The organism is Methylomonas sp. EFPC1 (assembly GCF_016925515.1).
Lineage (GTDB): Bacteria > Pseudomonadota > Gammaproteobacteria > Methylococcales > Methylomonadaceae > Methylomonas > Methylomonas defluvii.
On the sequence record NZ_CP070494.1, the window covers coordinates 686,989 to 742,938 of the forward strand.

Below are 55,950 nucleotides of genomic sequence, written 5' to 3' on the forward strand. Positions count from 1 at the left end.
TTGGCCCTGGATTACGCGGTATTCGGCAACGCTTACCCGCAACTGTTCTTTAATCGCTTTGGGCGAGTGGTGCGAATTGGTTGGTTGCCGGCGATCAGCATGCGGCCCACCAAACGGCCCGATGTGTTCGTCAAACTGAAAGACTCCACGGCTACCGACTACGCGCAAAAGGCCTTTATCGAGTTTAAACCCGGCGAAGTGTTGCACCTGAAAGAGCCGGAGGTGAAGCAGGGCATCTTCGGTTTACCGCAATACCTGGGCGGCGTGCAATCGGTACTGCTTAGCGAAGACGCGACGCTATTCCGCCGCAAGTTCTACATCAACGGCGCGCATATGGGTTACATCCTGGTGACCACAGACGCCAATTTTGACGACGAAACCGCCAAAGCTCTCGAGAAGCAAGTGTCCAATTCAAAAGGCCCCGGCAACTTCCGCAGCCTGTACCTCAACATCGCCCGCTCGAACAACAAAGAGCCGGTGAAAATCATCCCGGTCGGCAACATCGGCAGCAAAGACGAATTTCAGGCCATGAAAGAAGTCACCGAAATGGAAATGCTCAGCATGCACCGTGTCTACCCTGGATTGGTGGCCATCATGCCGGCCAACATCGGCGGCTTTGGTGACTTGCAGAAAAGCATGGAGGTTTATCACGAACTGGAAATTACCGCCATGCAGCAAGTGTTTCTGGCGCTTAACGAAATGCTGGGCATCCAGGCCGTGCAATTCCGCGATCCGGACTGGAAAAAGGCGGCAGCATGAGCGCGCATTACAGCCACGGCACCGGCACTATCCGCTTTTATCCGGAAGGCAAAAGCTATGCAAACCGCGACGACTTCGACGGCGTTGTTTCGGTCAAATGGCTGGACGATAAAACCGCCCTGCTGGAAGCGGCGCTGGGGAATGAAGGCGGCAAGCGCCTGAAAGCGGCCATCGAGCAACTAATCCCCTACGGCGCCCAACGCATTCGCATGAAGCGGGCCAAAGGCCATCGCGCGCCAAAGGCCTGGAAAATCATCGAGACCGACGACCTGGAAAACACCTGGGAGCTGGTGTTATGAAACGCAAACCCATTTTGCACGCCCTGGGCTTTATCGGGTTTTGTGCGGCAATCGCCCTGGCCTATCTCTACTTTTATCTGCTCATGCAAACCGCGCTACTCGGCTGGGAACCAGCCATCAATCGATTTTTACACCCGCAACTAGGATACTTATGAAAATCATCGTCGAATTTATGCTCAACCTATCCGGCGCGCTGCTGTTGTTGATCAACAAAGCCATCCAGCTTTGGCAACGCTACCAAGACCCGTTAACCGCCATCCGCCACAAAGCTAAATTGTTAGTGTGTATCGGCAAATGGCTGCTGTTTTTGCCGGTGCATATTCTGTTGGTACCGGCCCGCTACATTTGCGCGCCTATCGCCGTGCGCTGGTTCCGGACCGATAACAAACTGCAACTTAAAAATCCCTTTAAATGGCTGATGACCATCGACAACCCGCTATCCGGCGACAGCGGCTGGCAGCTGGAACACATCAAACCGGGCAGCGATCCGCTTAGTTTTTGGAACTGCATGCTGTGGCTGTTTCGAAACGGCGGCAACTGGGTTAACTACTGGCTGCTGGGCATTGCCAACGACCGGGACTTTGTTATCTGGCACTATCTAAAGCAAAACAAGCATAGCGTATGGGTCAGGCCTGACGGGCATTGGATGATAAGAGCCTATATCCCATTCCCGGACGCGAAGATCTTTGACAATGGCCGCCTGTGCTGGCTGCCGACCGTGCGTTACCTCAACCTGTTTATCGGCTGGTCCTTGTTCGGCGCGATTGAAAACCGCAACAAGATGACCTGCACCGTGCGGATTAAAGACGAGAAGCCGGCATGATGAATGTGATTATTCGCTATGCGGTGCTGGTAGGGGTGATTCTGTTGATTATTGCGCTGGGCTTGGCGGAGTTGCCGGGCCTGCTGGCTAGACAATGGCAAAAGTAACTGCCTTTTGCTTGGCGCTGTTGCTGGCAGCTTGCACCCCGGTGACGGTGATACAGATCACGCCGCGTAAAGACCTGAAACACCCGGTACCGCCGCCGAAGGGTTGGATTTGGGAGGCAAAAGCGTAGGGTGGGCACGGCACCCGTGCCCACCGTTTAATGCCTAAGCCTTTGCCTCAAACCCCACCGTTTTAAACATCCCGCGCACATCGTCAAGAATTGCCTTTTCCCGCTCGATAATCGGGTCGATGATGTACGACAGTTCCGATAGACAAATCGCATTGGCACCGGGTACTTGGCCGTTGAGCAGGCCGGTGACGCAGCGCAGGGCGGTGATCTCGTTCTCCAGTTCCTCCATGCGGTCCATGATCTGGCTTCTTAGGCCGGCGAGTGTCGCGCTCATTGGGCACCTTCCAACAATACCGCCGCCGCACCTTCCTTAAACAAATCCGACTGCTTGTAGTCCTTGCCCAGCAATTGCAGGTCCGGCATTTTTCGGCCGACCAGATTACACAGGTCGCGCAGTTCGCCGGCCAGCAGCTTGAACAACATGGCGTCCTTGGTTTCGGTCAGGCGGGTGGTGATTTCGACGATCTGTTTGGAATAGGCCAGACGGTCGCGGCCATCAATGGTGCCGAAGAAGCCGTTTTTGCGTAGTTGCGGCAACACCTCTTCGCAAACCCAGTTGGCGAAGGCTTAAGCTTTGGGTTTGTTGGAGCGGAAGATTAGTTTGTAGACGGCGGGTTCGTTGATAAAAATCGTCTCTCTTTCGCCTTTTATGGTCTCGTAATACGAGACCATAACCCAGGGTTCCGGTATGGACCTGAGCGTATTTCCGCTTCCTGTCCACGTAATTTCGAGCGCGTCACAGACGTCCTTAGCCTTAAACCAGACGTCGCCATTTTCATCGACGGCGGTTCCAACGAATTGTTCGGCAAATTGAAAGCCGTTTGCGAGTGTTTTGAATTCAGACATGATGTCACCTAATAGTTTAGTAGTTTGCTTGCCAATGTGATGGCAGGCGGGACTCAACTACAGCTATTAGACTGCCGGACGTATTCCCCGAAGGTATTTTATTTCGTCCTGTCATCCCGCCCATTGCAGGGATACGACCGAAACGGATTTCGGGCGTATAAAAACGCTGGGCATAAAAAAACCGCCAGGCTTTCGGGTGCGGATAGGCCGCTAATAGATTGTAGTAAATCCAGATTAGTCCCGAAAAAACCTTTTGTCAACAAGCATTTGACGGCGTGACTTCACACCTAAAAATGGGTGTAAAAACTTGGTGTTTCACCTATTTTAGGCTGAATTTAATTGGCGAATATCCAAGACATCCGCCAAAATCATTAAATCAATACACAATTATGAGACATCGGTGTTTTAGCTATATCACCTTTCCCTGTGCAAACCAGATTTACTTTCATGCCCGATTTAAGTTTTGCGATGCTGGCTATTGAATCTTTATCGAATGAAAACTGAGGTTCCATAAACTGATTAACACCGCCTTTTAAGGTTAGGTAAGGGTTTCCAAATATGTCGGTATTAATGGCCGATATGACTCCTGAAACCTTGAACTTCTTATCTTTAAATTTCTGATCGGCCGCCACGCTGTTTTCATTGTATGCATACGCTAGATCATTAGCGCTATAAGCGGGTAACGATGCCATCTCTTGTATTGCCTGTTCCTGTTTTTGTTTGGCATCGGCCACATTCTGTTCCTGCCGTCTGCTTTCATCCGCGGCTTTTTCTTCAGGAGTCTTATTCGACTCGATTACGCTACCCAATATGACCAGGCCAATAACGGCTGCAAATGCGATACCAACAGTCCATTTGATGAATTTGAACATTTTTTCTCCTCGGTAATGAATGAAATAGGGATTAACCTTATTAAAAATTACACTAGTTAAATTCATCATTCAACAAGTCGCGAACGATGCGCTTCACGTTATTCAGCACATCCTATTGGCTGAAATTGATGCTAAACACCTGAATTAAGGTGTTATTTGTTACAATATCGCAAAAACTTGAGGAGGTTTTTGCATGTTGGTGGAATGTCCAAATTGCTTGGGTAAAGGCCGGATCACATCGCGGAACAAGCTGTCGACCAATGTGGTCGATCTGTATTGCCAGTGCATGAATACCCGCGAGTGCGGCGCGTCGTGGGTGGAAACCAAAGCCTTTAAAAACTACCTCAATCCCCCGCTCAACAGCACCCAGCGCATGGCCGCGCATTTGCTGGGTACCCTCACTAAAGCCCAGCGCCTGGAACTGTTGCAGGGCGATTTGTTTCATTGATGATCAAAGTTATATTTCAGTTCGCTTTGACAATATAAGAACTGCCTCCAATTCAGCTTTGCAGCGCTTAACCGCCAATCCTGCCGATTGTTTTATTCCCACGGCATCACTCTCGGCATTCGCTGAATTAGTAGTGCAGCATAAAGCCGAACCCCTAACTCCCCATGATTTTATAAGTTCATCTAATGCATAAATTAATTCTTCATTCATAGTCATTCCTGGATATTTTCTAATTTATAAGGCGACCAGTTCGGGTCGCTTTCCAACATCGCTAACGTGTAGTAATGGATCTGCGCGAATTGCTTGCCGCGCGCTTCCGCTTGCAGGCATAGCAAGCGATAAAACAATTCGACGTGGGCGTTCATCATCAGAATGGCACGTCGGGATCAAAACATTCACATGATGAATCGCGCTTGCCGCAGCATGTGCATTTCCGTTCACCAAACAACAACCGGGCGAATTTTGCCCATAAGGTAATCATTAATGCGTTGGGTGTCGTGCAACGGGTGTACTTAAAAAACATTTTGTTTTCGTCATAAAGCACTTCAATGCCTTCATATTCTTTTTCGCAGTGGTCACAGATATAAATATCGTAATGAGGATTGCAGTCGGTATGAACTAGTCTTGGTTTGTGCCCGAAATACCAACAATGCAATTTTTTCAAATAACGTTTCATCGCCTGCACCCTCTCCGTTCCCACTTGTCCTTAGCCTTGGCCGCCGCGACGGTTTGCCATTGCATGTTGTACGGTGCGTCGGCGCCGCCGCAGGCTAAGGCGCGGATGTGGTCGATTATGTAGCCGGGGCAGGCGCCTTTGCTGCGGCCGGTGGATGGGCAGGGCTGCATGGTTTTGAATTGCGCTTTGGCGGCCTGGCTGCGCTGGGTTCTGGCCTGGGCGGTGGGGACTAGGCACAGGCATAGCGTAATAATGAGCAGTTTTTTCATTGTTTATCCAGTGAGTTGAAAATCCGGCGTTCGATGACGAACGAGACCGGCAGAAAGTGGTTTTCGTCGCGGTCTTTGATCTGCTCGGGATCAAACAACTGCGCGTTGCCGGTATCCTCGGCCAGGCCGTAGCTGGTGGCAGTATCTTCCAGGTCTTTCAGGCGCGCGCCGTAGCGGTTGAAGTAACGAATGATGTAATCGCCGGTTTTGACGGGTTTGTAGGGCATGGGGTTTACTCCGCAGTTGATGGTAAAGCCATGCCTTTATCGGCTTTGGCATTTTGCCTAGCTTGCCAATGCTCCGCAGGCAGGGAGGTAATGCGGTCGAACTCCTTGCGCTCTTCGTGCTCGGCATTGATGTTGAGATGTTGGGCTAAGGCCAGCAGCGAGACGCCGGCCTGGCCGATTTCTTGCGCAACATTGCCAGCGGGCCTGGCGAAGACATATTCGACCATATTGATCACTTCTTCATCTTCCATACCAACCGCTTGCGCCAGTTCGATGGCTTCTTCCAGGAAGCGGCGGATGCGTTCGCCGGTGACGTTGGCGGTTTCCTCGCCGAAGGTGTTAATGGCCCATTGCAATATGGAGGTTTGGCGTGACATGCGATTTTGCAATTTGTTGATTGCTTCCAGCCATTCATGCAACTTCAAAATGTCGTGTTTTGCATCAGCCAAAGCATAATAAATTGCGCCTTTTGACATACTCGACATTCCAACAGGGTCGCTTTTGCGCCATGTGTCTATTGATCTATTTAATGTTTTAGCCATTATTTTCTCCTCAATTAAAAATCAAACCTTAAACCGCCAAACCCGCAACTACGTGCTGCGAACTTTTGGAACATCAGGTACGTATCCTTGTGGCAATCCAGGGATAGGGTCTCCTTTAAACGGTCCCATCGGCCATATTTCAACGCTTCCAGTCCACATATCTGCGATAGAGACGAATACCCATAGGCCACTTAGTTCTTTTAACTCTTCGGCAAAATAGCGATGACAATTAAATCTAACGTAGCTGCCTTTATGTATCTGGCGCCAACCATTGCAGGTATATCCATCAGGACATTTACCGTCCGCATCATCCGGTCGTCTGCTTTTAACTCCTGGGAATTCGCATCTAGAATATGCACTTCGTATACGCTTATCTTTTTCGGAAATAGGGGTTTCAAATTCTTTCATAAATTCTTTTTCGCATTTCCAATGAGCTTCTCTTACCGTGTGATATCCCTCATGGGCATATACCGGCTTTTTGCAATATGTGCAGGACGGATAGACTTCATAAATTGTTATATCAGCCATGGATGTCATATTTTTCCTTAAAAAATCAAACCTTAAACCGCCAAACCCTAACCGACCGGCCCTCGATCCTGGATCGAATCACCTCATTGCCCAGGTATTGGCGTTTGCGGCTGGTGACTAGCCAGCGGCGTAAATCTTTGCTGTCGATGGTTTCCAGTTTGCGGTCGGCGCAGACGGCGCGGAAGTGTTCCAGGTTGACCGCAATTTCCTGCTCCGGGTGGCTGGCGTGGTTCAGCAGGTGTTGCATGCTGACGGTACCGGGAATATCGTCGTCGGCTTCCGGCGGTTTGGCGCGGCTGTTCAGGTAATCGAACAAGGCCCAGAACTGCTGAACAATCGGGTGGTCTTCGTTCAGCGAGGATTGACGCTCCACGGCCATGTCAACCAAGGTGGCATGCACCTTAGCCACTGCGGCGTCGGTGATGGGCGCGGCCAGTTTCAGGCAGTCGGCAAAGGCCATGATCTTGGCGTGGTTCTCTACGATGCGTTGCAGTTTGATGCCGGGGTTTTGTTGCAGGGTAAGCCGGTGTTTTTTAAACGACTCGGTGAACTGTTTCATCACCGCTTCGGCTTTAGCCACGCTGTGCAGTAAAAAGCCGCTGACGGCGTCCACGTCCAGCATGTTCAGGCGGTCTGATGCGTGTTTGCCGTCCATGCTGTGGTGGGATCGGTCGAAAGTTAAATGACAAATCCGGGTCATGATTGCTTCCGATGCTACGACAGGCACGTTTTGCACGATCATCAGGCCGCTTTTAAACGTGGGTTTGCGGGTGCTGTTGTCTTGGGTTTTTTGGCCGGTGACGCGGCCGAATTCGCCGTCGAACAGGTCTTTTTGTTCGTCCCAGTTAAATTGTTTTTGGTGGCGGTCTTCCGCAAGTTTTTCGTTATCGGTTTCGTTAAATACCACGGGTAAATTCGACACTTCCGCCATTTTGCGAGTACGGCCGGCCAGGGTGGAGCTGTTGGGGTTGAAGGACTCGCCTTCACGGCCCAGCAGTTTCCACAGAAAATCGACCATGTCGGACTTACCGGAACCGGCCTCGCCGACCACTTCCAGGAAGGGGTAGGACCGGTGGTTGTCGCGCACCTGTTCCACGAACAAGCAACCGAACCACCAAGCCAGTGTCACCAGCCCACGCACGCCAAAGGCGGTTTGGTAGTCGTTAAGCCAATCCACTGGGGCTTTGGTAGACAGTTTTTGTTTGATGTCGACGGTGGTTTTGATGCCGCCTTGCTTTAACTGGAAAAACGACTCTTTATTGACTTGCAAAATTTTGCCGCCTTGTACCGCAAAATCAGGAAACACATAAGCGCCAGTAGCGCGGTCATATCCAACGTAATCCAGCGTGGTGACAATCTTAGGTATCTTTCCCATCCAATACTTATAGAGGTAGTCCAGATCTGGACCGGTGCCGGTGAACTGGGCGCCTGGGGCTTTTTGCATCGCGGCTTTTTTAAAGTCGCCAGCCGCGCCAAAGGTTTTTCCCGGAAACGGCAGTTGTATTTCCGGAGCGTGGTTCTGGAAGTTGAAGCGGAAAAAGTATTGGCCATCTTCGCCGTTCTCCGGTTGTTGAAAGTACAGAAAATCCATCCTAAAAGTGGCAATGGGTTTGATCTGGCTGGCGTGGGTAAACGCCCGGTCTTCCGCTTTGAGTGGGTCGTGTTCATGCTCTTTGGTACAGGCTTTTTCATATTCGTTGGGGTCAATCTTGAATGAATAGGTGCTGTTGCCGAAGGTGAACACAAAGTAGGTTTTGCGGGGGTCGTATTCCCACATCACCTGGGCGCGCTTGATGTAGTTTTGCGCCAGTTCGATATCGCCTAAGTGGTGATATTCGGCAAAGTCCGCGTCGGTGAGTTTTTTGAGTTTGTGCAGGTCGTTCCAGTCGGCTTTTTCTTCGGTTTCGCTGCTGATCGCCGCGCCGACGGTTTCTTTTAAAGCCCGCAGCTTTTCCGCATGCTTTTGCAGGCAACGGCGGCCGGTGGCGTCGTTGTCCAGGGCAATGATCCACTTCACATCCCGGCCCAGGTGCGGCTTGATGGCTTCCGACGGGAAAGTACCGGACGACATGATCGCGCAGGCTTTACGGCCATTGAGGTTTAAGGCGATAGCGTCGAGGATGCCTTCGCACAGATACACATGGTCGCCGGGATTGATCACCAAGCCGGGCGGTTGCCACCACAAGCCCTTGAACGCGCCTTTAAAGTTTTTATTGCGGGTTTCTTTGCTGCCGTCTTCGTCGGTGAGGGTGACGTCGTCGATCAGGCGTTCCCACATCACTTCGTGTTTGTCGTCCAGGTAAAACTTGACGGTGGCGGTGCCTTTGTCGGCGTGGGGGTGCCAGTATTTGCCTTGGCTGTACCAGCCTTTGATTTTATCCAGGTCAAAGCCGCGAATCATCGCCAAATAGGCGTCTGCAGTTTGGTTGGGGTTCTCGGGCGTGGCCGGGTATTTTTTGTTGAGGTTTTCGAACAGATCCGGGAACAGGTCTTTGCTGGTCGCGGTATAGCCGCCCAAGTTTGGTCCAAGGCAATTGGTTGTGCGGTTGCATTGGATAACGCCAGGCGAGGCCACCCAGGTCCACAGGGTTTTTTTACCGCATGAAGGGCAAACGCCTTCGCGCAGGTGTTCACCGCGATGCTTCATGTTGTATGGCGGCGCTTGTAGGCGGGCGATGATTTTGGGGTTGATGCGGTCGATCATGCAACGACCTCGCGCACATCGGCGGCGACTTCATTTGGTACGTAGTTACACTCGATCAGACTCTTGGCCACCGGCGGGCAAACGCTATTGCCGACCATGCGCACCTGGGCGGTTTTGGTGATGCGTTCGCCGTGGGCGCCGGTTTCGAAGATATAGTCGTCCGGAAAGCCTTGCGCTTTGTACAGCTCGGCGGGTGTCAGCATGCGCAGGCCTATATCGGCAATCACATACTCTTCGCCGGCTATGGTTACCGTCACCAAGCCCATTCTGGCTTTGCTGGTGACAGTGTGCACCGGGTCGTTTAAGTCGGTGCCGATTGCGGTGCCGTAGTATTTGACCAGGAAGGCGCGGATTTCGCCGACGTGGCCGCCGCCGGCGGTCAGGGTTGGCACGGGTTGTTCCACATCCTGTCCGAATTGGTTATTGCGCAGTTTGACTAAATGGCTGGTGACCAATCCGGCAGGCACGCCGCTGGCGGTAACGGTATTTAGCGGTTCCTCGATGTCGCGGACGCCGTGGCTGAAGCGTTTGCCGCCCGCTTTGCCTTCGCCGTGTCCCATGTGGACTAGGTTGGCGGTGACTAGCGAGTGATGGTCTATCGATGTGACGGTGCCGACTGGTTGTTCTAGTTCGCTGCCGACGACGCCGGTGTAATGCTTAGCCAGAAATGCGGTAACCAGGGCATGGTGACCACCAGTAGCTATGGTCCGTAACGGATCGACCACTCCGCTTCCAGGATGACCCGTGGTGTTGACAACAATGGCAGGAATAACCTTGACCGTAGCCAATGCAAAGCGATTTTCAGTAGTTTGGGTCGGCAGCGGTGCATCTAAATCAGCGGTTCTATCGTCACCATCGCGCTTGGCGGAATAGTATTGAACGATAAACGGCTTCGGATTTTCCAGCACGTAGCGCACGATGCCCTTGGCGATCCGCCGGCAAGTAGCGTCGGCCAAAGGCTTTTTGCGTTCGAATATCGACGGACATGGCAAGGTAAAGTCGATACATTCCGCAGCGGTTCGCCAGGGTTTCAAACTATCCGGAGCTAAACCATCTGCATTGGGCTTAGCGTGTGTGGGCTTGGGCCAGACGATGGGCTGTCCATCGCAACGGGCAACTACAAATAAACGTTTGCGGGTGGTTGGGGCGCCGAAGTCGCAGGCACGTAACTCTTTATGTTCTACCGTATAGCCTAATTGGCGTAATTGCTCTATCCAGATCGAAAAGGTTTGGCCTTTGCGCTGTGGGCAGGGTTTGTTATCGGCGCCAAGCGGCCCCCAGGTTTGAAACTCTTCGACGTTTTCCAGGCAGATGACACGCGGCCGCACGGATCGAGCCCATTTGATTACTACCCAGGCCAATGAACGAATCCGCTTATCAACCGGCTTGCCGCCTTTGGCCTTGGAAAAGTGTTTGCAATCCGGACTGGCCCACAACAGACCGACCGGGCGGCCTTGTGTTGCCGCCATAGGGTCGACCTCGAATACGTCGGAACAAAAATGCGTTGCACCGGGATGGTTCTTGGTATGTACGCTGACTGCTTCCGGATCGTGATTGATGGCAATATCGACTTCTCGGCCCAATGCCAACTTGATGCCGGTTGAAGCGCCGCCACCGCCGGCGAATAGATCGACGATGATTGCTGTTCAGTAACAGCGGGGCATTGGCGGCCAGATATTCGTCGGCGCGTTTAATCACTCTATCCACTTGGGCTATGGCCAGCGTGAGCGACAGGGCTGCGGCACTGTGGGCGGGGTGGGTGTTTAAATAATGCAGCATGGCGGTCTCCTCAAGATTCGCGTTGAAAGCGTGGTGTGGTATGGCGGGTGTGGTGTCGGGTATGCGGTGGCCTGGGGTTGGCAGGCGGGCGGCGCATGTCTTGGTCAATATCTGCCAGGCAACATTGGCTGAGCATGGCAAGCAGCCAGGCCTTGATGGTGATGTCCACCAATTGACTGGCAACGGCTTTGGCGACGATTTCGGCGGCGCTATGGGCGTCTAACTTTTCGGCTATGCTTTCTATCTGTTTGCTGACGCACCCATACGAGCGACAGACCAGCCGGCAAATCTCTTTGCGCATCATGCCCTGGCAGATCAGCAGCAACACGCGGCTTTCGCTTTTGGTGAGCGGGCCGGGTTTGAGTAGGGTGGCGTGGAGTTTCATGCTGGGTACCAGCGCAGTTGGTGGGCTTGAAATTCAAAGTACTTGTCCGTGACTTTGATGCTTCGCTTTACGGATTTACCGTGGACCCGAATGAGTTTTTTCAGTTTGACTTCGGCTGGTGAAAATCCTGGGCTACCCAATTCGGCAAGACACTGGGCCATCTGCTTATTCATCAGGTCGCACAACGTCCAGGCTAAATCGCTGGCGGATTGGCGGTAGCCGTAATCCGGGCGGGCTTTGTAGATGCGGCGGAGATATTGGGTGGCGGCGGTGTTCATGCAGACACCACTTCGGCTGAGTATTCGGCGGTGGCGGTTTTTCCGTCCGGTTTGATCACCACGCTAAAGCGCTCTGCGGCGGCATCGGCGTTGCGCTTGGTTTTGTAGGTTTTATCCACGTTGCGGGTCCAGGTTTCGCCGGTCTGGTGGTTTTTGTAGTGGCGGATGATGGTGTACATGGTGGTAACCCGCTTACGCCGCAGCCGATTCGGCTTTGGTTTTTTTGACGTCTGCGCGGACTTTTTCCAGTTCCTTGATAGCGTCGTCGATGTGGAGTTTTTCTTTAAAGCCGATCAGCAAAAATGACAAGCCGGCTAAATGGCCGTGGCACTGGATATACAAAGTGCCGGTTTTATCGGCTGCGGCGCCTCTGCGATATTTGCTGACTATAAAGCCGCAGGTGCTTTTTAGGTTATGTTCTGAAATTCTCATGGGGTTCTCCTCATTTCGGGCTATCTAGCCCATTCAATGTGAACGTTTGTTCGCGTCTAATTAGTGCCAGGTAACAAATCGGTTACGTCGGCATCAGGTGCTTTCATGCCAAGGGCGACGGCTATTTGATAGCCATCGCCGTAAAGCGCTTTGCTTTCGCCGTTAAGTACCCGGTACACAGTTTTTTGATTAAAGCCGTGTGCCTGGGCAAAACGGGGAACAGTTAGGCCGTTTCTGCGTAAGTAAGCTTTTGCCTGTTTTGGTGTACGCAATCGCTTACGAGGTACAGAAGTCACTTTTTTGTCTATACTTTGTTCTTGGGTCATAATTGGGTAACGTTTGTGTAATGTCTGTGCTAAATATTAGTAACAAATTAGTTACCTGTCAAGTAAAAAGGTAACAAAAAAGTGTCTATTGGTGATCGCTTGCGCGAAGAACGAGATCGACTGGGGTTTATTCAGGAAAAGCTTGCAGAACTACTTGGGACAACCAAGAAAACGGTCATCGACTACGAGAAGGGTAATACCAGTCCGAAGGCTGATTTTTTGGCTGCTTTAGCGGGTATTGGTGCGGATGTTAACTATATCGTTACCGGAAATCGGACTGTTGTTTATGAGCCAAGATCGAAATATGAATTAAATCCTGAGCAAATGGCTTTGCTTGACAATTTCGAGCATTGCTCGGAGGAGGATAAGCGCGCCATTCAGAGGCTGGCGTTACTAGCCGCAAAGGAGGCAGACACTGAAGAGGAACAAAAGCCTGCTCAAAAGTCGGCTTAAATAGGGGGCGTGTGTGGCAAAAAGTGATAAGTCAGGGGAAATACAACGGTTGTTGCAGGTGTTGGAGGCGTTGAACGAAACGCCGGAAACGCTGGCGGATAAAACAGGGTTATCTGCCAGGACGATCAATAATTACATTTGGAACGATTCGCCGCTAGGTGGGCCGCTGTTGCGGGCTTTGGCGGATGGGTTTGCGGTTAGCGTGGATTGGTTGTTGACCGGTCGCGGATCGATGTTGATGGCGGATGTGTTGCCTAGTTCGACGGCCAAGCCGCTGTTGCCGTTTTTCGAGACGGTGGATCTGGCGATGGTGCAGGATTTTTGGTGGCTGGCGGCGCGGTGCGCTGAGGAGTCGTTACGGCAGTCCGGCGCGGTGCCGGGAAAGGATTATTGTTTGCTGGATTTGTATCAGTTGGCGCAGCCATTAGTCACGGCAAAGGTAGCGGCCGGCGAGGTGGTTTTTCAGGCTAATGAGGCCGCAGGTTAATTTTTTTAGGAACGGCCTTCGGAAAAGCGTAACAAACGTGATGCGGTGTCTTTTTATTATCCTATTTTCTTTTTAATTCAATATCTTGCGGTGTTTTATCGCGCTTTTTAAAAGTGTAACAAAAGCGTGACATTGCGTAACGCTAATATTCAATCGGTTTTGATGCAGCCCAATAACGGCGCGGCCTGCGGTGGTGTTTTGTCGGCGGTTTAAAAGTGTAACAAAAGCGTGATGTAGAACCGTGACATTGTTACGCCATAGTTACGCAATTGTTACACCTAGAGTTTTTATATAGGTATCTGTTTTTATTATGTTATTATGTGTTTTTTTTGTCTTGTCACGTTTGTTACGCTTTTCCGAAGGCCTTTCCAAATTTTGGAACGTCTCTCGCGTGCATGTGCGCACGCATGCGCGTAGCGTGTATTAAGTGGCTGTTAAACAAGAACAAAACGGTAAATGGTCGGTTCAGATCGACCGGAAGGGAATACCCAGGGTCAGGAAGGGTGGATTTGCTAGTCAGAAAGAGGCGGATACGTTTGAGCGTGAGTATCTGGTCCGGTATGCCGGCAAGGTTAATCAGAATGCCGATCAGCGCTCTTTAAAGGAGCTGGTGGAGCTGTGGTTTATGTATCACGGCTTGAATCTGGCCGATGGTGAGAAGCAGCGGCGGTGTTTGTTGGATGTGGCCACGGGTTTAAAGAATCCGATTGCCAGCCGGCTGACGGCCGAAGCGTTTGTGGCGTTTCGCTATGCTAGGTTGCAGGTTGGGTTGTCTCAAAAGACTTTCAACAATCATCATGGGTATCTGTCGGCGCTGTATAACCGGCTGCGCAAGCTGAAGGTGATCGATTATGAGAATCCGATCGCTGAAGTGGAGTTTATTAAGATCCAGGAGCGGCAGTTGTCGTATTTGTCGGTGGGACAGATAGAGACGTTGTTGGCAGCGATAAAGGCTGGGTGTAAGAACGAATCGACATGGTATGTGGCGCAGTTGTGCCTGCGGACCGGTGCGCGTTGGGGCGAGGCTGAGCAGCTGCGGTTTAAGCAGTTGCACTCGGGGCGGGTGACGTTTGAGTTTACAAAGGGTAAAAAGACGCGGACGATTCCGTTGGCTGCGGATTTTTACCGGGATTTGATGCGGTTTGCCAAGTATAAGAATCCGGATGACCGGGTGTTTGGCAATTGCATTGGGGCGTTTAGGCGGGCGGTGGCCAGGACTGATCTGGATCTTCCACGGGGACAGTGTAGCCATATTCTGCGGCATTCGTTCGCAAGTCACTTTATGATGAATGGCGGGAATATTCTGTCGCTGCAAAAGATTCTCGGGCATGCCGATATCGGAATGACGATGCGGTATGCACATTTGTCGCCGGATCATTTGCAGGATGCTATCAAGTTAAATCCGGTGGCGGGATTGGGTTCAATTCCCGATGTATAATACCGATTTGTCTGGCGGTAAATTGGCGGTTGAAACCGCCAAAAATCGCCACTCACCGCCAATTTTAAAAACCAAAATCAGCTACAGGCCTTGTTTTACGTGGTATTGTTAAATCAAAAACAATCAGGTGGCGTTTTCAATTCCCCCCACCTCCACCAATTACTAGTACCAGAAAGACCCAAGACGTACCAAACCCTGCGAAGTATCTAGCTTCGCGGGGTTTTTTATGTCCCATGCAATCCCAGTAAAACCCACTGCAGCGCAGCAAAATAGCAGTAGAATTTACAGTAACAAGTAAAATTGACAGTTACTGCATCTGAAGTTACTGCAAGAGTGCCGCGCTGTTGATTCCTCTAGCTTCCGAGCGCTCAGCACTCGTTCAAATCGTGAATTGAATTGCACTTACTGCAAGCGTCAAACTTGACTTACTGATCGAAAAATTCCAAAGTCAGGAATTGAATATGCCTCTACAGATCACAATTTAAGCCAGAATAATTCAGTAACTTCTTGCAATCAAGTCAGTAACTCTTTAAGTTTGGGCACATTGTTACTGCTTGAGAGGGAGCACTTACTGTATGGCAAAAGAGTTACTGACAGACGCTGCGATTCGCAACGCAAAAGCGCAAGACAAAGACATTCGTCTCAGCGACGGCAGCGGTCTCTATCTGCTCGTCAAACCCAACGGCGCAAAATGGTGGCGTTTTGATTACAGCATCAACAACAAGCGCAAGACACTGTCAGTAGGTGTCTATCCAGCAGTCTCTCTGCTAGATGCGCGGCGCAAAGCAACTGAAGCGCGAGCAACAGTCGCAAACGGAACCGATCCAAGCGATCTACGCAAGTCAAAGAAAGTAGAGTTGCAACTACAGATTGAAAATCAGAAGCGCATTGAAGCAGGCAAGCCAGCCTTAGACAGCTTTGAGCACATTGCGCTGGAGTGGTTTGACAAGATGATGGCGAATAAAACGGAGAACTACAAAACTAGAGTTCTAGCAGCATTAAAGCGAGATACATTTCCCTGGATCGGTGCCTATCCAATAGATGACATCAAAGCGACAGACCTATTGCCTGTCTTACAACGCATTGAAAAACGCAATGCAATACCAAGGCAGTTACACGGCGGTGCAGCGCTACGTTAAGGGTTGGAAGAAGAAACGATCTCCCCATCCCACCATCAAGCAAGCTTTTGTCCCCCTGGCCTTTCCAGCAGGCGAGACCTGCCAGTTCGACTGGAGCCATGAAACCGTTGAACTGGGCGGCGTGGTTCAGACCATTAAGGTCGCCCACTTCCGCTTAACCTACAGTCGTCAGATGTTCGTGATGGCCTATCCACGGGAAACGCAGGAAATGGTGCTGGATGCGCACCGTCAAGCCTTCGCTTACTTTGGCGGGGTGCCGAAGCGCATGGTATACGACAACCTGAAAACGGTGGTCGATGCGATCTATGCTGGCAAGGAGCGGCGCTTTAATCGGCGTTTCATGGCGCTGGCCAACCACTATCTGTTTGAGCCTGTGGCTTGCACGCCGGAGTCCGGTTGGGAAAAAGGCCAGGTAGAGAATCAGGTCGGGAACATTCGGGAGTGGCTGTTTACGCCGATGGCGAAATTCACGGATTTCGCCGCCCTTAACGTCTGGCTGGCGAAGCGCTGCTGCGAGTTGGCGGGACGCCCCCATCCTGAACAGACCTCACGCAGCATCGCCGAATGTTTCGCTGAAGAACAGCCCTTGTTAATGCCGGTCAAGGCCGCCTTCGATGGTTACGTGGAAGAAATGAAGCGTGTTTCGCCACTTTGTTTGATCCGCATAGACCGCAACCGCTACAGCGTGCCGGCGCAGTGGGCCAATAGCGTGGTGTCCGTGCGTTTAACCGCCGACCATGTCCGTATCGTCGCCGACGGCGCGATGATTGCCGAACATCACCGCCGCTTCGGACGCGATCATTTGATCTGCGATCCTTGGCATTATCTGCCGGTGTTGGAGAAAAAGCCTGGCGCACTGAGGCATGGCGCACCCTTTCAGACTTGGGACTTGCCGGTTGCGATCAAGGTGGTGCGGGATCGTATTCTCAAGCAGGATCAGGGTGACCGCGCCTTTGTCGACCTACTGCTGATGGCGAAAGACCTGGGCGATAACGGATTGGATGCCTTGGAAGTGGCTTGCGATTTGACCTTGCAGACCGGTGTCATCAGCGCCGCCATCGTCCTGAATGAAATGCGCCGGTTAACCGAAGCGGCCAAGCCCAAAGCACTGGACGACACCCCGGCATCGACGCCGGCATTGACCTTGGAGCCTGTCGCCGATTGCAGTCGCTATGATAGCTTACGGAGCGTTTGCCATGTCCATTGATCGCGCGCTCCAGCTCAAAACGTTACATCTGTTCGGCATGGCGGCGGCCTGGAGTGAATACCCACAGGGCACAAGTGGCAAGCCAAATACAGTAGCCAGCAAAAACCCGTGATGCCGGAAGCCTGGCTGGATCGGTTGATCAGCGCCGAGCAGGCCGACCGCCAAGCGCGCAGCCTGAACTATCAGCTCAAGGCGGCTCGATTCCCGATTCATCGAGACTTGCTACAGATTGACTGGTCGGAAACGCCCTTGCCGCAAGCTCGTCTCGAACAACTGGCCACCGGAAACTTTATGGAGCAAGCCTACAACCTGATCCTGGTGGGCGGCACCGGCACAGGGAAAACCCACTTGGCCACTGCCATTGGCATAGCCGCCATCCATCAAGGCAAACGGGTTCGCTTTTACAATGCGGTCGATCTAGTCAATCAACTGGATAAGGAAAAACAGCTAGGAAAAGCCGGTAACCTCGCCAAGCAGCTAACGCTGATGGATGCCGTCATCCTGGACGAATTGGGGTATTTACCGTTCCCAGCGTCCGGCGGTGCCTTGCTGTTCCACCTCATCAGTCATCTGTATGAGAAAACGTCCTTGATCATTACCACCAACCTCAACTTTGCAGAATGGGTGCAGGTTTTTGGCGACGCCAAGATGACTACGGCGCTGCTGGATCGCATTACTCACCACTGCGATATTTTAGAAACCGGCAACGATTCTTATCGATTTAAGCAACGGAAAAAGGCGGTGGAAAATCAATAACCATACGACCTAACTGGAAACTATTGGACGCTCTTTACTGGAAACTTTTCAACGCCGTTTGACAGCGACAAAGTCAACCAAATCAAGGAGATAGTAAGTAACACAACTATATTCTGTTACTTTTAGACCATGGCTCTTGCATCAATCAGACGATGCTTTGCAAAAGTCAGTAATTTACGTAAATTACGTAAAAAGGGGAGGGCTTATGCTAGAGGTTTCTGAAACCGACTTTGTCAAACACTTCGGACAGTATCGTGAGCGCGTTCAGCGTGAGGCGATTGCTGTAACCAGTCACGGTAGAACAAGCGGCTTTTTTGTATCTGAAGAAGAATACAAAGAATACTTGCAGCTAAAAGCTAATGCTCGGAAAGCTTATAGCATCAGTGATTTGCCTAAAGACACTATCAAATCGCTGGCAACATCGGTTATGAATTCGTCGCACGATCACTTGAAAGAGTTCATGGATATTCGTGCCACCAATGACTTTTAAAATCAAATATGGCAAAACACGGCGCCGTTGAATTGTGGTACGAAATAACGTACGATTATTGAAATCCTTTCTCTTTGGAGTCTCATATGCAAACACTCACAGCAAGCGAAGCGCGTACGAACCTTTATAGACTCATAGATCAAGCAAACGAATCGCATGAACCGATAACAATTACTGGTAAACGCTCTAATGCTGTTTTGCTTTCCGCTCAGGATTGGTCAGCGATTCAGGAGACGCTCTTTCTGTTAAGTGTTCCCGGTATGCGAGAGTCAATTATTGAGGGTATGGCGACACCTGCTGACGAATGTAGCAAGGAACTAGATTGGTGAGTTGGGAGCTAATCTTCACGAAGCAGGCACAAAAAGACGCAAAAAATCTTGTATCAGCGGGTTTAAAGGAAAAGGCTTTGCAGCTGCTAGACATACTGAAGAACGATCCGTATCAAAATCCACCAGCGTATGAAAAGCTAGTGGGTGATTTATCAGGCGCGTATTCACGGAGAATCAACATTCAGCACCGCCTTGTCTATCAGGTGCTTGAGTCTGAGCGACAGGTGAAGATTTTACGGATGTGGAGTCATTACGAGTAGAAGACGTTTCTCTAAAATTGCCGTCGAATTATTTTTTCTGTTGATCTTGAGTTCAAGTTACAGGTCCTGATGCAAAACAGTCAACGACTCCAATATGATTAAACCAGTGTTGTTTGATAGTTTTTGTAAGTGATGAAACAGCGAAATCGACCCGTTGCGGCCTATCGTCTAATTTGATTCAGTGACGCAAGTTGATGTTTGCCAGCCATATCTACCTGGCTCCGTTGATATACAGAAGAGAAATTTATATGGGGATTAATGATTTATGGTTACGATGATCATTTTTAAGTACATATACGGAAACGATCTAACTCCCCTGATGCCTCTCAACTACTTTTGTTAGGTCTAAACAAGTGCAGATAAGCTTTAACAACCGACAATTTTCGATAGGTCGAATCTCTGCGCATCAGATCATTCCGGAAAACATTCTGCTACAAGGGGTATCTGTAACAAACCCACACTTAGTGCAAATTGAAATATCACCCACAGACTCTTGTAACCAAAACTGTAATTGGTGCTTTACAGTTCAAGATAGATTTAATGGCAGATCCGTCAAATTAGCAGAACTCCGTCAATATATAGACAAGTTTACCAGCCAAGGCGGTTGCTCCATCGTATTTTCTGGCGGAGGTGAGCCGCTGATCTATAAGCCTATATACAAGAATAATGAAAACTTTGATGGAAAAAGCTTGATCCTATATTGTTTAGATTTAGGGTTGGCCTGCGGGATCATTACAAACGGAGTAAATTCAACCGCTATTCAAGAGGGAGTTGATATAAAAAGGCTAGCTTTTCTTCGGGTTTCAATAGATTGCCTAGATCGAAAAATGTATACAGCCCTTCATAATTGCAATAAAGATCACTTCTACAATCTCATTGAAAATATTGAATGTATATCAAAAGAGAAGGGGCATAGCCCCCTTCCAGCATTTGGCATTAGCTTTATAGTTGATGGGGATTCTGGGCTAAATGCCACTGAAGAGGATCTCGAAATAATTAGAAGATTCACGCTAGATAAAAATATAGACTTTGTTCAATTCAAGCATCTGCATACTAGCGATAAAAAACAAGCAGAAATAACCATGCAGGCGCTGCACGATAAACTTAAAAAAATGTATTGGAAAGACACTGAATTTTGGGTTCAGAAATATTTGACACCAAGGCCTGAGAAAAACTGCAGAGTAACTGAAATAATTCAATCCGTTGGGGGTGAGAACCAAAGATTTCCATGCTGTCATCTATTTGGCGACAGCAATCATTTTCCACAAGATAGTTTTCAACCTGAAGGCAAAGTTATAGAAAACTGCAATTCACGAGTCTGTCGTTACCTTTCTATTAATGACATCCTAAATGAGATTAGATATCAAGACAAATATATAGAGGCAGAAAAGAAGCTAGTTGTATCGCTAGAAAAGTACGGCTTTCACCCTTATAGATTCTTCCCAACTGCTCCAAACTTATATTTTCCGGTTTCGAGCGACAAAGCTGCTTTCTAGGTTACACATTAATGAAAATTCTTCTTATTGGAAACATATCATCTGGGAAGTCCGTAATTGGAAGACTACTCGTTGACGAATTTAATAATTTTGAATATATCTCGATAGATTCTATTCGAAAAGTTTATGGGGATGAGACTGCAGAGGCTGAAGAAGAATGTAAAGAGATTTTTCTCAGCAAAATACACTCAACAAGAGACCAGATTATTGAGTTCTCAGGGGGCGGAAAGCTAAGAGAGGCTGTTACAGCTAGAATTAAAAATGAAAGGAATATACTTATTCTTAATCCTAGGTGCTCTGTCAAACGGCGTTGAAAAGTTTCCAGTAAAGAGCGTCCAATAGTTTCCAGTTAGGTCGTATGGTTATTGATTTTCCACCGCCTTTTTCCGTTGCTTAAATCGATAAGAATCGTTGCCGGTTTCTAAAATATCGCAGTGGTGAGTAATGCGATCCAGCAGCGCCGTAGTCATCTTGGCGTCGCCAAAAACCTGCACCCATTCTGCAAAGTTGAGGTTGGTGGTAATGATCAAGGACGTTTTCTCATACAGATGACTGATGAGGTGGAACAGCAAGGCACCGCCGGACGCTGGGAACGGTAAATACCCCAATTCGTCCAGGATGACGGCATCCATCAGCGTTAGCTGCTTGGCGAGGTTACCGGCTTTTCCTAGCTGTTTTTCCTTATCCAGTTGATTGACTAGATCGACCGCATTGTAAAAGCGAACCCGTTTGCCTTGATGGATGGCGGCTATGCCAATGGCAGTGGCCAAGTGGGTTTTCCCTGTGCCGGTGCCGCCCACCAGGATCAGGTTGTAGGCTTGCTCCATAAAGTTTCCGGTGGCCAGTTGTTCGAGACGAGCTTGCGGCAAGGGCGTTTCCGACCAGTCAATCTGTAGCAAGTCTCGATGAATCGGGAATCGAGCCGCCTTGAGCTGATAGTTCAGGCTGCGCGCTTGGCGGTCGGCCTGCTCGGCGCTGATCAACCGATCCAGCCAGGCTTCCGGCATCACGGGTTTTTGCTGGCTACTGTATTTGGCTTGCCACTTGTGCCCTGTGGGTATTCACTCCAGGCCGCCGCCATGCCGAACAGATGTAACGTTTTGAGCTGGAGCGCGCGATCAATGGACATGGCAAACGCTCCGTAAGCTATCATAGCGACTGCAATCGGCGACAGGCTCCAAGGTCAATGCCGGCGTCGATGCCGGGGTGTCGTCCAGTGCTTTGGGCTTGGCCGCTTCGGTTAACCGGCGCATTTCATTCAGGACGATGGCGGCGCTGATGACACCGGTCTGCAAGGTCAAATCGCAAGCCACTTCCAAGGCATCCAATCCGTTATCGCCCAGACCTTTCGCCATCAGCAGTAGGTCGACAAAGGCGCGGTCACCCTGATCCTGCTTGAGAATACGATCCCGCACCACCTTGATCGCAACCGGCAAGTCCCAAGTCTGAAAGGGTGCGCCATGCCTCAGTGCGCCAGGCTTTTTCTCCAACACCGGCAGATAATGCCAAGGATCGCAGATCAAATGATCGCGTCCGAAGCGGCGGTGATGTTCGGCAATGGTCTGAACCACGCCGCCCAGTTCAACGGTTTCATGGCTCCAGTCGAACTGGCAGGTCTCGCCTGCTGGAAAGGCCAGGGGGACAAAAGCTTGCTTGATGGTGGGATGGGGAGATCGTTTCTTCTTCCAACCCTTAACGTAGCGCTGCACCGCCGTGTAACTGCCTTGGTAGCCCTCAACTTGCAGACATTCATACAGGCGTTGCGCGGTGCGTCGTTGTTTTCGCGGCAAATCCGCTTCTTGCTCCAGCCAGGCATGTAACTGCTGATGGAACGAACCCAGCATGGGGTGGGGTTGATGTTGGCGCTGATACGCCGGCGTTTCGACCGTCTTTAAATGTTTACGGATGGTGGGGCGGGATAGCTTAAAGGCGATAGCCAGTGAACTGATAGTCTCTTTCTCGACTAGATGACGCCGTCTGATTTCGGCAATAACGTCCATTTGTAACACTCCAGGATTCTCCGGCAAAAAACCGGACATTGAACAACCTGGGGTGGAAACTTTTCAACGCTCTTTTCCCCAGGACCCTGGAAAGTTTTGCACGCCGTTTAGCATATTGAATCTACAATAGAAAATAATCCAAATCATTCTTGGCAATGTATTAGTTCTGCAATAAATTCGTTTCAAAACTTTTGCGGAATTGGAGTCCTTCAAAAGAAAACTCTTGATGAAACTTGGCTGGATCTTCGGAGTCTGTACAGTGAATATAGATTCAGGAAAAACCCTCGTGATCGCTTAGATCACGAAATATACACAGAATATTTCTTGGGTCTTTCTACAACAAATTGCCTTTGATCATGGCATAACAAACCAATGCAATCGACAAATTTTCTGCTACTCTCCAAATTCGCCGCTGATTGTCGGCGTTAAATGAGCAATTTCTGACATACACAGGCCATTCAGAGATTAACCCCGAAGGACGGAAATTGGCCGGTCGGAGTCATTGGCGGATTTCAATGGAGTACGCATAAGAAAATGGGCCTGGATTCAATTCCCAATTTCGATTGGTATTACCTTAAAACACAAAAATACTGCTTGTGTGTTATCCTTAAATCTAGGCTATTTGCTGTGTGGCAATTGAGCAGTAACTATCGCAGTAACTCGTAGTCAGTAATTTGCTGGAGTGCTTGTCACCTCTGTGTTTCAGAGTGTGATTCGTTAGTCCCCACCTCCACCACCTAAGATTAAGAACGGGGCTAAGGCCCCGTTTTTTTATGGGTTAAAGAAATTTTTATCTTGCTGGATTTTTCTAATCCAATATTGAGGTCACTAACAGAGCCGCATGATCGGGCAAGCAAGCTTGAGACAAGTAGCTTATTTATGGAAAAACAATCGTGCTTCCTAAATCTTGGTGCTTTGCTTTAAAGCTAATGAGCAAACCATAGTAGTTATAAATACTCATCAATGGCCATCAAAAAATCCGACCTCTATTCCTCCCTATGGGCCTCGTGCGACCAATTGCGTGGCGGCATGGACGCCAGTCAGTACAAGGACTACGTGCTGTTCATGCTGTTCATCAAATACATCACCGACAAATACGCCGACAGCGACGACTTCGCGCCGCCGGTGGTGATTCCGCCCGGCGCCAGCTTCAAGGACATGATCGCCCTCAAAGGCAAATCCGACATCGGCGACAAGATCAACACCCAGATTATCGGCCCCTTGGTCAACGCCAACGCCCGCTTGTCGAAAAGCGACTTTCCCGACTTCAACGATCCCAACAAACTCGGCGAAGGCAAGGACATGGTGGAGAAGCTCTCCAACCTGATCAGTATCTTCCAGAAGCCCGAGCTGGATTTCTCCAAAAACCGCGCCGAGCACGACGACATTCTCGGCGACGCTTACGAATACCTGATGCGCCACTTCGCCACCGAAAGCGGCAAGAGCAAAGGCCAGTTTTATACGCCGTCGGAAGTCAGCCGTATCATCGCTAAGGTGATCGGCATTTCGCCGGAAAACGCCAAAGGCTCGACGACGGCTTACGACCCGACTTGCGGCTCCGGCTCCTTGCTGCTAAAAGTCGCCGCCGAAGCCGGCAAACATATTACCCTCGAGGGCCAGGAAAAAGACGTCACCACCGCCGGTCTGGCGCGGATGAACATGATCCTGCATGACTTTCCGACCGCCAACATTCTGTCCGGCAACACGTTGGCCGCGCCCAAGTTCAAGGATGGCGAGCAACTGCGCACTTACGATTACGTGGTCGCCAATCCGCCGTTTTCCGACAAGACCTGGAGCACCGGCCTGACGCCGAGCGACGATGCTTACCAGCGTTTCGTCTGGGGCGAGCCGCCGGCCAAACAAGGCGACTACGCCTATCTACTGCACATCATCCGCAGTCTGAAAGCCAACGGCAAAGCCGCCTGCATTCTGCCGCACGGTGTATTGTTCCGCGGCAATGCCGAAGCGGTGATCCGTCAGCAACTGGTGCGCTCCGGCTATTTGAAAGGCATCATCGGCCTGCCGGCCAACCTGTTTTACGGCACCGGCATTCCGGCCTGCATTCTGGTTATCGACAAGGAAAACGCCACCGCCCGCAAAGGCGTGTTCATGATCGACGCCAGCAAGGGATTTATCAAAGACGGCAACAAAAATCGCCTGCGCGAGCAAGACATCCACAAAATCGTCGACACTTTCACTAGGCAAGCCGACGTGTCTCGTTATGCCCGCATGGTGCCGTTCGATGAAATCGCCGACCCCAAAAACGACTTCAACCTGAATTTGCCGCGCTACATCGACAGCAGCGAGCCGGAAGATATTCAGGACATCAACGGCCACCTCAACGGCGGCATCCCCGAACGCGACCTGGATGCGCTGGCCGATTACTGGCAGGTGCTGCCCGGCGTGCGCGTCGCTCTTTTCTCCCCTCGCCTTGAGGAAAGCGCCGCCAAACAAAGTAACCAACCCTCTCCCTCCGGGAGAGGGCAGGGTGAGGGGACAGAAATCAATGTCTTACTTTATTCTGATTCTCCTCACCCCAACCCTCTCCAGCAGGAGAGGGAGCGACCCGGTTACGCGCAATTAACGCTGCCGCTGGCCGAGGTCAAACCCGCCATCTTCGGCCACGCCGAATTCACCGCCTTCAACACCCAGGCGACCGAACGCTTTCAAGGCTGGCGAGACGCCACCACGCCATTGCTCACCGGCTTTGGCAAAGACAGCCACCCCAAGGCCTTGATCGAAACCATCGCCGAAGACTTGCTGAACACCTTCAAGCCCGCGCCGCTGCTGGACGCCTACGACATTTACCAGCATCTGATGGACTATTGGGCCGAGACCCTGCAGGACGATTGCTACCTGATTTCCGCCGATGGCTGGGTCGCCCAACCGACCCGCATCGTCGAAACCGATAAGAAAGGCAAAACCAAAGACAAGGGTTGGGCCTGCGATCTGATCCCCAAGCCGTATATCGTCGCCCGCTATTTTGCCGACGAACAGGCTGGCATCGAAGCCAAACAGGCCGAACTGGAAGCGGCGACCGCCAGCCTTGCGGAACTGGAAGAAGAACACGGCGGCGAAGACGCGGTGTTTTCCGGCTACGACAAAATCAACAAAGCCGAAGTCAGTAGCCGGATCAAGGAAATCCAAATGGCCGAACGCCTGCTCGGCTCCATGTCGCGAGTCAACGCGGATGATGGCGAGATTAATGAAATCGAAGTGTTGCAACGCTGGCTAAAACTATCTGCCGACGAAGCGGCGCTGAAAAAGCAGCTCAAGGAAGCCGAAGCCGCGCTCGACCAACTGGCCTATGACAAATACCGCACGCTGAGCGAAGCCGAGATCAAGACCCTGGTCATAGCGGACAAATGGATGGCGCACCTGTCTGCCGCCGTGCATGGTGAACTGGATAGAGTCTCGCAAACCCTGACCGGCCGGATTCGAGAATTGGCCGAACGCTATGCCACGCCTTTGCCGCAGTTGGAAGACGAGGTGGCGGCGCTGGCGGCGCGTGTCGATGAGCATTTGAAGAAGATGGGCTTTGCGGTATGAGTACCGATATGCAAAACCTCACAGCCTCCCCGGATTACCGAAACCTGCTGGATCAGATTTCAGACACCTATACTCAAGGTAGAACCCGGGCTGTGCGGGCCGTCAATGTGCACCTCACCGAAACTTATTGGCAAGTCGGGCGGCACATCGTCGAATTCGAGCAAGGCGGAAAGGACAAAGCGGAATATGGCAAGGCACTGATCAGCAATTTATCCCGTGACCTGAGTTTGCGTCATGGTCGGGGGTTCAGCCGATCCAATGTGGTTTACATGCGCCTGTTTTATCAAGGCTTCCCGGATGCGCAAAAAAGTCAGACATTGTCTGACCAATTGAGCTGGTCGCATATTGTCGAGTTGCTCAAGATCGGCGATCCGCTAGAGCGTGGTTTCTACCAACAGCAAACGATCCGCGAACGTTGGTCGGTGCGGGAGTTGATGCGGCAAAAAGACAGTTCACTGTTTCTGCGCCTCGCTGCCTCCAAGGACAAGGCCGGCATCCTGCAACTGGCCGCGCAGGGCCAACTCATCGAACAGCCTGCCGACTTGTTGCGCGAACCCTATGTTTTCGAATTCCTGAAAATCCCAGAGCCGTACCAGGTTTCAGAAACCCAGCTCGAAACCGTACTCTGCGATCACCTTCAGCCTTTTTTGCTCGAACTTGGCAAAGGTTTCACCTTTGTTGGGCGGCAATACCGCGTGACCATCAACAACAGTCATTACAAAGTTGATCTGGTGTTCTATCACCGTATCCTGCGCTGCTTCGTTCTCATCGATCTCAAGCTAGGCGACGTACAGCACCACGACATCGGTCAAATGAACCTATATCTGGGCTATTTTGCCAACGAAGAAAACGTGGAAGGCGACAACCCGCCCATCGGCATCATCCTCTCCCGCAACAAGGATGAATTGCTGGTGGAATACGCGACCTACGGCATGAACAGCCAGCTCTTTGTGCAGAAATACCAGCTCTATCTACCCGACCGCGAAGCCCTGCGCCGCGAACTGGAACTGAGCTTGCTGGAGGTGGAAGCCGATGAGTAAACAACATAGTTGTTCCGATCACCAGCCGTCGGCGGTCAACGAAGCCAGCGCGGGTTATCGCTTGCAGGTTGGAAATGCGACTTTGATTAAGCCGGGATACAAGATGACGGAGGTGGGGGTTATTCCTGAAGAGTGGGAAGTGAGGCGCCTGCGGGACTTCGCAACTATTGCGACTGGAAGCACGCCACCCACAGCAGATGCAGCAAACTATGGCGATGAATTTCTGTTCGTCGGCCCGGTGGATATGGGCAACACCAAGCAGATTACGCATACGGCGAAGCGGCTCTCCAAAAAAGGATTCTCTATCTCCCGCCGGTTTCCTAAGGACTCGATCCTCTTCGTCTGCATCGGTTCGACCATTGGAAAGTGCGGGATGGCATCGACAGAGCTAACGTCGAATCAGCAGATCAATGCCATCTTCCCATCCGAAACGTTCTGCTCGGACTTTCTCTACTACGGCGTATCCGCAGCCGCGCCGAGAGTAACGGCGCTCGCGGGGGAGCAAGCCGTCCCGCTAGTCAACAAATCGCAGTTCTCAGAAACTCAAGTAGCCCTTCCTCCACTCCCGGAACAACGCGCCATCGCGGCGGCGTTGGGCGATGTGGATGCGCTGCTGGACGGGCTGGAGCGGCTGATCGCCAAGAAGCGCGACCTCAAACAGGCCGCCATGCAACAACTTCTCACCGGCCAAACCCGCCTGCCGGGGTTTAGTGGGGAGTGGAAACTCAAAGCAATTCAAGATATAGGTCATGTTGGACGGGGACGGGTCATTAGCCATATTGAAATCGCTAGGTCGTCGTCACCTGATTATCCTGTTTACTCTTCTCAGACATCTAACAGCGGTGTAATGGGATACATTGACACTTACGAGTTTGAAGGCGATTACGTTACTTGGACAACAGACGGAGCAAATGCCGGAACGGTATTTGCGCGCACAGGGAGATTTAATTGCACAAACGTTTGTGGAACGATCAAACTACATGGTAGCAATCATCGATTTATTGCAGCAGTACTCGGACAATCGACGCAACCTCACGTCTCTCGTCATTTAGGGAATCCAAAGTTAATGAACGATGTGATGAAGAAAATTGAAATTTTGATTCCGATAGCAATCGAAGAACAAACCGCCATCGCCGCCATACTCTCCGACATGGACGCCGAACTCACCGCGCTGCAAACCCGCCGCGACAAAACCCGAGCCCTCAAACAGGGCATGATGCAGGAACTGCTCACCGGCAGGACGCGCTTGCTATGACGACTCCAACTCAGCCAGTTTGCCGTATCATCGCCGGGCCGAATGGCGCCGGCAAAACCACTTTCGCCTTAAAATACCTGCCGCTGGCGCAGTGTCGCCATTTCGTCAACGCCGACCTAATCGCCGCCGGCCTGTCGCCGCTGGCACCCGAGGAACAAACCATTGCCGCCAGTCGCTTGTTCCTGCGCGAAATTGAGCAGCATGTTGTGGCGCGGCGGGATTTTGCCTTTGAAACCACCTTATCCGGCCGCACCTATCTGCGTTTGATTCAACGCTTACGCCGTCAAGGCTGGCGGGTGGAGTTGGTGTATTTGGCGCTGCCGGCAGTGGAAATATCGCAGTTGCGAGTCGCGGAACGAGTCAAGCATGGTGGCCATTCGATAGCCGTTGCCGACATTGTCCGCCGCTTTCCGCGCAGTCTGCGCAATCTGTTTGGCGTTTATGCCGATGCGGTGGATTATGTCTGCTGTTTTCTGAATACCGGCGAGTCGCCGGAATTGGTATTCACCCGCGATGACGGCACTGAAACGATTTTTCAAAACGCGATTTATCAGCAACTGTTGCACGAGGCCCAATGATGAATACGATTCCCGCCAAAGAGAAACAACTTCTGGATTGCCTGACGGCAGCGGTTGGTGAAGCGTTAGAACGCAAACGCCGCCTGGGTCAGTATGCCGTGGTCTGGCAAGACGGCAAACCGGCGCTGATTGGTGATGATGCACCGAGCCTACTGCCAGTGCAGTCGCTTGCTGAAAGTGCGGGTGAAAACGCCGGCTAAAACGCTGGTGAAAATACCAAGTCCGATTTTTATAACCGTTGTCGAAAAAACGCTGGCGAAATTACAACCACAAACCGACAGGCAATAGGAGCTTAATTCATGAGGGAACAACACAGCCGTTCGGAACGTAACACCCAGAACCGAGTCGTCGCCTTGTTTGCCGACCCGACACGGCCGGATGGCCTGGGCTACCGCTATCTTGGCGACTGGAGCAAACGCGAGCACAACCGTCCTATCGAAACCGCACTGCTTCGCGACAACCTGACGGCACGTGGCTATTCCGCCGCCCACATCGGCGCTGCCTTGCAGAAACTGGAGATTGCCGCCGAAACCACCGGCATCACGCTGTATCAGGCCAATCTGCGCACCTACCAGTTATTGCGTTACGGCGTGCCGGTGCAAATTGCCGCCGGCGTGTCCCATGAAACCGTGCATTTGATCGATTGGGACAATCCGGCGCGTAACGATTTTGCGCTGGCCGAGGAAGTGACGCTGAAAGGCGGTTATGAGCGGCGGCCGGACATTGTGCTGTATATCAACGGTATCGCCATCGCGGTGATCGAGTTAAAGCGCAGTTCGGTGGATGTGGCGGACGGCATACGCCAGCTCATCACCAATCAGGATGCCATTTTCAATCAAGGCTTTTTCAGCACGGTGCAGATAGTCTTGGCCGGCAGCGATGCGCAAGGGCTGCGTTATGGCACCACCGGCACACCCGAACAATTCTTCGTGGAGTGGAAGGATCAAACGCCTGCCGAAGCGGGCACCGCGCCGCTTGCCGGCGCATTGCTGGATCGACCTCTGGCGCAGTTGTGCGGCAAGGCCAGGCTGCTGGATTTGCTTCGCAACTTCATCATCTTCGACGCCGGCCAAAAAAAGGTGCCGCGCCAGCACCAGTTTTTCGGCGTCAAGGCAGCGCAGGAGCGCATCGCCAAGCGCGAGGGCGGCGTCATCTGGCATACCCAGGGTAGCGGCAAGAGCATTTTGATGGTGCTGATCGCCAAGTGGTTGTTGGAACACGATCCCGAGGCGCGGATATTGGTGGTCACCGACCGCGACGAGCTGGACAAGCAGATTGTCGGCGTGATGCGCAATGCCGGGGTGATTGGCGAAAACTCAGCGTCGCCGCGCATCACCTCGCGGGCCGATTTCGTCAATAAGCTGGCCGAGACTACGCCACGTTTGCTGTGCGCGTTGATCCATAAGTTCGACGTGTCCGATCTGAAAGGCGCGCCGCCGAAGGTGGTAGGGCGCTTTTATGTGTTTGTGGACGAATGCCACCGCACTCAGGGCGGCGACATGAACAAGCAGATGAAGCGCTGGCTGGAAAGCGCGATCTTCATCGGCTTCACCGGTACGCCGCTGCTGCGCAAGGACAAGCAGATGACGCACGATGTATTCGGCACCTACATCCATACCTACAAGTTCCATCAGGCGGTGGCCGACAGAGTAGTGCTGGATTTGAAATACGAGGCCCGCGACGTGCCCGAAAGGCTGACCTCGCAGAAAAAAATCGACGAATGGTTCGAGCGGAAAACCCAAAATCTCAACAACTTTCAGAAGGCGGCGTTGCGTAAACGCTGGGCGACGATGGAAGAATTGATGAGCGCCGAGGGTCGTAAACGCGAGGTGGTCGCCGAAATCATCTCCGATTTCGCCCTCAAACCGCGTTTGAACAACGACCGCGGCACCGCTATTTTGGTGGCCGCCTCCATTTACGATGCTTGTCATTATTTCAGGCTGTTCAGAAATACCCACTTCGGCCCCTACTGCGGCATCATTACCTCGTACGAACCGAATGCCAATGCCATCTCGAAAGAACCCGCCAACAGCGATGAACGCTATAAGTTTGATACCTATAGTCAGTTGGTATTGAAGGATTTTCCGACCACCGAGAAATACGAAACGGAGATGAAGCGCCGCTTCATCGACGAGCCGGCCAATCTTAAATTGCTGATCGTGGTTAGCAAGCTGCTGACCGGCTTCGATGCACCCAGCTGCACCTACATCTATCTCGACAACGAATTGCGCGACCACAACCTATTCCAGGCGATCTGCCGCACCAATCGGCTGGATGGCGACGACAAGGACTACGGCCACATCGTCGACTTCAAAAAACTCTTTGGTGACGTGCAACAAGCCATCGCGGTGTACAGTTCCGACGAACTGGACATCGACCAGGGCAGTAGCGAGGCCGAAAACAACGTGCGCCTGAAAAACTGGCTGGAAGAAGGCAAGAGGCAACTGGACGATGCCCGTCAAGCACTGCACTACCTGTGCGAACCGGTACTGCCGCCGCGAGAAGTCGAACAGTACCTGCATTATTTCTGCGGCGATGCCGCCAACCCCGACGCGCTAAGCGAAACCGAAGCATTGCGAGTGACGTTCTACAAGGCGGTGGCGATCTTTGCCCGTGCCTACGCCGACATCGCCCAGGAACTGACCGAGGCGGGTTATTCCGAGGCTGAGGCCGAGGCATTGAAAAAGGCAGTAGAGTTCTACGCCGAGATTCGGGCCGCCATCAAGAAGCACTCGGGTGAAGAGCTGGAAGTTAAGCCTTACGAGGCTGACATGCGCCACCTGATCAACACTTACATCCAAGCCGACCCGGCGGCGGAATTAGGGGAACTGGGTGAAATGTCGCTGACCGAGCTGATCATCGAGACCGGTATCCACGACGCCATTGCCCGCAAGCTGAACCAGAAAGGCAAGCTGTCGAAGAACGCTATCGCCGAGGGGATTATCAACAACGTTCGCAAGACCATCATTCGCGACCAGCTCACCGACCCCAGGTTCTACGCGCAGATGTCCAAGCTGCTAGACGATCTGATCAAGCAAAGTCAGGCGGATACTGCCGCTTATGAGGCGTTTTTGCGCAAGGCTGAGGAGTTGGTCAATCGCTTGGCGGCCAAACAACCCGAGGCCGGCATTCCCGCCATTTTGCATGGCAAGCACGAGGCCATCGTCATCTACAACAATCTGGCCGATTTGATGCCCGAAGCCACGCCGACGTCACAGGTGCATGAACCCACGACCGACTATAGCGATGAGCGTGCGCAACTGGCGCTAAAAATTGATCATGCCATGCGCGAACAAGCGCCGGCGGGCTGGAAAGGAGACCAAGCTAAGGAAAGTGTGATTTTGAATTTTTTGTTTCTGTTGCTGAACAAGAATAAGGAAGCCACTTTGGCCTTGTTCGAGATCATTAAGAATCAGCCAGGCTACTGATGACTGAAACCATCGAACTGGGTGAGATTGTTATCGAGGTGACTCGAAAGGCGATCAAGAACGTACATTTGTCTGTGCATCCGCCGGAAGGCCGCGTCACGTTGGCCGCGCCGCTGGAAACCCGTTTGGAAGTGGCCAGGGCTTACGCGATTTCAAAGTTGGGATGGATATGCGATCAACAGGCCAAGCTGCGTAATCAGGCCAGAGAGACCCCCAGGCAGTTTGTCGAGCGCGAGACCCACTATCTTTGGGGACGGCGGCATTTGTTGACCATCATCGAGCGCGGCGGCAAGCCGTTTGTGAAGGTCGATCATCGGCGTATTACGCTGTACCTACCGGCAGACAGTGCTTTAGAAAATCGTGCCGAGTTGATTCACGAATGGCACAAGGTATTGTTGCATCAAGCCATCCCACCATTGATTGCCAAATGGCAAGTAAAACTGGGGGTCGAAGTGGCGCACTATTTTTTGCAACGTATGAAAACTAAATGGGGCAGTTGCAATCCGCGAGCGCGTAATATCCGTTTAAACACCGAATTGGTCAAAAAGCCTAAGCACTTGTTGGATTATGTCGTTTTGCACGAAATGGTGCATTTATTGGAGCCTACCCATAATGAGCGCTTCCTAACCATTTTGAGTGGTTATTACCCTAATTGGCAGGAAGCGCGAGCCGAGTTGAATGAATTACCGTTGTCTGCTGAAAATTGGAAAGAGTAATAGTAATCTTCAATATTGGGGGCATGAAGAAATGCGGTTCTTATAATTTTTATGTAAAACAATGCCTGCAGAGCTTAATAAAATAGTCCCCACCCACCAAATTATCAAAGCCCAACTGGTCTCAGTTGGGCTTTTTTATTGCCTGTTGGTTTCTGCATCGGGTACTAATTAATTCGCTCTTGGGTTTGAGTCAACTTGGTGCGTATTTTTGTGAACTCCAACGGGAAGTTCGTCCTTTTGGTGCGTCGCACCCTTATTTGGCTTAGGAGGTATCGGACAATTTTGCTGGCGAGAAAATTGCTGGTAGATCGGCATGTCTAAACTGAAGGCGCATCAAAATGTCCGTATTGCTGGTTAACTCGTTTCTCGGTCGCTTCAAGCTAAAAAATAAATTTGCGCTGATATTGACGCTAATTGTGTTGGCCAGCGTGCTGCCCTTGGCTATGTTCGTCGATGCGGGCGTGTCAATTTCCGGGCCGCAATGGTTGGTGATTGTATCCGCGAATCTGGCTTGGATACTGGTGTTGTCAGCATTATATTCGTCCCTATCGGGTGCGATTGCGGCATTGATCGGCGCACATAGGCAGTTAGAGCTTGGCAACTTTAATATGCGTCTACAGCTTACCGGTCAGGACGAGCTGTCGCAGTTGTATAGCGGTTTTAACGAAGCCGCCAAAGCCCTGGGCCGGCGCATAGGCGATGTGCATGCGTCTATTCAAGAAGTGACTTATGCCGCCGACCAGCTCAACCAGGGTGCCGGTTTCGTTGCCGAAAAACTCGATAACCAACGCGAAAGAACCACGATGATGGCGGCGGCGATTGAACAAATGTCGGCCAGTATCATGGGCGTGGCGGGGCAATGCCGGGATGCCGAAAAAATATCGTCGACCACGCAGCAGCTTTCCCAGCAAGGCCATCGCGCCATTGAAAGCTTTATCGCCGATATGAACGCGCTGTTTGGCGAGATTCAGGACCTGGCTCAATTGATGCAGAATCTGGAATTGCATTCCCAGCAGGTTGCCAGTATCTCGGAAGTGATTAAAGCCATTTCCGATCAGACCAATCTCCTGGCTCTGAATGCGGCGATAGAAGCGGCGCGAGCCGGAGAATACGGTCGCGGCTTTGCCGTGGTAGCCGACGAAGTACGCTCGCTGGCAAAACGGGTGCGACAGTCTGCTGAGGAAATAACCGGTACCACTGAAGCCGTCCGGGAAAAAATTCATCTAGCCGTCCAATCCATCGCCGCCACTCGGGACCAAACGGAACAAGGCATTAACAAAGCTTTCCAAGTTGAGCAATCGCTGGCCGAGATTCGGCAGTATGCGGATCAAGCCTTGAATAACGTAACGATGATAGCAACCAGCGCCGAACAGCAAACCCAGGTAAGCCAGGAGATCGGCCGCAACATCGAGACGATTGCCCACAGCGTTGAACAAAACAGCAATGCGGCCCAGGAATCAGCTGAAATAGCCAGGCATCTGGCTAAATTGGCGCAAATCGTTGCTCATTAACCAATAAAAGGGGAATTAGACGTGCCCGATTATGTTTGTGTATTGTTTTTATTGGCGGCGGTGATCACCAGTGCTGCTGCATTTATGTGCTACAAAAATCGCCGGACGCGCCTTGAGCATCTACGTGGGCAACTGCATTACCTGGAAATGACCGGCGCCTTGAAAAACCTATTGACGCAGATACAACAACATCGCGGCATGGTGAGCGCTTATTTGAACGGCGATGTGAGCTTTAAATACAAAATCACGGTCTTGCAATCCGATATTGATCGGCAGCTCGATCAGCTATCCGGGCAGTTCAAGCGGTCGCCGGAATCGTTTCAGTCGTTCGTTGGCATTCGCGAAGCCTGGAAACAACTACACCCTTCGGCGCTGCATTTGACCAAGGAAGCAAGTTTTGAACGGCACTGTTCATTGGCCGGCACTATTCTCAATTTAATTAGAGATATAGCGGAGCATAGCCAATTACATCAGGAAAGTATTTGTCCGTTCAGCTTTATAGAAATTCTATGGCATCTATTGCCGGATACCGCGGAGGCGATAGGTCAAGCGCGGGCTATCGGTACCGGCATGGCGGCGGCCGGGCGCTGCCGGATCACCGATAGGATCAAGCTGGGTTTTCTGATTACCCGTATCCGTCAGGCCATCGAGCGGGTTGAAGCCGGCATGGGTAACGCTAACATGTCCATGGTTGCCGATAGCAGCTTTCAACAGGCTTCGGCAGCGGTTCATGTGCACATCACCGGTTTTATTAGTCATATCGAGCAAAAATTGTTGAGCGTGGATAAGCCGGCGATTGATCCGGCGGCTTTCTTTGACACCGCAACGGGGACATTGAACAGTATTTTTGCGCTTTACGATCAGGGGGAAGTGATTACAAACCATGCCCTGCAAAACCAGCTTGCAAGTGCCAGACGCAGTAGCAATCAGTCTTTCGCCATCGTGTTGGTGAGCTTGGTATTTTTAATGGCTTCGCTGGTGTTGCAGCACTGAGTCGTTTAACCGGCGAGACCAAGAGCCACGCTTTCGATGGCGGCAAACTACTTTTAGGGAAGCTGTAGTACAAAATAAGAGGTGTCATTTCGAATTTGCCTGGTTAACGTAAGCCGTCTACACCCTCTTTATTGGGAAAAAATCCTGGAAAAGGCAGGATGTCAGTGCGCTTGGCCAAGCTAACCTAGGCAAGACCCGTTTGTTGCGCTATGGTTAAGCCCCATTTCCCCCGGCCCCTATAGCTTCGCGTATAGCGGGTCGGCCGAATAGCACAAAGCGTCGCTAACCTAAACATCCACGTTCATCCCCATTCCCCGACACAATGGCTCAACCATCCGACAGAATCCGAGCCAAATGCCTGTGCATCGACATTGAAACCGCCCGGCAGGATAGCCTAAAGCTGCGGGAGATTGGCGCGTATCGACCGGACACCGATGCCCGTTTGCGTTTATCCGGCAAGGCTGCCGATCTGACACAAAAGCTGGATCACATCAGCGAAGGCGCGGCGTTTGTGTTGGGGCATAACGTGATTGCCTTCGATCAGCCGGCTTTATCCGTGTTGCATCCCGATCTTGCTTTGCACCGCTTGCCTTTGGTCGATACGCTGGAGCTGTCGCCGGTGGCCTTTCCGCAGAATCCTTATCACCGCCTGGTGAAGGACTACAAACTCTGCACCACCACCCGCAACGACCCGGTCCGCGACGCGGAACTGGCTTATGAGCTGTTTTTGGATCAGGCCGACGCCTTGCGCCAGCGGGTGGCTGAACATCCTGACGAGGCGTTGTGCCTGCATTTTTTATTGGCGCCGGAAAACGGCAAGGGCGTAGCGAATTTCTTCGCGACCTTGCGCGCGGCGCTAAGGCCGTCGTTAATCGATGCGCAAGCGGCTTGGCGGCGCGCTACCGACGGCAAGGTGTGCCGGGCCGGGCAGCAACACATCGTCAACGACTATTTGCCGGAGCCGGATTGGCACAAGCCGTTGGCGTATGTGTTGGCCTGGCTGCGGGTGTCGGGTGGCAATTCCGTACTGCCGCCTTGGGTGAGTTTGTCGTTCCCGAAAACCCGCGAGTTGATCGCGACCTTGCGCGATGTACCATGCGGCGATGCTGGGTGCGACTGGTGCCGGGAACAGCATGATCTGTCGCAATTGTTGCCGCGCTATTTTCCGGGCATTACGCAATTCCGGCCGACGCCGACTACCGAGGATGGTCGGTCCTTGCAACAAGTCATCGTTGAACACGGTTTTGCTGGCGCGCCGACCCTGGCGATTCTGCCGACCGGCGGCGGTAAATCGCTATGTTACCAATTGCCGGCCCTGGCGCGGTTTTACCGCAACGGCAGCCTGACGGTGATCATTTCACCGCTGCAATCCTTGATGAAGGATCAGGTCGATAACCTGGAAGCGCGCGGCATCACTTGCGCCGGTTACATCAACAGTTTGCTGAATCCGCTGGAACGACAAGTGATGTTGGATAAGTTACGCTTGGGCGATTTGGGTTTGATCTTTGTGGCGCCGGAACAATTCAGAAGTACGGCGTTTGCCAAGGCTTTGCAGCATCGCGAAGTCGGTGCCTGGGTGTTCGACGAGGCGCATTGTTTGTCCAAATGGGGCCATGATTTTCGCCCGGATTATTTGTACGTGTCGCGCTTTATCAAGACTCGGCAAAAGGACAAGCCGTCGCCGGTGTTTTGTTTTACCGCCACCGCCAAGCCGGATGTGGTGCAAGACATTGTCGAGCATTTTCGCAAGCGCCTGGGGATCACATTGGCGTGCTTGAGCGGCGGCGTCAGTCGGGAAAACCTGTTGTACGAAGTGCATGCGGTGCCGGCCCAAGCCAAATATCCGGAAGTGCTACGTTTGCTGGAGCAAAGCTTGCGCGATGAGGGCGGCGCCATCGTGTTTTGCGCCCGGCAGAAGACCGTGGAGGAAATGGCCGAATTTTTAAAACAGGCCGGCCTGGATTGCGGCTACTTTCACGGCGGCATGCAGCCGGAGCAAAAGCGCCAGGTGCAGGAAGCTTTTATCGCCGGCGAACTGCGCGTCATCGCCGCCACCAATGCCTTTGGCATGGGTGTGGATAAGGCCGATGTGCGGCTGGTGATTCATTTGGATACGCCGGGCTCCTTGGAAAATTATCTCCAGGAAGCGGGCCGGGCGGGCCGCGATCAAGACTTAGCGCGCTGTGTGTTGTTGTACGACGATGCCGATCTGGATGTGCAGTTTCGCTTGTTGCGTAATTCGCGGCTGACGCAACATGATATTTCAGCGATTTTAAAAGCTTTACGCAGCATCGAGCGCAAAGACCGCAGCGAAGGTTCGGTGGTAGTCACCAGCGGCGAAATTTTGTTGGAAATCCCGGATAAGCACGGCATCGATCCCGACGCCGCCGATGCCGACACCAAGGTCCGCATCGCGGTGGCCTGGCTGGAGGAAGCGCGTTTGCTCGAGCGTCAGGAAAATCATACCCGGGTGTTTCCGGGCAGCTTGCAGGTGGCCAGTATCGATGAAGCCCGAGTCTTGCTGCAGAAAAAACTGGGGCCGAACGCCGACATCGAGCCTTACATCGCGCTGTTGTCGCAATTGTTTTATAGCGAAGACGACGAAGGCATCAGCACCGACGATTTGATGCTGGCGACCGGTCGCAATTCCCACGAAGTGCAGAGCATGTTGCGGGACTTGGATCGTTTTAAACTGGTATCCAACGATACCGAAATCGGCGTGACCTTGTACCGCGACCCCGATACCGCCGACAGGCTGGAAGACTTGCGTAAGTTGGAAGACGCCTTGATTGCCAGCCTGCGCGAGGCCGCGCCGGATGCGGATCGCGAGCAGTGGCAGATCCTGAACGTGCGCCGGCTATGCGACAGCTTACGCCGCGAGGCTGGCGTGGAATTGACGCCGGACAAATTGACCCGTTTGATGAAATCGTTCGCCGAAGCCTTTGGCGATGGCACCGGCCTGCGCGGTTTTTTCGCGTTGCGTCCGGCCGGTCAGGATAATCGCTATTTGAAATTGCTGCGCAGTTGGCAGGATATCGACACCATCCGCCATAAGCGCATGCGGTTGGCTCAGGCTTTGTTAAATTACTTTCTAGCAAAACGCCAAGGCAATAATCTGCTGGTTACCTGTAAGCAAGGGGATTTGGAAGCGGCTTTGCAAGCCGATCTGACCTTGCAGGATCTGGATGTGCGCGATTGGCAACTGGCCTTGGCGGCGGCGCTGATTTATCTGGACAGCAACGAAGTATTGCATCTGGCCCGTGGTAAGGCGGTGTTCCGCGCGGCGATGAGTATTCAGCTCAATGCCGAGGCCCGGCGCCGGCAATTTAAAAAATCCGATTACGCCGAGCTGGCTTTGCATTACAAGGACAAGATTATCCAGGTGCATGTGATGGCGGAATACGCCCGGCTGGCGCTGGGCAAGATTCAGGCGGCGATGGCCTTTATCGTCGATTACTTTGGTATGGACAGACACGAATTCGTGCGCCGCTATTTCGCCGGCCGACAGGATCTTCTGGAAATGGCCACCACCGAAGCCGCGCATAGGCGCATCCTCACCGACTTGCAAAATCCAGAGCAACAGGCCATCGTCGCCGCGCCGCCGGAAGGCAGTCAATTGGTATTGGCCGGCCCCGGCTCCGGCAAGACCAAGGTGATTGTGCATCGGGTGGCCTGGCTGCTGCGCGAATGCATGGTGTTGCCGGAAGACATTATGGTGTTGAGTTATAACCGCTCGGCGGCCGTCGAAATCCGCAAGCGTTTGTGGGCCTTGATCGGCGCCGATGCCGCCGGGGTGACCGTGCAAACCTTGCACAGCCTGGCGATGCGGCTAACCGGCACCAGTTACGCGGTGGCCGCCGAGCATGGCGAACAAGTCGACTTTAAGGCGGTGTTTAAATCCGCCACGGCATTATTGCAGCAAGCGGAGCAGGGCGACGAGCTCGGGCCGGGCATCCAACGCGACCGCTTGTTGTCCGGCTTGCGCTATTTGCTGGTGGACGAATATCAGGACATCAACGCCGAGCATTATGCGTTGATCAGCGCGTTGGCCGGCCGGGCGATCAACAGCGAGGAAGACAAATTGTCGTTGTTGGCGGTGGGCGACGATGACCAAAATATTTATGCGTTTGACGGCGCCAACGTGCGCTTCATTAAGCAGTTTGCCACGGACTATCAGGCCAAGACCTACTATCTGATTGAAAATTATCGCTCCACCGCGCAGATCATCCATTGTGCAAACCGGGTAATTACGCCGGCGCGGGAGCGGATGAAAACGCAGCACGCCATCCAAATCAATTACGCGCGTCGGGATGCGGCGGACGGCGGCGAATTTGCCGAACTGGATAGTTTGACGCAAGGCCGGGTACATATCCTGGAAACGCCATCACCACTCCACGGTGAAGTCGAAGTGGCGTTGGCCGAGCTGGTGCGGTTGAATCATTTGGCAAACGCGGGCCAAGTCAGCCATTGGGGCCGGTTTGCGGTGATTGCCAGACATTGGGAAACATTGGAGCCTCTGGCCGAATTATGTCGTCTACAAGGGATCCCGGTGAGGCTGCTGCGTGACAGTGCTTTGCTGAATTTGCACGGCACAAGGGAAGGCCACAGCTTACTGGCTTTGTTGAACAAGCTGCGGAGCAAGTCCGGTAAATCCAGAGTATTGCTGCGCTACGGAACCTTGTCGCGCTGGTTTAAGCGCCGCTACCGGCAATCTGTCGATGAGCTGATCGAACATCCTTATCGCGCCATGCTGGCGCAATTCATCATTGCCTCCGAGGCGGTCGCGCCGGGTTGTCAGCATGTGGTTAGCAACGTCGTCGAAGCGCTTTACGAATTCGGTTCCGGTAGCCAGTCCGGGGCAAACGACAGCCGGCACGCCCCGCTGCTACTGTTGACCGCGCATCGAGCCAAGGGTTTGGAGTTTGACCATGTGCTGATTCTGGACGGCGGCGGCTGGCAGCAGAGCGGCGATGACGAGCGGCGGCTGTTTTATGTGGCGATGACCCGCGCTCGCAAAACCCTTACTGTTTGCGCCAAACAGGGTGGGCGGCATGCTTTTATCCGAGACTGCGCAGCGCTTTGCGTTAAAACCCAGCCGCAATTCGGTCGAGAATTGCCAGCGCTGGGTCAACGTACTTGGGTGGCTAACCTTGAACAAGTTTGGCTTGATTGGCCGGGATACTATGGGCCGGATAAGCCTATTCATCGAGCGATTGCGGCATTGGAGGTCGGCAGCGAGTTGATATTGCGCGCCAGAAGCGATGGGCAAAGCGGATGGGAACTGGCGGATCTAAACGGAGTGGCGGTCACGCGGATGGCCAAGGCTTTTGCGCCGCCAGCAGGCAGAATAGTGGCGATGCGGGTTGCCGCCATTTCGGTAAGGCATAAAACCGCCGGCATTACCGAAAATCTGCGTTGCGAGCATTGGGAATTGGTATTGCCGGAAATTTTGTATCTGCCCGCCGATAGGGTTCCAAGGTCGTGATTTAACAATTTCGGCTGTCCGGTAGGCTGTTCCGGAAGCTCTGCCTTCTGTCGTCAAGCCGTTCGTGCTGAGTCTGTCGAAGCATGATCGGCTTGAACGCGGGAGACCGAAATTTTTCCGGCCACCCTTGAGGCAATACCTTGAGTCCTTAGCTTTTCAGCTTGGCAATCAACATCTTGTTCACTTCGCCCGGATTGGCTTTGCCTTGGGTTTCTTTCATGATTTGCCCGACCAGAGCCATCAAAGCCTTGTCTTTACCCGCACGGTATTGTTCGACAGGTACGGGGTTAGCGGCTATCACTTTATCGACGATGGCTTCTATCGCGCCGCTGTCGGTGATCTGCTTCAAGCCTTCTTTTTCGATGATTTCGTCGGCACTGTCGGTGCTGTTCCAGAGCTTATCGAATACCTGTTTGGCGGTTTTACCTGAGATGGTGTTGTCGGCAATGCGTTTGAGCAGGCCGGCCAGGCGCTCGGCATTGACCGGGCAATCGCCGATTTCCAATCCGGCTTTGTTCAATGCGCCCAACACGTCGCCGGTCAGCCAGTTGCCAGCCAGCTTAGCCTCGCCGCCCGAGGCTTTGACGACTGTTTCGTAAAAGTCGGCCAATTCGCGCGACGACGTCAAGGTGGTAGCGCTTTCGTTATCCAGGGCGTACTGCTCGATGAAACGCTGTTTCTTGGCATCCGGCAGTTCCGGTAGCGTGGCACGAATTTCGTTTTTCAAACTTTCTTCAATCAATACCGGCAACAGGTCGGGATCGGGGAAGTAGCGGTAGTCGTTGGCTTCTTCCTTGCTGCGCATGGAACGGGTTTCGTCTTTGTTAGCGTCGTACAAACGGGTTTCCTGAACGACTTTGCCGCCACCTTCGATGACATCGATTTGCCGCTCGATTTCGTGATTGATAGCTTTTTCGACGAATTTGAAGGAGTTGATGTTCTTGATTTCGGCGCGGGTGCCGAATTCAGCTTGGCCTTTCGGGCGCACCGAGACGTTGGCGTCGCAGCGGAACGAACCTTCCTGCATATTGCCGTCGCAGATTTCCAGGTAGCGCACCAGTTCGTGCAGCTTGCGCATGTAAGCGACCGCTTCCTTAGCCGAACGCATATCCGGTTCGGAAACGATTTCCAGCAGGGGTGTGCCGGCACGGTTCAAGTCGATGCCGGTCAGGCCATGGAAGTCTTCGTGCAAGGATTTGCCGGCGTCCTCTTCCAGATGGGCGCGGGTGATGCCGATGCGTTTGCTGACACCATCGACTTCGATGTCCAGATGGCCATTGCCGACGATAGGCAGTTCGAACTGGCTGATCTGGTAGCCTTTCGGTAAGTCCGGATAAAAATAGTTTTTGCGGGCGAACACCGAATGCGGGGCAATCTCGGCGTCGATGGCCAAACCGAAGGTGACGGCCTTGCGCACGGCGTCTTTATTCAATACGGGCAAAACCCCCGGCAAGCCCAAGTCGACAGCGCAAGCTTGGGTATTGGGTTCCGCGCCGTAAGCGGTGGCGGCACCGGAGAATATTTTCGATTTCGTGGAGAGTTGGGTGTGGATTTCCAAGCCGATCACGGCTTCCCATTGTGAGTTCATTCGTGGTTCCTTTAAAGCTTATTCGGCAAAAACGTCGTTCAGGTCGATTTGCAGGTCGGGGAATAAATGCGGAGCGGCGATTTCGTTGCCCGGATATAAGCCGCGCAATTGATATTTATCCTGCTCGTCCAGCACGAATTGCTGCACGATTTGTTCGTAGGGAAATACCAGCCAGTATTCTCTTACGCCGCTTTCTTCGTATAAGTCGTATTTCAGGCGCACTTCTTTGCGGCTGTTACCGGGCGACAAGACTTCAATGATCCAGTCCGGCGCGCCGTCGCAGCCTTGTTCGGTGAGTTTGTCTTTGTCGCAAATCACGCATAGGTCGGGTTGGACGACGCTGAAGGCTTCGCCATTTTTGAGTAGCGATTTACGGCGGTCGTAAAGCTTTACGTCAAATGGTGCGACAAACACTTCGCAGGGTTTGCGCTTGAAATAGTTTCCCAAATACAGGAACAAGTTGCCGGAGATGCACTGATGCTTGCGGTTGGGCGCGGGCGACATCGCCATGATCTTGCCTTTAATCAGCTCGACGGATTCTTCAAGCCGCCAAGTCAAATAATCGGCATAGCTGTATGTGCCATCCATATCCAACTGCGACAATTCGGTGATCTTAGCCATGACTAATCTCCGTTATTCAAAACCCTTTGGTGCTTGCAGGTGCCAATCGGTGACTTGCTGGTAGCGGTGGCCGACATTCAGCAACTTGGCTTCGCTGAAATAATTGCCTATCACGTGTAAGCCCACAGGTTTGCCGTCCATGAATCCGGCCGGAATCGACATCGCCGGCAAACCCGCCAAGTTGATGGCAATGGTGTAAATATCTTCCAGATACATCTGAATCGGATCGCTGGTTTTTTCGCCGATTTTGAATGCCGTGCTTGGCGTGACCGGGCCCATTAGTACGTCGACTTCGCTCAAAGCGCGTTTGAAGTCGTCGCTGATCAGGCGGCGCACTTGCTGGGCTTTTAAGTAATAAGCATCGTAATAACCGGCCGACAGCGCATAGGTGCCCATCAAAATCCGCCGCTTGACTTCGGCACCGAAGGCTTCTCCACGCGAGCGAGTGTAAAGGTCGGTCAAGTCGGCGGGATTTTGGCAACGGTAACCGAAGCGCACGCCGTCGTAGCGCGATAGGTTGGACGAGCATTCGGCGGAAGCGATCACGTAATAAGCAGGGATTGCCAACTGCAGATTCGGCATGTCCACTTCTTTGACTTCCGCGCCCAGCTTTTGATATTCGGCAACCGCGGCGTGGATGGTGGCGGCCATTTGGCTGTCCAGCTCGGCGCTAAAAAACTGTTTCGGCAGACCGATTTTCAGGCCTTGTAAACTATCGTTCAGGCTGGCGCTATAGTCAGGTACGGGTTGATCGACGCTGGTCGAATCTTTGGGATCGAAGCCGGCCATCACCTGCAAAAGTAAAGCCGCGTCTTCGGCGCTACGCGCCATCGGGCCGCCTTGATCCAGGCTGGAAGCGTAGGCGATCATGCCGTAACGCGACACGCGGCCGTAAGTCGGTTTCAATCCGGTGATACCGCACAGCGCTGCCGGTTGCCTAATCGAACCGCCGGTGTCGGTGCCGGTCACCGCAGGCGCCAGACGCGCCGCGACTGCCGCCGCCGAGCCGCCGGACGAACCGCCGGGGACGCAATCGGTCGCCCAAGGGTTGCGCACCGGGCCGTAGAAACTGTTTTCGTTGGACGAGCCCATCGCAAACTCGTCCATGTTCAATTTGCCTAGCATCACGGCGCCGGCCCTGTTGAAGTGTTCAACCACCGTGGCATCGTAAGGGGCGATGAAGTTATCCAGCATTTTCGAGCCGCAGCTGGTTTTAGTGCTTAGCGTGCAGAAAATATCTTTTTGGGCGATGGGGATGCCGGCCAATGGTCCAGCATTGCCGCTAGCCAGTAACTGATCGGCCGCCTGGGCCTGTTGCAAGGCATTGTCGGCGTTCACGGTAATAAATGCGTTCAAGTTCTGGTGCTGGTGGGTGCGGGCCAGAAAATGTTGAGTCAGTTCTACGCTGGAGAATGCTTTGCTGCGCAGCCCGGCTGCCAGTTCGGTGAGGGTAAGTTTGTGCATAATCGTCCTTAATCGATGACTTTGGGGACCAGGTACAATCCGGCTTCGGTTTGCGGGGCGATGGTTTGGAAATGATCACGCTGATCGGTCTCTGTCACCGCATCTTCGCGCAGGCGCTGCATTTGATCCAGTGGATGCGCCATGGGTGTTACGCCGGTCGTGTCTAATTGGCCCATTTGCGTCATTAACGCCAATACGCCGGATAGGTCTTTTGCATAGTGTTCGACATCTTGTTCAGCAATGCCCAGCCTTGCCAGGTGAGCGATTTTTTTAACGTCATTCGCCGTTAACGACATTCTTGTAACTCCAGGTTTTCTTAGTAAAACTATGATACTTTATATCTTGCTCAAATACCTGCTTGATTGTTAAAGTAGCGGGATTTTCCGTGTGCGCTTAGGGTACTGCATAAAATGTTTAAAAGAATTCGTGGCCTGTTTTCCAATGATTTGTCGATCGATTTGGGTACGGCAAATACGCTGATTTATGTTCCGGGCCAGGGAATCGTACTCAACGAGCCTTCCGTGGTGGCGATCAAAGAAGATAAAATTCGCGGCCAAAAAACTATCGCCGCTATCGGCGCCGATGCCAAAAGTATGCTGGGCCGTACGCCCGGTAATATCACTGCTATTCGGCCATTGAAAGACGGCGTGATTGCCGACTTTGCGGTCACCGAGCGCATGCTGCGGTTTTTTATCAAAAAAGTCCACGAAAACAAACTGTTGCGGCCCAGTCCGCGCATTCTGATCTGCGTGCCTTGCGGCTCGACTCAGGTAGAACGGCGGGCAATTCGTGAATCGGCGGCCATGGCGGGTGCTAGAGAAGTTTATTTGATCGAAGAGCCGATGTCGGCTGCGGTGGGCGCTGGTTTGCCGGTGGATACTGCCCACGGTTCGATGGTGCTGGATATTGGCGGTGGCACTTCAGAGGTGGCGGTGATTTCCTTGAACGGTATCGTTTATTCGGCGTCGGTCAGAATCGGCGGCGACCGCTTTGATGATGCCATCATCAGCTACGTGCGCCGTAATTACGGCACCTTGATCGGCGAAGCGACCGCCGAGAAAATCAAACATCAAATCGGCGCGGCCTATCCTGGTAGCGAAGTGCGGGAAATGCAGGTCACCGGCCGCAATTTGGCCGAGGGCGTGCCACGCAGTTTCTCGCTGAATAGCAATGAAATTCTGGAAGCCTTGCAAGAACCCTTATCGGGCATCGTCAGTGCTGTGAAAGTGGCCTTGGAACAAACTCCACCGGAACTAGGTGCGGATGTCGCCAGTCGCGGTATTGTGTTGACCGGCGGCGGCGCATTGTTGAAAGACATTGACCGCTTGATTTCCGAGGAAACCGGTCTGCCGGTGTATATCGCCGACGATCCTTTGACTTGCGTGGCCCGTGGCGGCGGCATGGTGTTGGAAATGTTGGACTCTAAAGGTGCTTCAGCGTTTTCTTTGGAATAAACGCTGTACCGAAATATCTCTGAAAGGCCGCTGTGACCGCGTAAAGCGGCTACAGCGGCCTTTTCTACGAATTTATGCCGCTCGGCACATGAACTGCCCATGAGCGGAGCTTGATTGTTCTTGCTGTCGCGTCGATGGGTGCCGGTCTTGCTGGCCGCGTTTTGATTGTTAGAGGTTTGCCATAAAACTCTTATTTGCCAAAGGCCCTTCCCTTAATACCCGCTTACTGGTGGCATTGCTGGTATCAATTTCGATGTTAGTGATTGATTATCGCAGTGAACGCCTGGACCGGCTGCGCTCCTTGTTATCGGTGTTCACCTATCCCTTACAATCGCTGGCCAGTCTACCTGTCGATTTTTATCAGACCGTGTCTGGAACGGTGATTTCTTTTGTGGAGCTGCAAAAGGAAAACCGCCGCTTGAAAGAGGCTCAGTTCGTCAACGATGCGAAATTGTTGAAATTCGCAGCCTTGGAAAAGGAAAACACCCGGCTGCGAATGTTGCTGGAAAACTCCTTTCAGCTGGGCGAACAGGTACTGGTAGCGGAGCTGGTGTCGGTAAAACTGGCGCCTTACGAACACACGGTGGTGGTCAACAAAGGCTCGCGTTTTGGCGTGCATCCGGAACAGCCTGTTTTGGATGCCAACGGCATCGTCGGCCAAGTGGTGCGAGCATTACCGTCCAGCTCGGAAGTGATGCTGATCACCGATCCCGACCATGCCGTCCCGGTACAGGTTAACCGCAACGGTTTGCGTACCATCGCTTTCGGTACCGGCCAGCCCAATCGTCTGCATTTGCCGTTTCTGGCTAATAACGCGGACATCGTGCCAGGGGATTTGCTGGTTACCTCCGGACTTGGCGGCGTATTTCCGGCCGGTTATCCGGTCGCGGTAGTGGATAAATTCGAAGCCAGGCCAGACAAATCCTTTGCCAATATTTACGCCACGCCCAAGGCGGAATTGGATAAAAGCCGCGAGTTTTTGATCGTCTGGAGTCATTCCACGCCGGTGGTGTTAGGCGAGCAGGGTAAAGCGCCAGCCGAGCCGGAAGCCAAGGAAGCCGAGCATGTCGCGCCTTGATTTTGCCGCTACCATTTACTTCATCGTTACCATAGGCGCGGCGATGGTGCTGCGGGTAATGTCACTGTTTCCCAGTATGGATGTATTCAATCCGGACTGGATTGTATTGGTGTTAATTTATTGGTCCATTGCCTTGCCGGAACGGTTTGGCGTATTCAGCGCTTGGTCGATAGGTTTGTTGACTGACGTATTAACCGGCCGTTTGCTGGGGCAGTACGCCTTGATTTATGCGCTGATTTGCTATTTCAGTATCAACGAGCATCGGCGTTTGCGGCAATTTCCGATGGTGCAGCAATGCTTGTTTGTGTTTTTGTGCTTGTTTGCATCGCAGAGCATTATTTTCGGCACCGAAAGCATGCAAGCCGGCAATCGCCTATCCCTGGCGTTTTGGTATCCGGTATTATCCGGCACCTTGGTGTGGCCGCTGGTGTTTGTGGTGCTGCGTTATATCCGGGTAATGGCACGCATCGTCTAACGGAGCATGGATAGAAAATTCGCCATTAAAGATCCGCTCGCCGAAAGTCGCTTATTTTTAAGCCGCATCGTCGCGGCGTTTATCTTGATCCTGTTTTTGATCGCCGGTTTGGTTACCCGTTTGGTGTATTTGCAGGTGGTCGGTCACGAGCACTATGCAACCTTGTCCAAGGACAACCGCATCAAAATTTCGCCCTTGCCACCCACCCGTGGCGTGATTTACGACCGCAAGGGCCGGATGCTAGCGGAAAATGTGCCGACCTACAGCTTGGAGTTGATTCCAGAGCAAATCGAAAATCTCGACGACACGCTAGTCAGATTGCAAAAGCTGCTGGATATTTCCGAGGAAAAAATCGATTTGTTTCAAAAGCAGCGTAAGCGCAACAAATCCTTCACCAGTACGCCGTTGCTGCAGAATCTCAGCGACGAGGAAGTCGCTAAATTTGCCGTGGTCAGGCCGTATTTCCCCGGTGTCGATGTCTACGCTCGCTTGGTGCGGCATTATCCTTACGGCGACTTGGCTTCTCATGTGGTCGGCTATGTCGGTCGGATCAACGAAAAGGAAATGCAAACTTTGCCGCTGGCCAAATATCGCGGCACCAACCACATCGGCAAAACCGGCATCGAAAAAACCTATGAAGAGCATTTGCTGGGCACCGCCGGCTACGAGGAAATAGAAACCAATGCGCAGGCCAGGGCCGTCAATACTGTAGCGACGGTGGAGCCGGTGGCCGGTTCCAATATCTACCTGACGCTGGACATCGATTTGCAAAAAATCGCCTACGATGCCTTGTCGGAATACAACGGCGCCGCGGTGGCGATAGAAATCAAAACCGGCGGGGTGCTGGTGTTCGCCAGCCGGCCCGGTTTCGATCCCAATCCGTTTGTTTCCGGGATTTCCGGCAAAGAATACAAAGCCTTGCAGGATTCGCCGGATCAGCCTTTATACAACCGGGCCTTGCGCGGCCAGTATCCGCCGGGTTCCACCGTCAAGCCGTTTCTAGGCTTGGCCGGTCTGGAATATGGCGTCACCGATTTTAACCACCGTTTGTTCTGTCCGGGTTATTACAAGCTGCCGAATGTCGATCACAAGTATCGCGACTGGAAAAAGTGGGGGCACGGTATGGTGGATATGAACGAGGCTATTACCCAGTCTTGCGACGTGTATTTTTACGACCTGGCCTTAGCATTGGGTATCGATAAGATGCACGACTTTATGGACAAATTCAGTTTCGGTCGAAAAACCGGTATCGATTTGGTCGGCGAGGTCGATGGATTGATGCCGTCTAAGGAATGGAAAAAACATTACCGTAGCCAGGCCTGGTTTCCGGGCGAAACGCTCATTACCGGCATCGGTCAGGGTTACACGCAGGCCACGCCGCTGCAGTTGGCTCACGCTACTGCTACGCTGGCTAACTACGGCAAAGTGATCACACCGCATTTGGTGCACAGTATTATCAGCGCTGATTACGCGGACATGATAGGCGGTAAAGCCGATGCACTAATTCCGCTGAAAACCCAAAATGTCGATAACATCATCAAAGGCATGACCAACGTGGTGCACGGAGCGCGGGGTACCGCCGGCCGTTTGGCTAAGGCCATCACCTATCAAATTGCCGGCAAGACCGGCACCGCGCAAGTGTTTACCATCAAGCAGGAAGAGAAATACAACGAGGACGCCATCGATTTTAAAATGCGCGACCATGCTTTGTTCATAGCCTTTGCGCCAGTCCACGACCCGCAAATTGCGGTGGCGATCATTGCCGAGCACGGCGGCCACGGCGGCTCGGTGGCGGCGCCGATTGCCGGCGAAATTATCGATGCCTATCTGAATCAAAAAAAGGAGCCGTAGCCATGAGAACCGAAATGCGCAATGAGCAGTTTCAGCCGCCGTCGCTGCTAGGCAATTTACTCAGAAAGCTGCATATCGACATCCCGCTGTTCATCGGCTTGTTGCTGATTTGCGCCACCAGTTTTGTGATTTTATACAGTGCCGGCGGCCAGGAAGTGCCGTTGCTGATTCGGCACGCCACCCGTATGGGTTTCGCCATTTTATTGATGATCGTGTTGGCGCACGTCAATCCGCGTCGTTTCCAGAGTTTTTCGGTGGCCTTGTTCTCGATTTGCGTGTTGTTGTTACTGGCAGTGGCGGTAATGGGGCAGATCAGTATGGGCGCTCAGCGTTGGCTGGATCTGGGTTTCTTTCGTTTTCAACCGTCCGAATTTACCAAAATCAGTGCGCCGATGATGGTGGCCTGGTATCTGTCGGAACGGGCCTTGCCGCCCAAGCCCAAGCATGTGTTGGGCGCGGCGACGTTGTTGATTGTGCCGGTTTTGCTGATTGCAAAACAGCCGGATTTGGGGACCTCCTTGCTGGTAGCCAGTTCCGGGGCCGCAGTGTTGTTCTTCGCCGGCTTGTCGTGGTGGTTCATGCTAGGCATTGTGGCTTTACTGGCGTCCTTGACCCCGGTGTTGTGGCATTTCATGCGCGACTATCAGCGCAACCGCGTATTGACGTTTATGAATCCGGAAGCGGACCCCATGGGCGCCGGTTACCATATCATTCAATCCAAGATTGCCATCGGTTCCGGCGGCATCAATGGCAAGGGCTGGTTGGGCAGTAGTCAAGCGGAACTGGATTTTTTACCGGAAAGCTCCACGGACTTTATCTTTGCGGTGTTTGCCGAGGAGTTTGGCTTGTTCGGCTGCGTCGGGCTGCTGGTTTTGTATCTGCTGGTCATCAGCCGGTGTTTCTACATTGCCGTGCAAGCCCAGGATACCTACTCGCGCTTGTTAGCCGGCAGTTTGGCCTTTACTTTTTTTGTCTACGTTTTTGTGAATATCGGCATGGTGATCGGCGTGCTGCCGGTGGTCGGCGTGCCGCTACCATTGATTAGCTACGGCGGCACCTCGATGGTGACGCTGATGGCCGGCTTCGGTATTCTGATGTCCATCCATACCCACCGTAAATTACTACCTGTTTAATTGGCTTATGAACATGAATAAGAGTCTATCCGCCTGGCTGCTGGCCGCCACGTTGTTCGCTGCCGGTTCGGCATCGGCTGAAATCGCCGAAACCGACAGCTTCAAACAGTTTATCCACAACATGGTCAAACAGCAGCATTTCAACGAAGCTGAATTGCGCAATTTGTTTAAGGTTGTGCAAATCCAGCAGCCGATTTTGGATGCGATGTCCAAGCCGGCGGAAGGCAAACCCTGGTTTCAGTATCGTGAGATATTCATGACCGAAGCCCGGATTGCCGGTGGCGTGCAGTTCTGGAAGGACAACGAAGCGGCTTTGAAAGCCGTGGAAAGCCAATACGGCGTGCCGGCGGAAATCATCATCGCCATCATCGGCGTGGAAACCAAATACGGCGCGCATACCGGTAAATATCGGGTGATTGACGCCCTGGCGACTTTGGGTTTTGCCTATCCGCCCCGCAGCGAATTCTTCCTGAAGGAACTGGAGCAATTTCTGGTGCTGGCCCGCGAAGAGCACATGGACCCGCTGCAGCCCATGGGGTCGTACGCGGGTGCCATGGGACTGCCGCAATTCATGCCCAGCAGTTTTCGGGGCTACGCCAAGGATTTTGATCTGGACGGCAAACGGAATATCTGGACTAACAGCGCCGATGCGATTGCCAGCGTGGCCAATTATTTCGTGCGCAACCAGTGGCAACCGGGCGGGGCTGTCGCTTACCCGGTTAGTGCCCGTGGCGAAGCCTATCGGCAAGCATTGAGCAAGGGCGTCAAGCCGGATACGAATGTCGGCGAATTGCGTCGTTTAGGAGTCGATGTGCCGACGCAGTTGGCCGCCAGTGAAACCGTCAAACTGCTGGCTTACCAGCAACAGGTGGGCGAAGATTTATGGGTGGGCCTGCATAACTTTTATGTCATCACACGCTATAACCACAGCCCGCTTTACGCTATGGCGGTGTATCAACTCAGCCAGGCTATTGCCGCCCGCAAGGCTTCGTAAGCGTGATTGCCATTGTTGGACTATTCTTGTCCGGCACTGGCAAATACAAGCTTGCCAGCGCGTCCATCTGACTTTACACGGCCGATTCTGTCGGCCCTGTTTCAACTGGCAGCCGGCCTATGCAATTTGATTCGTTTTTATTTCTGATTTTTTGGCTAGTCGTTTTAGCCCTGCATTATTCGATACGTAATTGGCGAGCTCAGAAAATCGTTCTATTGATCGCCAGTTATTTGTTCTACGCCGCCTGGAATCCGCCATTCGTGGTGCTGTTATGGATTTCCACCACCGTAGACTTTTTTTTGGCCAAAACCATGGCGGCGGCAAAAAGCCAGGAACGGCGCAAAGGTTTGCTGACGATTAGTTTGTTGGTGAATCTTGGTTTTCTGGGTTTTTTCAAATACGCGGATTTCTTGAATCAAAGTTTTGCCGGTTTGCTCGGGTTGGCCGGAATAAACTATCAACCGCTGCCTTTGGGCATTGTGTTGCCGATCGGTATTTCCTTTTACACTTTCCAAACCTTGTCCTACACGCTGGACGTTTATCAACGCAAAACGCCCGCCGAAACCAGCTTTCTGGATTTTTCGTTATTCGTGACCTTTTTTCCGCAACTGGTGGCCGGGCCAATTGTCCGCGCACCCCAGTTTCTGCCCCAGTGTAAAGCCCCGCAAAAAGCCACCAGTCAGCAATTCGTTTGGGGGCTGACGCTATTTTTATTCGGAATTTTCGCCAAAGCCATTTTGGCCGACACTGCCTTAGCGCCGGTAGTCGATCAGATTTACGCTACGCCCAGTGCGTTTTCCGCGCAGGATGTTTGGCTGGGTGTGTTGGCGTTTTCCGGGCAAATCTTTTTCGACTTTGCAGGCTACTCCTTATGCGCCATCGGTGCTGCGCTGACTTTGGGTTTTAGCCTGCCCGATAATTTTCATTGTCCTTATGGCGCGCTGGGCTTTTCGGATTTCTGGAAGCGCTGGCATATCTCGCTGTCCAGCTGGTTACGGGATTACCTGTATTTTAGTCTCGGCGGCAGCAGAGGTAAGCCCGTTAGGACCGTCTTCAATCTGGTATTGGTGATGATCTTGGGTGGGCTATGGCATGGTGCGGCCTGGACTTTTGCGGTATGGGGATGTTTGCACGGATTGTTTCTGGTTATCGAACACGGGATCAAGCAAGTCACGTCTTATCGTCCGCTTGGGCTTGCGCCAAAACTGGTGCTGATTGTGCTGACCTTTTTGCTGGTGTCGCTGACCTGGATTCCGTTTCGTGCGCAAGGCTTCGACAACTTAGCGGCAATATTAGGGGCACTGACCAATACCACGGGCAGTAGTGAATTGGGGATGCTCAGCCGGATTGTCGTCGTGACCGTCATGGCAACAACGTTGATTTGGCATATCGTCAGCCGGGACATCAGGCTTGAACAACGATTCGACAGTTTTTCGCCCATGGTCAAAACCAGCCTCGTCGCCTTGTTGATGGTTTGTGTGGGTATTTTTTCTACGGGTGATAGTCGTGCATTCATATACTTCCAATTCTAGTGATCGTTTGCCCCAGCAAGCCCTTAAACGCAGCGTTCTGACCGGCATGGCGATTGCCGTGCTGTTGTTGGCGGTTGTCGAGCTGAGGTTACGGCAAATCGGCTTTCAGCCCAATGTGCAGGACAGCAAGGAGTTATGGGCCACCGAACGCACTAAAGCCACGTTGCTGGGTAAGCAGGCCCTGATCCTGGTCGGCGACTCGCGCATGCAACTGGATATGGATTTGGATGTATTGGCTGCCGCAACCGGCTTAACCCCAGTGCAACTGGCGATAGACGGTTCGGAGTTTTTGCCGGTGTTGGCTGATTTGGCCGCCGATGACAGTATTACCGGCACCGTACTGGTGTCCGGCGATGTCTGGAAATTGGTGGAAAAATCGCACACCGACCGCGCCAACGAATGGATCAGCTTTTACCACAAAGAATACAAAGACCTGGTGGCGCCCAAGCTGGAAACGCTACTGAAAAGTCGGGTGCAACAATGGTCTGCGTTATACGCCAGCGGCATGCCGGCCAGCGATTTGTTGATACGGTTGATTACGCCGGGCAAAGTGAGGCCGCTTTATCTCAGTACCAAGCCCAATCGGCAACGCGATGCCGATTATCAATTGGTCGACCAGCCGATGTTTTATATTCAGCGGGTGTTGCGTAACCTTGGGCAAACGGTCGATTTTGCTAAAGTAGCCTCGCAAGCCGATTTCGAACGTCTGGTGATTGACGCTTTGCAGCAATCGGCACCGACCCATTACGCGCCGGAGCAGTTTTTCTACGTAAATCGCCTGACAGACCGGATTTTGGAGCGGGGCGGCAAAATCGCCTTTATCAACTTCCCGATGGCAGGATTGATTTTCGCCATTGATGAGCATAGAAGTCCACGTGAATTTGGTTGGGATGTATTTGCCGCTCATAGCCGAGCAATAACTTTTAATTCTCAGGATTATCCGGCGTTAAACTTTGCATTGCCGGACGGCTCGCATTTGGATATGCGAGATAAGCAGGCTTTTACCACACAGCTGGTTTCGGGATTAAAAGCTAAAGCGGTTTTTTGAAATCGCCTATACATAAGAGCGATTATTAACCCGGTCCTTAAATTCTTTGCGGCCGGCATTCCCAAGGCGGGAAACCATTGTCGCAAGTCAAGCACACAGTCGCCCGCGGGAGTTAAGGGTGGGATAGCAAGATTCTGCGCAGGCAACGTAACGATGAGGCAAATTGATGGAAGACGATAAAACCGTTTTCATGGGTGTCGGTCCGTTTAAAGCACCGGAAGCGGATGCTGATCGCACCGTATTGGTCAAGCCGGAAACGCTACTGGTCGATTTGCTGAATATCAGCGGACAAGTGATCGCCAACTATGCTTTTGAAAACAGTTTCAGCGTCGGGCGGGCCCAAGAGAACTCGGTGGTCGTCAACGATCAATCCATCAGCCGGCATCATTTGCAAATCAAGCGCGAAGCGGACGGCTGGTGGCTTTATGATTTAAACAGTACGCACGGCGTGTATCTGGATAAGCAAAGACTGGCCGCCAAAACCAAGTTGCATTTGCCGGTGTTGTTGGGTCTGGGCGTTTCGCCGTTTGAACTAAAAATCGCCTCGGCAAATGCAAGACCCGTTTTACCCACGCCAAAGGACGATGCCACTTTATTTGCCGCTGCGCAAATGCCCGTTCAGCCCATAGCCCCACGACCCAAGCCGCAGCCGAATTTATCTGCCGACGCCATCAAAAACCGCCTGTTGTCCGAAGAAGAATCGGCGGATATGGGCGACTACACGCGCATGGTGCGGCGGGTGATCCGCGAGGATAGAACCGTCAGAACCAAAAATTACAAAAAGCTGATTTGGTCTTTGGGAATCTTGTTTGTGATAGCCACCGGCTTGGTCACTTACCAATACCTGGCGCTGGACAATGCCCGCAAGCTGGCGATCAATATGTTTTACGACGTGAAAACCTTGGAAGTCAGTTTGTCGCAAGCCGATATTCGCTTGGCGGAAAATATCGAATCTCTGGGTAAGGCTCTGGAGGAGTTAAAGGACGAAAAACTAAAGGTCTCGCAGGAGCGCATCAAAGCCGAACAGGCGAAAATTCTGGAAGAAAAAAAACGCCTGGCCGAGGAACGGCAGAAGCTGAAGCTGATGAAAGCCAAGTATCAGGAATACCTGAAAGAAATCGATTTTCTACGCCTGAGCTTTCCGACCGACGAACAATACGAACGTGAGTTAATCACTCGTGTGGTCAGAGGCTTCGGCGAAAGCGAATTGGAACTGCCGGACGAGTTTGTCACGCAAGTACGGCAATACATCAAAAACTGGCAGGATACCGGCAGATTGCGCCTGGCTATTAAAAACATGCAAGACAACCAATACGGCCCGATGGTGCTGGAAGCCTTGGATAAGGAAGGTCTGCCCGCTTATTTTATCTATTTGCCTCTGCAGGAAAGCAATTACGACACGAAAGCGATAGGGCCGGAGACCCGTTTTGGCATAGCCAAGGGTGCCTGGCAATTCTTGGCCACCACCGGCCAGGAATACGGACTGCCGCCCGGACCGCTGGCGAATGTCAGAGAATACGACGAGCAGGATGCGCGTTTTGATTTTGCGCAGGCCACCCAAGCTGGCGCCAAATACCTGAAATACATCTACAGCAAGCAGGCGCAGGCATCGGGCTTGTTGGTGATGGCCAGTTATAACTACGGCCACAATAAGGTACGCGGGATGGTGGAAAA

At 52.4% G+C, this 55,950-nt stretch carries 60 protein-coding genes and 2 pseudogenes (2 of these 62 cut by a window edge); 36 read left to right on the forward strand and 26 right to left on the reverse strand.

The annotated features are described in order from the left end of the window. From JWZ98_RS03210 to JWZ98_RS03230, 5 genes are all read left to right on the forward strand, one after another. Nucleotides 1-759, forward strand: partial view of a phage portal protein gene (locus tag JWZ98_RS03210; protein ID WP_205453229.1) — the 3' portion only. Its footprint begins 291 nt before the window's first position; the window shows 759 of its 1,050 coding nt (coding positions 292-1,050); its start codon lies off the left edge, out of view; it ends in the stop codon at nt 757-759. Continuing rightward, nucleotides 756-1,058: a hypothetical protein gene (locus JWZ98_RS03215; RefSeq protein ID WP_205453230.1), complete on the forward strand. Its 303-nt coding sequence runs from the start codon at nt 756-758 to the stop codon at nt 1,056-1,058. The genes JWZ98_RS03210 and JWZ98_RS03215 overlap by 4 nt, the downstream gene beginning before the upstream one ends. Continuing rightward, nucleotides 1,055-1,213: a hypothetical protein gene (locus tag JWZ98_RS03220; protein WP_205453231.1), complete on the forward strand. Its 159-nt coding sequence runs from the start codon at nt 1,055-1,057 to the stop codon at nt 1,211-1,213. The genes JWZ98_RS03215 and JWZ98_RS03220 overlap by 4 nt, the downstream gene beginning before the upstream one ends. Next, the gene (locus JWZ98_RS03225) at nt 1,210-1,881 is read left to right on the forward strand and encodes a hypothetical protein (RefSeq protein ID WP_205453232.1); all 672 of its coding nucleotides are present in this window, start codon (nt 1,210-1,212) and stop codon (nt 1,879-1,881) included. The genes JWZ98_RS03220 and JWZ98_RS03225 overlap by 4 nt, the downstream gene beginning before the upstream one ends. A 94-nt stretch (nt 1,882-1,975) precedes the next feature. Next, a complete protein-coding gene (locus tag JWZ98_RS03230) occupies nt 1,976-2,116 on the forward strand; it encodes a hypothetical protein (protein ID WP_205453233.1) in 141 nt (46 codons plus the stop codon). A gap of 34 nt (nt 2,117-2,150) precedes the next feature. On the opposite strand, the gene JWZ98_RS03235 is transcribed toward JWZ98_RS03230, so the two are convergent. The 19 genes from JWZ98_RS03235 to JWZ98_RS03325 all read right to left on the reverse strand — a co-directional run bounded on the left by JWZ98_RS03235 (nt 2,151) and on the right by JWZ98_RS03325 (nt 12,428). Further along, entirely contained in the window at nt 2,151-2,390 is a 240-nt protein-coding gene (locus JWZ98_RS03235; protein WP_205453234.1) for a hypothetical protein, read from the reverse strand. After that, nucleotides 2,387-2,656: a hypothetical protein gene (locus JWZ98_RS03240; protein ID WP_205453235.1), complete on the reverse strand. Its 270-nt coding sequence runs from the start codon at nt 2,654-2,656 to the stop codon at nt 2,387-2,389. Before JWZ98_RS03240 ends, JWZ98_RS03235 begins: the two co-directional genes overlap by 4 nt. Before the next feature lie 27 nt (nt 2,657-2,683). Further along, nucleotides 2,684-2,962, reverse strand: coding sequence for a Bro-N domain-containing protein (locus JWZ98_RS03245; RefSeq protein WP_205453236.1), 279 nt, complete (start codon nt 2,960-2,962; stop codon nt 2,684-2,686). Between the two features lie 371 nt (nt 2,963-3,333). Further along, nucleotides 3,334-3,834, reverse strand: a complete 501-nt coding sequence (locus tag JWZ98_RS03250; RefSeq protein ID WP_205453238.1) for a hypothetical protein — start codon at nt 3,832-3,834, stop codon at nt 3,334-3,336. A gap of 112 nt (nt 3,835-3,946) precedes the next feature. Beyond that, entirely contained in the window at nt 3,947-4,279 is a 333-nt protein-coding gene (locus JWZ98_RS23125; RefSeq protein ID WP_240348192.1) for a hypothetical protein, read from the reverse strand. 12 nt (nt 4,280-4,291) lie between these two features. Then, complete coding sequence (locus JWZ98_RS03260; RefSeq protein ID WP_205453240.1) at nt 4,292-4,492, reverse strand: hypothetical protein; 201 nt, start codon at nt 4,490-4,492, stop codon at nt 4,292-4,294. A 2-nt stretch (nt 4,493-4,494) separates the two neighbouring features. Then, entirely contained in the window at nt 4,495-4,650 is a 156-nt protein-coding gene (locus JWZ98_RS03265; RefSeq protein ID WP_205453241.1) for a hypothetical protein, read from the reverse strand. Then, on the reverse strand, nt 4,650-4,958 hold the full coding sequence (locus tag JWZ98_RS03270; RefSeq protein ID WP_205453242.1) for a hypothetical protein: 309 nt from the start codon (nt 4,956-4,958) through the stop codon (nt 4,650-4,652). Before JWZ98_RS03270 ends, JWZ98_RS03265 begins: the two co-directional genes overlap by 1 nt. Further along, complete coding sequence (locus tag JWZ98_RS03275) at nt 4,955-5,227, reverse strand: hypothetical protein (protein ID WP_205453243.1); 273 nt, start codon at nt 5,225-5,227, stop codon at nt 4,955-4,957. Before JWZ98_RS03275 ends, JWZ98_RS03270 begins: the two co-directional genes overlap by 4 nt. After that, nucleotides 5,224-5,454 carry a hypothetical protein gene (locus JWZ98_RS03280; protein WP_205453244.1) on the reverse strand — a complete coding sequence of 77 codons (231 nt, stop codon included), beginning with the start codon at nt 5,452-5,454 and terminating at the stop codon, nt 5,224-5,226. The genes JWZ98_RS03275 and JWZ98_RS03280 overlap by 4 nt, the downstream gene beginning before the upstream one ends. Nucleotides 5,455-5,459: 5 nt before the next feature. Further along, entirely contained in the window at nt 5,460-5,930 is a 471-nt protein-coding gene (locus tag JWZ98_RS03285; protein WP_205453245.1) for a hypothetical protein, read from the reverse strand. 114 nt (nt 5,931-6,044) lie between these two features. Further along, the gene (locus tag JWZ98_RS03290; RefSeq protein WP_205453246.1) at nt 6,045-6,533 is read right to left on the reverse strand and encodes a hypothetical protein; all 489 of its coding nucleotides are present in this window, start codon (nt 6,531-6,533) and stop codon (nt 6,045-6,047) included. Nucleotides 6,534-6,549: 16 nt separating this feature from the next. Continuing rightward, nucleotides 6,550-9,228 carry a toprim domain-containing protein gene (locus JWZ98_RS03295; protein WP_205453247.1) on the reverse strand — a complete coding sequence of 893 codons (2,679 nt, stop codon included), beginning with the start codon at nt 9,226-9,228 and terminating at the stop codon, nt 6,550-6,552. Further along, nucleotides 9,225-10,868: a DNA cytosine methyltransferase gene (locus JWZ98_RS03300; RefSeq protein ID WP_346015196.1), complete on the reverse strand. Its 1,644-nt coding sequence runs from the start codon at nt 10,866-10,868 to the stop codon at nt 9,225-9,227. Before JWZ98_RS03300 ends, JWZ98_RS03295 begins: the two co-directional genes overlap by 4 nt. Nucleotides 10,869-11,017: 149 nt before the next feature. Then, the gene (locus JWZ98_RS03305) at nt 11,018-11,392 is read right to left on the reverse strand and encodes a LuxR C-terminal-related transcriptional regulator (RefSeq protein WP_205453249.1); all 375 of its coding nucleotides are present in this window, start codon (nt 11,390-11,392) and stop codon (nt 11,018-11,020) included. Beyond that, a complete protein-coding gene (locus JWZ98_RS03310; RefSeq protein WP_205453250.1) occupies nt 11,389-11,670 on the reverse strand; it encodes a hypothetical protein in 282 nt (93 codons plus the stop codon). The genes JWZ98_RS03305 and JWZ98_RS03310 overlap by 4 nt, the downstream gene beginning before the upstream one ends. Beyond that, nucleotides 11,667-11,849 (reverse strand): hypothetical protein, encoded by a 183-nt coding sequence (locus JWZ98_RS03315; RefSeq protein ID WP_205453251.1) that lies wholly within the window; start codon nt 11,847-11,849, stop codon nt 11,667-11,669. Before JWZ98_RS03315 ends, JWZ98_RS03310 begins: the two co-directional genes overlap by 4 nt. Nucleotides 11,850-11,862: 13 nt before the next feature. Continuing rightward, on the reverse strand, nt 11,863-12,102 hold the full coding sequence (locus JWZ98_RS03320) for a hypothetical protein (protein ID WP_205453252.1): 240 nt from the start codon (nt 12,100-12,102) through the stop codon (nt 11,863-11,865). A 56-nt stretch (nt 12,103-12,158) separates the two neighbouring features. After that, nucleotides 12,159-12,428, reverse strand: coding sequence for a DNA-binding protein (locus JWZ98_RS03325; RefSeq protein ID WP_205453253.1), 270 nt, complete (start codon nt 12,426-12,428; stop codon nt 12,159-12,161). A gap of 81 nt (nt 12,429-12,509) precedes the next feature. On the opposite strand from JWZ98_RS03325, the gene JWZ98_RS03330 reads away from it, so the two are divergent. From JWZ98_RS03330 to JWZ98_RS03380, 12 genes and pseudogenes are all read left to right on the forward strand, one after another. Continuing rightward, complete coding sequence (locus JWZ98_RS03330) at nt 12,510-12,881, forward strand: helix-turn-helix domain-containing protein (protein ID WP_205453254.1); 372 nt, start codon at nt 12,510-12,512, stop codon at nt 12,879-12,881. A gap of 13 nt (nt 12,882-12,894) precedes the next feature. Beyond that, nucleotides 12,895-13,368, forward strand: coding sequence for a helix-turn-helix transcriptional regulator (locus JWZ98_RS03335; RefSeq protein WP_205453256.1), 474 nt, complete (start codon nt 12,895-12,897; stop codon nt 13,366-13,368). A 427-nt stretch (nt 13,369-13,795) separates the two neighbouring features. Then, entirely contained in the window at nt 13,796-14,806 is a 1,011-nt protein-coding gene (locus tag JWZ98_RS03340) for a tyrosine-type recombinase/integrase (RefSeq protein WP_205453257.1), read from the forward strand. A gap of 575 nt (nt 14,807-15,381) precedes the next feature. Further along, nucleotides 15,382-15,945, forward strand: a complete 564-nt coding sequence (locus JWZ98_RS03345; RefSeq protein ID WP_205453258.1) for a DUF4102 domain-containing protein — start codon at nt 15,382-15,384, stop codon at nt 15,943-15,945. Then, nucleotides 15,902-17,152, forward strand: a complete 1,251-nt coding sequence (istA, locus tag JWZ98_RS03350) for an IS21 family transposase (protein ID WP_240348194.1) — start codon at nt 15,902-15,904, stop codon at nt 17,150-17,152. The genes JWZ98_RS03345 and istA overlap by 44 nt, the downstream gene beginning before the upstream one ends. Then, nucleotides 17,142-17,264, forward strand: coding sequence for a hypothetical protein (locus JWZ98_RS23340; protein WP_275899109.1), 123 nt, complete (start codon nt 17,142-17,144; stop codon nt 17,262-17,264). Before istA ends, JWZ98_RS23340 begins: the two co-directional genes overlap by 11 nt. 14 nt (nt 17,265-17,278) lie before the next feature. Next, nucleotides 17,279-17,908: pseudogene (istB, locus tag JWZ98_RS03355) on the forward strand (IS21-like element helper ATPase IstB); the annotation flags it as partial. 205 nt (nt 17,909-18,113) lie between these two features. Further along, nucleotides 18,114-18,398, forward strand: coding sequence for a type II toxin-antitoxin system Phd/YefM family antitoxin (locus tag JWZ98_RS03360; RefSeq protein WP_205453259.1), 285 nt, complete (start codon nt 18,114-18,116; stop codon nt 18,396-18,398). 86 nt (nt 18,399-18,484) lie between these two features. Continuing rightward, a complete protein-coding gene (locus tag JWZ98_RS03365; RefSeq protein ID WP_205453260.1) occupies nt 18,485-18,727 on the forward strand; it encodes a type II toxin-antitoxin system Phd/YefM family antitoxin in 243 nt (80 codons plus the stop codon). Beyond that, nucleotides 18,724-18,987, forward strand: coding sequence for a Txe/YoeB family addiction module toxin (locus tag JWZ98_RS03370; protein ID WP_205453261.1), 264 nt, complete (start codon nt 18,724-18,726; stop codon nt 18,985-18,987). Before JWZ98_RS03365 ends, JWZ98_RS03370 begins: the two co-directional genes overlap by 4 nt. A gap of 353 nt (nt 18,988-19,340) precedes the next feature. Then, nucleotides 19,341-20,483 (forward strand): radical SAM protein, encoded by a 1,143-nt coding sequence (locus JWZ98_RS03375; RefSeq protein WP_205453262.1) that lies wholly within the window; start codon nt 19,341-19,343, stop codon nt 20,481-20,483. Nucleotides 20,484-20,494: 11 nt separating this feature from the next. Continuing rightward, the gene (locus JWZ98_RS03380) at nt 20,495-20,797 is read left to right on the forward strand and encodes a hypothetical protein (protein WP_205453263.1); all 303 of its coding nucleotides are present in this window, start codon (nt 20,495-20,497) and stop codon (nt 20,795-20,797) included. A gap of 48 nt (nt 20,798-20,845) precedes the next feature. Here the strand turns inward: JWZ98_RS03380 and istB (JWZ98_RS03385) are convergent. The 3 genes and pseudogenes from istB (JWZ98_RS03385) to JWZ98_RS03390 all read right to left on the reverse strand — a co-directional run. Then, a pseudogene (gene istB / locus JWZ98_RS03385) lies at nt 20,846-21,475 on the reverse strand (IS21-like element helper ATPase IstB); the annotation flags it as partial. A 14-nt stretch (nt 21,476-21,489) separates the two neighbouring features. Beyond that, a complete protein-coding gene (locus JWZ98_RS23345) occupies nt 21,490-21,612 on the reverse strand; it encodes a hypothetical protein (RefSeq protein WP_275899109.1) in 123 nt (40 codons plus the stop codon). After that, the gene (locus JWZ98_RS03390; protein WP_240348195.1) at nt 21,602-22,522 is read right to left on the reverse strand and encodes a hypothetical protein; all 921 of its coding nucleotides are present in this window, start codon (nt 22,520-22,522) and stop codon (nt 21,602-21,604) included. Before JWZ98_RS03390 ends, JWZ98_RS23345 begins: the two co-directional genes overlap by 11 nt. A gap of 924 nt (nt 22,523-23,446) precedes the next feature. Here JWZ98_RS03390 and JWZ98_RS03395 point away from each other — a divergent pair. From JWZ98_RS03395 to JWZ98_RS03440, 10 genes are all read left to right on the forward strand, one after another. Continuing rightward, complete coding sequence (locus JWZ98_RS03395) at nt 23,447-26,032, forward strand: class I SAM-dependent DNA methyltransferase (protein WP_205453264.1); 2,586 nt, start codon at nt 23,447-23,449, stop codon at nt 26,030-26,032. Between the two features lie 8 nt (nt 26,033-26,040). Next, nucleotides 26,041-27,072 carry a PDDEXK nuclease domain-containing protein gene (locus JWZ98_RS03400; RefSeq protein WP_205453265.1) on the forward strand — a complete coding sequence of 344 codons (1,032 nt, stop codon included), beginning with the start codon at nt 26,041-26,043 and terminating at the stop codon, nt 27,070-27,072. Next, nucleotides 27,065-28,327, forward strand: a complete 1,263-nt coding sequence (locus JWZ98_RS03405) for a restriction endonuclease subunit S (RefSeq protein WP_205453267.1) — start codon at nt 27,065-27,067, stop codon at nt 28,325-28,327. The genes JWZ98_RS03400 and JWZ98_RS03405 overlap by 8 nt, the downstream gene beginning before the upstream one ends. Then, nucleotides 28,324-28,905, forward strand: coding sequence for a zeta toxin family protein (locus tag JWZ98_RS03410; protein WP_205453269.1), 582 nt, complete (start codon nt 28,324-28,326; stop codon nt 28,903-28,905). The genes JWZ98_RS03405 and JWZ98_RS03410 overlap by 4 nt, the downstream gene beginning before the upstream one ends. Then, nucleotides 28,902-29,105, forward strand: coding sequence for a hypothetical protein (locus tag JWZ98_RS03415; RefSeq protein ID WP_205453271.1), 204 nt, complete (start codon nt 28,902-28,904; stop codon nt 29,103-29,105). The genes JWZ98_RS03410 and JWZ98_RS03415 overlap by 4 nt, the downstream gene beginning before the upstream one ends. 99 nt (nt 29,106-29,204) lie before the next feature. Next, complete coding sequence (locus JWZ98_RS03420) at nt 29,205-32,333, forward strand: type I restriction endonuclease subunit R (protein WP_205453273.1); 3,129 nt, start codon at nt 29,205-29,207, stop codon at nt 32,331-32,333. Further along, complete coding sequence (locus tag JWZ98_RS03425; protein WP_101052064.1) at nt 32,333-33,049, forward strand: SprT family zinc-dependent metalloprotease; 717 nt, start codon at nt 32,333-32,335, stop codon at nt 33,047-33,049. Before JWZ98_RS03420 ends, JWZ98_RS03425 begins: the two co-directional genes overlap by 1 nt. 338 nt (nt 33,050-33,387) lie before the next feature. Continuing rightward, entirely contained in the window at nt 33,388-34,560 is a 1,173-nt protein-coding gene (locus tag JWZ98_RS03430) for a methyl-accepting chemotaxis protein (protein ID WP_101052065.1), read from the forward strand. 21 nt (nt 34,561-34,581) lie between these two features. Then, the gene (locus JWZ98_RS03435) at nt 34,582-35,553 is read left to right on the forward strand and encodes a nitrate- and nitrite sensing domain-containing protein (RefSeq protein ID WP_205453275.1); all 972 of its coding nucleotides are present in this window, start codon (nt 34,582-34,584) and stop codon (nt 35,551-35,553) included. Nucleotides 35,554-35,875: 322 nt separating this feature from the next. Continuing rightward, nucleotides 35,876-41,038 (forward strand): RecQ family ATP-dependent DNA helicase, encoded by a 5,163-nt coding sequence (locus JWZ98_RS03440; protein ID WP_205453277.1) that lies wholly within the window; start codon nt 35,876-35,878, stop codon nt 41,036-41,038. Between the two features lie 148 nt (nt 41,039-41,186). Here the strand turns inward: JWZ98_RS03440 and gatB are convergent, their stop codons facing one another. Genes gatB through gatC form a run of 4 tightly spaced genes read right to left on the reverse strand, consistent with a single transcriptional unit; the run spans nt 41,187 to nt 45,007 of the window. Then, a complete protein-coding gene (gene gatB, locus JWZ98_RS03445) occupies nt 41,187-42,626 on the reverse strand; it encodes an Asp-tRNA(Asn)/Glu-tRNA(Gln) amidotransferase subunit GatB (protein ID WP_205453279.1) in 1,440 nt (479 codons plus the stop codon). A gap of 18 nt (nt 42,627-42,644) precedes the next feature. Next, a complete protein-coding gene (locus JWZ98_RS03450) occupies nt 42,645-43,247 on the reverse strand; it encodes a Uma2 family endonuclease (protein WP_033156052.1) in 603 nt (200 codons plus the stop codon). 12 nt (nt 43,248-43,259) lie between these two features. Then, the gene (gatA, locus tag JWZ98_RS03455) at nt 43,260-44,711 is read right to left on the reverse strand and encodes an Asp-tRNA(Asn)/Glu-tRNA(Gln) amidotransferase subunit GatA (RefSeq protein ID WP_205453281.1); all 1,452 of its coding nucleotides are present in this window, start codon (nt 44,709-44,711) and stop codon (nt 43,260-43,262) included. 8 nt (nt 44,712-44,719) lie between these two features. After that, nucleotides 44,720-45,007: an Asp-tRNA(Asn)/Glu-tRNA(Gln) amidotransferase subunit GatC gene (gatC, locus tag JWZ98_RS03460; RefSeq protein WP_205453283.1), complete on the reverse strand. Its 288-nt coding sequence runs from the start codon at nt 45,005-45,007 to the stop codon at nt 44,720-44,722. Nucleotides 45,008-45,121: 114 nt separating this feature from the next. On the opposite strand from gatC, the gene JWZ98_RS03465 reads away from it, so the two are divergent. The 9 genes from JWZ98_RS03465 to JWZ98_RS03505 all read left to right on the forward strand — a co-directional run. Beyond that, nucleotides 45,122-46,165: a rod shape-determining protein gene (locus tag JWZ98_RS03465; RefSeq protein WP_020484718.1), complete on the forward strand. Its 1,044-nt coding sequence runs from the start codon at nt 45,122-45,124 to the stop codon at nt 46,163-46,165. Nucleotides 46,166-46,346: 181 nt separating this feature from the next. Continuing rightward, nucleotides 46,347-47,243, forward strand: a complete 897-nt coding sequence (gene mreC, locus JWZ98_RS03470) for a rod shape-determining protein MreC (RefSeq protein ID WP_101052071.1) — start codon at nt 46,347-46,349, stop codon at nt 47,241-47,243. Next, a complete protein-coding gene (gene mreD / locus JWZ98_RS03475) occupies nt 47,230-47,718 on the forward strand; it encodes a rod shape-determining protein MreD (protein ID WP_101052072.1) in 489 nt (162 codons plus the stop codon). The genes mreC and mreD overlap by 14 nt, the downstream gene beginning before the upstream one ends. 6 nt (nt 47,719-47,724) lie before the next feature. Continuing rightward, the gene (gene mrdA, locus JWZ98_RS03480) at nt 47,725-49,569 is read left to right on the forward strand and encodes a penicillin-binding protein 2 (protein WP_171696560.1); all 1,845 of its coding nucleotides are present in this window, start codon (nt 47,725-47,727) and stop codon (nt 49,567-49,569) included. Nucleotides 49,570-49,571: 2 nt separating this feature from the next. Then, the gene (rodA, locus tag JWZ98_RS03485; protein WP_171696559.1) at nt 49,572-50,702 is read left to right on the forward strand and encodes a rod shape-determining protein RodA; all 1,131 of its coding nucleotides are present in this window, start codon (nt 49,572-49,574) and stop codon (nt 50,700-50,702) included. Between the two features lie 13 nt (nt 50,703-50,715). Beyond that, nucleotides 50,716-51,696, forward strand: coding sequence for a lytic murein transglycosylase B (gene mltB / locus JWZ98_RS03490; protein WP_346015187.1), 981 nt, complete (start codon nt 50,716-50,718; stop codon nt 51,694-51,696). 119 nt (nt 51,697-51,815) lie between these two features. After that, complete coding sequence (locus JWZ98_RS03495) at nt 51,816-53,228, forward strand: MBOAT family protein (protein WP_205453287.1); 1,413 nt, start codon at nt 51,816-51,818, stop codon at nt 53,226-53,228. Then, complete coding sequence (locus tag JWZ98_RS03500) at nt 53,203-54,276, forward strand: hypothetical protein (protein WP_205453289.1); 1,074 nt, start codon at nt 53,203-53,205, stop codon at nt 54,274-54,276. Before JWZ98_RS03495 ends, JWZ98_RS03500 begins: the two co-directional genes overlap by 26 nt. A 166-nt stretch (nt 54,277-54,442) precedes the next feature. Then, nucleotides 54,443-55,950, forward strand: the 5' portion of a protein-coding gene (locus JWZ98_RS03505) for an FHA domain-containing protein (protein ID WP_205453291.1). It continues 181 nt past the right edge of the window; 1,508 of the gene's 1,689 nt are visible here — the first part of the coding sequence; its start codon is at nt 54,443-54,445; its stop codon lies beyond the right edge, outside the window.

Excerpts from the sequence above, each read along its gene's own strand:
- JWZ98_RS03215 (WP_205453230.1), top strand. The coding sequence starts at position 756 with ATGAGCGCGCATTACAGCCACGGCACCGGCACTATCCGCTTTTATCCG.
- gatB (WP_205453279.1), bottom strand. The coding sequence starts at position 42,626 with ATGAACTCACAATGGGAAGCCGTGATCGGCTTGGAAATCCACACCCAA.
- JWZ98_RS03425 (WP_101052064.1), top strand. The coding sequence starts at position 32,333 with ATGACTGAAACCATCGAACTGGGTGAGATTGTTATCGAGGTGACTCGA.
- JWZ98_RS03365 (WP_205453260.1), top strand. The coding sequence starts at position 18,485 with ATGCAAACACTCACAGCAAGCGAAGCGCGTACGAACCTTTATAGACTC.
- JWZ98_RS03260 (WP_205453240.1), bottom strand. The coding sequence starts at position 4,492 with ATGAATGAAGAATTAATTTATGCATTAGATGAACTTATAAAATCATGG.
- JWZ98_RS03400 (WP_205453265.1), top strand. The coding sequence starts at position 26,041 with ATGCAAAACCTCACAGCCTCCCCGGATTACCGAAACCTGCTGGATCAG.
- JWZ98_RS03325 (WP_205453253.1), bottom strand. The coding sequence starts at position 12,428 with ATGACCCAAGAACAAAGTATAGACAAAAAAGTGACTTCTGTACCTCGT.
- JWZ98_RS03275 (WP_205453243.1), bottom strand. The coding sequence starts at position 5,227 with ATGAAAAAACTGCTCATTATTACGCTATGCCTGTGCCTAGTCCCCACC.
- JWZ98_RS03380 (WP_205453263.1), top strand. The coding sequence starts at position 20,495 with ATGAAAATTCTTCTTATTGGAAACATATCATCTGGGAAGTCCGTAATT.
- istA (WP_240348194.1), top strand. The coding sequence starts at position 15,902 with ATGCAATACCAAGGCAGTTACACGGCGGTGCAGCGCTACGTTAAGGGT.
- JWZ98_RS03245 (WP_205453236.1), bottom strand. The coding sequence starts at position 2,962 with ATGTCTGAATTCAAAACACTCGCAAACGGCTTTCAATTTGCCGAACAA.
- JWZ98_RS03290 (WP_205453246.1), bottom strand. The coding sequence starts at position 6,533 with ATGACATCCATGGCTGATATAACAATTTATGAAGTCTATCCGTCCTGC.
- JWZ98_RS03405 (WP_205453267.1), top strand. The coding sequence starts at position 27,065 with ATGAGTAAACAACATAGTTGTTCCGATCACCAGCCGTCGGCGGTCAAC.
- gatA (WP_205453281.1), bottom strand. The coding sequence starts at position 44,711 with ATGCACAAACTTACCCTCACCGAACTGGCAGCCGGGCTGCGCAGCAAA.
- JWZ98_RS03220 (WP_205453231.1), top strand. The coding sequence starts at position 1,055 with ATGAAACGCAAACCCATTTTGCACGCCCTGGGCTTTATCGGGTTTTGT.
- JWZ98_RS23340 (WP_275899109.1), top strand. The coding sequence starts at position 17,142 with ATGTCCATTGATCGCGCGCTCCAGCTCAAAACGTTACATCTGTTCGGC.
- JWZ98_RS03390 (WP_240348195.1), bottom strand. The coding sequence starts at position 22,522 with ATGTCCGGTTTTTTGCCGGAGAATCCTGGAGTGTTACAAATGGACGTT.
- JWZ98_RS03295 (WP_205453247.1), bottom strand. The coding sequence starts at position 9,228 with ATGATCGACCGCATCAACCCCAAAATCATCGCCCGCCTACAAGCGCCG.
- JWZ98_RS03250 (WP_205453238.1), bottom strand. The coding sequence starts at position 3,834 with ATGTTCAAATTCATCAAATGGACTGTTGGTATCGCATTTGCAGCCGTT.
- JWZ98_RS03315 (WP_205453251.1), bottom strand. The coding sequence starts at position 11,849 with ATGTACACCATCATCCGCCACTACAAAAACCACCAGACCGGCGAAACC.
- JWZ98_RS03465 (WP_020484718.1), top strand. The coding sequence starts at position 45,122 with ATGTTTAAAAGAATTCGTGGCCTGTTTTCCAATGATTTGTCGATCGAT.
- JWZ98_RS03410 (WP_205453269.1), top strand. The coding sequence starts at position 28,324 with ATGACGACTCCAACTCAGCCAGTTTGCCGTATCATCGCCGGGCCGAAT.
- mreD (WP_101052072.1), top strand. The coding sequence starts at position 47,230 with ATGTCGCGCCTTGATTTTGCCGCTACCATTTACTTCATCGTTACCATA.
- gatC (WP_205453283.1), bottom strand. The coding sequence starts at position 45,007 with ATGTCGTTAACGGCGAATGACGTTAAAAAAATCGCTCACCTGGCAAGG.
- JWZ98_RS03395 (WP_205453264.1), top strand. The coding sequence starts at position 23,447 with ATGGCCATCAAAAAATCCGACCTCTATTCCTCCCTATGGGCCTCGTGC.
- mltB (WP_346015187.1), top strand. The coding sequence starts at position 50,716 with ATGAATAAGAGTCTATCCGCCTGGCTGCTGGCCGCCACGTTGTTCGCT.
- JWZ98_RS03320 (WP_205453252.1), bottom strand. The coding sequence starts at position 12,102 with ATGAGAATTTCAGAACATAACCTAAAAAGCACCTGCGGCTTTATAGTC.
- JWZ98_RS03495 (WP_205453287.1), top strand. The coding sequence starts at position 51,816 with ATGCAATTTGATTCGTTTTTATTTCTGATTTTTTGGCTAGTCGTTTTA.
- JWZ98_RS03305 (WP_205453249.1), bottom strand. The coding sequence starts at position 11,392 with ATGAAACTCCACGCCACCCTACTCAAACCCGGCCCGCTCACCAAAAGC.
- JWZ98_RS03280 (WP_205453244.1), bottom strand. The coding sequence starts at position 5,454 with ATGCCCTACAAACCCGTCAAAACCGGCGATTACATCATTCGTTACTTC.
- JWZ98_RS03415 (WP_205453271.1), top strand. The coding sequence starts at position 28,902 with ATGATGAATACGATTCCCGCCAAAGAGAAACAACTTCTGGATTGCCTG.
- JWZ98_RS03225 (WP_205453232.1), top strand. The coding sequence starts at position 1,210 with ATGAAAATCATCGTCGAATTTATGCTCAACCTATCCGGCGCGCTGCTG.
- JWZ98_RS03310 (WP_205453250.1), bottom strand. The coding sequence starts at position 11,670 with ATGAACACCGCCGCCACCCAATATCTCCGCCGCATCTACAAAGCCCGC.
- JWZ98_RS03265 (WP_205453241.1), bottom strand. The coding sequence starts at position 4,650 with ATGATGAACGCCCACGTCGAATTGTTTTATCGCTTGCTATGCCTGCAA.
- JWZ98_RS03360 (WP_205453259.1), top strand. The coding sequence starts at position 18,114 with ATGCTAGAGGTTTCTGAAACCGACTTTGTCAAACACTTCGGACAGTAT.
- JWZ98_RS03270 (WP_205453242.1), bottom strand. The coding sequence starts at position 4,958 with ATGAAACGTTATTTGAAAAAATTGCATTGTTGGTATTTCGGGCACAAA.
- JWZ98_RS03450 (WP_033156052.1), bottom strand. The coding sequence starts at position 43,247 with ATGGCTAAGATCACCGAATTGTCGCAGTTGGATATGGATGGCACATAC.
- JWZ98_RS03285 (WP_205453245.1), bottom strand. The coding sequence starts at position 5,930 with ATGTCAAAAGGCGCAATTTATTATGCTTTGGCTGATGCAAAACACGAC.
- JWZ98_RS23345 (WP_275899109.1), bottom strand. The coding sequence starts at position 21,612 with ATGTCCATTGATCGCGCGCTCCAGCTCAAAACGTTACATCTGTTCGGC.
- JWZ98_RS03345 (WP_205453258.1), top strand. The coding sequence starts at position 15,382 with ATGGCAAAAGAGTTACTGACAGACGCTGCGATTCGCAACGCAAAAGCG.
- mrdA (WP_171696560.1), top strand. The coding sequence starts at position 47,725 with ATGGATAGAAAATTCGCCATTAAAGATCCGCTCGCCGAAAGTCGCTTA.
- JWZ98_RS03440 (WP_205453277.1), top strand. The coding sequence starts at position 35,876 with ATGGCTCAACCATCCGACAGAATCCGAGCCAAATGCCTGTGCATCGAC.
- rodA (WP_171696559.1), top strand. The coding sequence starts at position 49,572 with ATGAGAACCGAAATGCGCAATGAGCAGTTTCAGCCGCCGTCGCTGCTA.
- JWZ98_RS03230 (WP_205453233.1), top strand. The coding sequence starts at position 1,976 with ATGGCAAAAGTAACTGCCTTTTGCTTGGCGCTGTTGCTGGCAGCTTGC.
- JWZ98_RS03235 (WP_205453234.1), bottom strand. The coding sequence starts at position 2,390 with ATGAGCGCGACACTCGCCGGCCTAAGAAGCCAGATCATGGACCGCATG.
- JWZ98_RS03430 (WP_101052065.1), top strand. The coding sequence starts at position 33,388 with ATGTCCGTATTGCTGGTTAACTCGTTTCTCGGTCGCTTCAAGCTAAAA.
- JWZ98_RS23125 (WP_240348192.1), bottom strand. The coding sequence starts at position 4,279 with ATGAAACAAATCGCCCTGCAACAGTTCCAGGCGCTGGGCTTTAGTGAG.
- JWZ98_RS03420 (WP_205453273.1), top strand. The coding sequence starts at position 29,205 with ATGAGGGAACAACACAGCCGTTCGGAACGTAACACCCAGAACCGAGTC.